At 39.2% G+C, this 57,671-nt stretch carries 53 protein-coding genes, 4 tRNA genes and 1 other RNA gene (1 of these 58 running past the window's edge); 35 read left to right on the top strand and 23 right to left on the bottom strand.

Features of this window, described 5'->3' with window-relative positions; translation table 11 throughout:
• Positions 1–2: 2 nt before the first annotated feature.
• The 5 genes from RMA94_RS08425 to RMA94_RS08445 form a co-directional block, all read right to left on the bottom strand.
• Positions 3–74 (bottom strand) — tRNA-Gln (locus RMA94_RS08425).
• Positions 75–100: 26 nt separating this feature from the next.
• Positions 101–175, bottom strand: a tRNA-Gln gene (locus RMA94_RS08430).
• On the bottom strand, positions 174–1,007 hold the full coding sequence (gene ispE / locus RMA94_RS08435; protein WP_311082527.1) for a 4-(cytidine 5'-diphospho)-2-C-methyl-D-erythritol kinase: 834 nt from the start codon (positions 1,005–1,007) through the stop codon (positions 174–176). The genes RMA94_RS08430 and ispE overlap by 2 nt, the downstream gene beginning before the upstream one ends.
• 18 nt (positions 1,008–1,025) lie before the next feature.
• On the bottom strand, positions 1,026–1,604 hold the full coding sequence (lolB, locus tag RMA94_RS08440) for a lipoprotein insertase outer membrane protein LolB (RefSeq protein ID WP_005070955.1): 579 nt from the start codon (positions 1,602–1,604) through the stop codon (positions 1,026–1,028).
• A gap of 4 nt (positions 1,605–1,608) precedes the next feature.
• Positions 1,609–3,318, bottom strand: a complete 1,710-nt coding sequence (locus tag RMA94_RS08445) for a tetratricopeptide repeat protein (protein ID WP_005070953.1) — start codon at positions 3,316–3,318, stop codon at positions 1,609–1,611.
• Between the two features lie 88 nt (positions 3,319–3,406).
• On the opposite strand from RMA94_RS08445, the gene hemA reads away from it, so the two are divergent.
• The gene (hemA, locus tag RMA94_RS08450; RefSeq protein WP_005075265.1) at positions 3,407–4,690 is read left to right on the top strand and encodes a glutamyl-tRNA reductase; all 1,284 of its coding nucleotides are present in this window, start codon (positions 3,407–3,409) and stop codon (positions 4,688–4,690) included.
• Here hemA and RMA94_RS08455 read toward each other — a convergent pair.
• Both RMA94_RS08455 and RMA94_RS08460 read right to left on the bottom strand, forming a co-directional pair.
• Positions 4,687–6,555 (bottom strand): DNA primase, encoded by a 1,869-nt coding sequence (locus tag RMA94_RS08455; RefSeq protein WP_017481323.1) that lies wholly within the window; start codon positions 6,553–6,555, stop codon positions 4,687–4,689. The genes hemA and RMA94_RS08455 overlap by 4 nt on opposite strands.
• A gap of 157 nt (positions 6,556–6,712) precedes the next feature.
• Positions 6,713–7,876: an outer membrane protein assembly factor BamD gene (locus tag RMA94_RS08460; protein WP_044099506.1), complete on the bottom strand. Its 1,164-nt coding sequence runs from the start codon at positions 7,874–7,876 to the stop codon at positions 6,713–6,715.
• A 71-nt stretch (positions 7,877–7,947) separates the two neighbouring features.
• On the opposite strand from RMA94_RS08460, the gene rluD reads away from it, so the two are divergent.
• The 3 genes from rluD to RMA94_RS08475 all read left to right on the top strand — a co-directional run bounded on the left by rluD (position 7,948) and on the right by RMA94_RS08475 (position 10,489).
• Positions 7,948–9,000: a 23S rRNA pseudouridine(1911/1915/1917) synthase RluD gene (gene rluD / locus RMA94_RS08465; protein ID WP_311082531.1), complete on the top strand. Its 1,053-nt coding sequence runs from the start codon at positions 7,948–7,950 to the stop codon at positions 8,998–9,000.
• Between the two features lie 10 nt (positions 9,001–9,010).
• Entirely contained in the window at positions 9,011–9,748 is a 738-nt protein-coding gene (pgeF, locus tag RMA94_RS08470; RefSeq protein WP_284090034.1) for a peptidoglycan editing factor PgeF, read from the top strand.
• A 189-nt stretch (positions 9,749–9,937) separates the two neighbouring features.
• Positions 9,938–10,489, top strand: a complete 552-nt coding sequence (locus RMA94_RS08475) for a flavodoxin family protein (protein WP_057074928.1) — start codon at positions 9,938–9,940, stop codon at positions 10,487–10,489.
• Positions 10,490–10,537: 48 nt separating this feature from the next.
• On the opposite strand, the gene smpB is transcribed toward RMA94_RS08475, so the two are convergent.
• A complete protein-coding gene (gene smpB, locus RMA94_RS08480; protein WP_002120348.1) occupies positions 10,538–11,014 on the bottom strand; it encodes an SsrA-binding protein SmpB in 477 nt (158 codons plus the stop codon).
• Between the two features lie 134 nt (positions 11,015–11,148).
• Here smpB and coaD point away from each other — a divergent pair, with 134 nt between their 5' ends.
• The 5 genes from coaD (at position 11,149) to RMA94_RS08505 (ending at position 13,762) form a co-directional block, all read left to right on the top strand.
• Positions 11,149–11,640 carry a pantetheine-phosphate adenylyltransferase gene (coaD, locus tag RMA94_RS08485; protein WP_005070938.1) on the top strand — a complete coding sequence of 164 codons (492 nt, stop codon included), beginning with the start codon at positions 11,149–11,151 and terminating at the stop codon, positions 11,638–11,640.
• Between the two features lies 1 nt (position 11,641).
• On the top strand, positions 11,642–11,905 hold the full coding sequence (locus RMA94_RS08490) for a YfhL family 4Fe-4S dicluster ferredoxin (RefSeq protein WP_005070936.1): 264 nt from the start codon (positions 11,642–11,644) through the stop codon (positions 11,903–11,905).
• 27 nt (positions 11,906–11,932) lie between these two features.
• Positions 11,933–12,288: RNase P RNA component class A (rnpB, locus tag RMA94_RS08495), an RNA gene on the top strand.
• Between the two features lie 64 nt (positions 12,289–12,352).
• Positions 12,353–12,429, top strand: a tRNA-Met gene (locus RMA94_RS08500).
• Positions 12,430–12,577: 148 nt separating this feature from the next.
• A complete protein-coding gene (locus RMA94_RS08505; protein ID WP_311082534.1) occupies positions 12,578–13,762 on the top strand; it encodes a porin in 1,185 nt (394 codons plus the stop codon).
• Between the two features lie 54 nt (positions 13,763–13,816).
• Here the strand turns inward: RMA94_RS08505 and RMA94_RS08510 are convergent, their stop codons facing one another.
• Positions 13,817–14,797, bottom strand: coding sequence for a LysR family transcriptional regulator (locus RMA94_RS08510; RefSeq protein ID WP_311082535.1), 981 nt, complete (start codon positions 14,795–14,797; stop codon positions 13,817–13,819).
• Between the two features lie 103 nt (positions 14,798–14,900).
• Between RMA94_RS08510 and RMA94_RS08515 the strand changes: the two genes are divergently transcribed.
• From RMA94_RS08515 to RMA94_RS08545, 7 genes are all read left to right on the top strand, one after another.
• Positions 14,901–16,013 carry a tartrate dehydrogenase gene (locus tag RMA94_RS08515; RefSeq protein WP_311082536.1) on the top strand — a complete coding sequence of 371 codons (1,113 nt, stop codon included), beginning with the start codon at positions 14,901–14,903 and terminating at the stop codon, positions 16,011–16,013.
• 26 nt (positions 16,014–16,039) lie between these two features.
• Positions 16,040–17,686, top strand: coding sequence for a BCCT family carnitine transporter (locus RMA94_RS08520; protein WP_017387250.1), 1,647 nt, complete (start codon positions 16,040–16,042; stop codon positions 17,684–17,686).
• A gap of 11 nt (positions 17,687–17,697) precedes the next feature.
• Positions 17,698–18,672 (top strand): alpha/beta hydrolase, encoded by a 975-nt coding sequence (locus tag RMA94_RS08525; protein WP_311082538.1) that lies wholly within the window; start codon positions 17,698–17,700, stop codon positions 18,670–18,672.
• Positions 18,673–18,714: 42 nt separating this feature from the next.
• Positions 18,715–19,830, top strand: coding sequence for a carnitine monooxygenase subunit alpha (gene cntA / locus RMA94_RS08530; RefSeq protein ID WP_033848324.1), 1,116 nt, complete (start codon positions 18,715–18,717; stop codon positions 19,828–19,830).
• 63 nt (positions 19,831–19,893) lie between these two features.
• Positions 19,894–21,345 (top strand): NAD-dependent succinate-semialdehyde dehydrogenase, encoded by a 1,452-nt coding sequence (locus tag RMA94_RS08535; RefSeq protein ID WP_311082539.1) that lies wholly within the window; start codon positions 19,894–19,896, stop codon positions 21,343–21,345.
• A gap of 47 nt (positions 21,346–21,392) precedes the next feature.
• Positions 21,393–22,349 (top strand): carnitine monooxygenase, reductase subunit CntB, encoded by a 957-nt coding sequence (gene cntB, locus RMA94_RS08540; protein ID WP_311082541.1) that lies wholly within the window; start codon positions 21,393–21,395, stop codon positions 22,347–22,349.
• Positions 22,350–22,506: 157 nt separating this feature from the next.
• A tRNA-Met gene (locus RMA94_RS08545) sits at positions 22,507–22,583 on the top strand.
• A gap of 43 nt (positions 22,584–22,626) precedes the next feature.
• Here RMA94_RS08545 and RMA94_RS08550 read toward each other — a convergent pair.
• The 5 genes from RMA94_RS08550 to RMA94_RS08570 all read right to left on the bottom strand — a co-directional run bounded on the left by RMA94_RS08550 (position 22,627) and on the right by RMA94_RS08570 (position 28,077).
• A complete protein-coding gene (locus RMA94_RS08550; RefSeq protein WP_311082543.1) occupies positions 22,627–23,655 on the bottom strand; it encodes a hypothetical protein in 1,029 nt (342 codons plus the stop codon).
• Entirely contained in the window at positions 23,648–25,273 is a 1,626-nt protein-coding gene (locus tag RMA94_RS08555) for an NAD+ synthase (protein WP_311082545.1), read from the bottom strand. The genes RMA94_RS08550 and RMA94_RS08555 overlap by 8 nt, the downstream gene beginning before the upstream one ends.
• Before the next feature lie 385 nt (positions 25,274–25,658).
• Positions 25,659–26,219, bottom strand: coding sequence for a hypothetical protein (locus RMA94_RS08560; protein ID WP_311082547.1), 561 nt, complete (start codon positions 26,217–26,219; stop codon positions 25,659–25,661).
• A 157-nt stretch (positions 26,220–26,376) separates the two neighbouring features.
• A complete protein-coding gene (gene hemJ / locus RMA94_RS08565) occupies positions 26,377–26,829 on the bottom strand; it encodes a protoporphyrinogen oxidase HemJ (protein ID WP_002120291.1) in 453 nt (150 codons plus the stop codon).
• An 18-nt stretch (positions 26,830–26,847) separates the two neighbouring features.
• Entirely contained in the window at positions 26,848–28,077 is a 1,230-nt protein-coding gene (locus tag RMA94_RS08570; protein WP_014205967.1) for a beta-ketoacyl synthase N-terminal-like domain-containing protein, read from the bottom strand.
• A 300-nt stretch (positions 28,078–28,377) separates the two neighbouring features.
• On the opposite strand from RMA94_RS08570, the gene RMA94_RS08575 reads away from it, so the two are divergent.
• From RMA94_RS08575 to rimI, 8 genes are all read left to right on the top strand, one after another.
• Positions 28,378–29,697 (top strand): EcsC family protein, encoded by a 1,320-nt coding sequence (locus RMA94_RS08575; protein ID WP_002120376.1) that lies wholly within the window; start codon positions 28,378–28,380, stop codon positions 29,695–29,697.
• A 200-nt stretch (positions 29,698–29,897) separates the two neighbouring features.
• Positions 29,898–30,272: a 30S ribosomal protein S12 gene (rpsL, locus tag RMA94_RS08580; protein ID WP_002050319.1), complete on the top strand. Its 375-nt coding sequence runs from the start codon at positions 29,898–29,900 to the stop codon at positions 30,270–30,272.
• Between the two features lie 160 nt (positions 30,273–30,432).
• On the top strand, positions 30,433–30,903 hold the full coding sequence (rpsG, locus tag RMA94_RS08585; protein WP_001138055.1) for a 30S ribosomal protein S7: 471 nt from the start codon (positions 30,433–30,435) through the stop codon (positions 30,901–30,903).
• 177 nt (positions 30,904–31,080) lie between these two features.
• Positions 31,081–33,219, top strand: a complete 2,139-nt coding sequence (gene fusA / locus RMA94_RS08590) for an elongation factor G (RefSeq protein ID WP_002120436.1) — start codon at positions 31,081–31,083, stop codon at positions 33,217–33,219.
• 95 nt (positions 33,220–33,314) lie between these two features.
• Positions 33,315–34,505, top strand: coding sequence for an elongation factor Tu (gene tuf / locus RMA94_RS08595; protein ID WP_005065785.1), 1,191 nt, complete (start codon positions 33,315–33,317; stop codon positions 34,503–34,505).
• 204 nt (positions 34,506–34,709) lie between these two features.
• On the top strand, positions 34,710–35,591 hold the full coding sequence (locus RMA94_RS08600; RefSeq protein ID WP_078220282.1) for a metal-dependent hydrolase: 882 nt from the start codon (positions 34,710–34,712) through the stop codon (positions 35,589–35,591).
• Between the two features lie 233 nt (positions 35,592–35,824).
• A complete protein-coding gene (locus RMA94_RS08605) occupies positions 35,825–36,700 on the top strand; it encodes a metal-dependent hydrolase (protein ID WP_002121736.1) in 876 nt (291 codons plus the stop codon).
• Between the two features lie 106 nt (positions 36,701–36,806).
• Positions 36,807–37,268 (top strand): ribosomal protein S18-alanine N-acetyltransferase, encoded by a 462-nt coding sequence (rimI, locus tag RMA94_RS08610; RefSeq protein ID WP_014205970.1) that lies wholly within the window; start codon positions 36,807–36,809, stop codon positions 37,266–37,268.
• Here the strand turns inward: rimI and RMA94_RS08615 are convergent.
• The 3 genes from RMA94_RS08615 to trxB form a co-directional block, all read right to left on the bottom strand.
• Positions 37,254–38,069 (bottom strand): arginyltransferase, encoded by an 816-nt coding sequence (locus RMA94_RS08615; protein ID WP_004703325.1) that lies wholly within the window; start codon positions 38,067–38,069, stop codon positions 37,254–37,256. The genes rimI and RMA94_RS08615 overlap by 15 nt on opposite strands.
• A gap of 18 nt (positions 38,070–38,087) precedes the next feature.
• Positions 38,088–38,819 (bottom strand): leucyl/phenylalanyl-tRNA--protein transferase, encoded by a 732-nt coding sequence (aat, locus tag RMA94_RS08620; RefSeq protein ID WP_005070905.1) that lies wholly within the window; start codon positions 38,817–38,819, stop codon positions 38,088–38,090.
• Between the two features lie 122 nt (positions 38,820–38,941).
• Positions 38,942–39,889, bottom strand: a complete 948-nt coding sequence (gene trxB, locus RMA94_RS08625) for a thioredoxin-disulfide reductase (protein WP_311082551.1) — start codon at positions 39,887–39,889, stop codon at positions 38,942–38,944.
• A 269-nt stretch (positions 39,890–40,158) separates the two neighbouring features.
• Between trxB and RMA94_RS08630 the strand changes: the two genes are divergently transcribed.
• Both RMA94_RS08630 and rhtC read left to right on the top strand, forming a co-directional pair.
• Positions 40,159–43,212 carry a DNA translocase FtsK 4TM domain-containing protein gene (locus RMA94_RS08630; RefSeq protein ID WP_311082553.1) on the top strand — a complete coding sequence of 1,018 codons (3,054 nt, stop codon included), beginning with the start codon at positions 40,159–40,161 and terminating at the stop codon, positions 43,210–43,212.
• A 150-nt stretch (positions 43,213–43,362) separates the two neighbouring features.
• Complete coding sequence (gene rhtC, locus RMA94_RS08635; protein ID WP_199984778.1) at positions 43,363–43,983, top strand: threonine export protein RhtC; 621 nt, start codon at positions 43,363–43,365, stop codon at positions 43,981–43,983.
• A 41-nt stretch (positions 43,984–44,024) separates the two neighbouring features.
• Here the strand turns inward: rhtC and RMA94_RS08640 are convergent, their stop codons facing one another.
• From RMA94_RS08640 to RMA94_RS08665, 6 genes are all read right to left on the bottom strand, one after another.
• Positions 44,025–44,312 carry a PA4642 family protein gene (locus RMA94_RS08640; RefSeq protein WP_069035917.1) on the bottom strand — a complete coding sequence of 96 codons (288 nt, stop codon included), beginning with the start codon at positions 44,310–44,312 and terminating at the stop codon, positions 44,025–44,027.
• An 83-nt stretch (positions 44,313–44,395) separates the two neighbouring features.
• A complete protein-coding gene (minE, locus tag RMA94_RS08645; protein ID WP_000896934.1) occupies positions 44,396–44,668 on the bottom strand; it encodes a cell division topological specificity factor MinE in 273 nt (90 codons plus the stop codon).
• A gap of 2 nt (positions 44,669–44,670) precedes the next feature.
• Complete coding sequence (minD, locus tag RMA94_RS08650; RefSeq protein WP_002121719.1) at positions 44,671–45,483, bottom strand: septum site-determining protein MinD; 813 nt, start codon at positions 45,481–45,483, stop codon at positions 44,671–44,673.
• Positions 45,484–45,549: 66 nt separating this feature from the next.
• Positions 45,550–46,278: a septum site-determining protein MinC gene (gene minC, locus RMA94_RS08655; RefSeq protein WP_199978025.1), complete on the bottom strand. Its 729-nt coding sequence runs from the start codon at positions 46,276–46,278 to the stop codon at positions 45,550–45,552.
• Between the two features lie 120 nt (positions 46,279–46,398).
• The gene (locus tag RMA94_RS08660; RefSeq protein WP_311082557.1) at positions 46,399–47,445 is read right to left on the bottom strand and encodes a preprotein translocase subunit SecA; all 1,047 of its coding nucleotides are present in this window, start codon (positions 47,443–47,445) and stop codon (positions 46,399–46,401) included.
• A 16-nt stretch (positions 47,446–47,461) separates the two neighbouring features.
• Positions 47,462–48,388 (bottom strand): acyltransferase, encoded by a 927-nt coding sequence (locus tag RMA94_RS08665; protein ID WP_311082559.1) that lies wholly within the window; start codon positions 48,386–48,388, stop codon positions 47,462–47,464.
• A gap of 246 nt (positions 48,389–48,634) precedes the next feature.
• On the opposite strand from RMA94_RS08665, the gene RMA94_RS08670 reads away from it, so the two are divergent.
• The 9 genes from RMA94_RS08670 to RMA94_RS08710 all read left to right on the top strand — a co-directional run.
• Complete coding sequence (locus RMA94_RS08670; RefSeq protein WP_005070886.1) at positions 48,635–49,288, top strand: OmpA family lipoprotein; 654 nt, start codon at positions 48,635–48,637, stop codon at positions 49,286–49,288.
• A gap of 193 nt (positions 49,289–49,481) precedes the next feature.
• Positions 49,482–51,521, top strand: coding sequence for a UvrD-helicase domain-containing protein (locus RMA94_RS08675; protein ID WP_005070868.1), 2,040 nt, complete (start codon positions 49,482–49,484; stop codon positions 51,519–51,521).
• 24 nt (positions 51,522–51,545) lie between these two features.
• The gene (gene dut / locus RMA94_RS08680; RefSeq protein ID WP_002121799.1) at positions 51,546–51,998 is read left to right on the top strand and encodes a dUTP diphosphatase; all 453 of its coding nucleotides are present in this window, start codon (positions 51,546–51,548) and stop codon (positions 51,996–51,998) included.
• Between the two features lie 199 nt (positions 51,999–52,197).
• Complete coding sequence (locus tag RMA94_RS08685; RefSeq protein ID WP_311082561.1) at positions 52,198–53,616, top strand: phosphomannomutase/phosphoglucomutase; 1,419 nt, start codon at positions 52,198–52,200, stop codon at positions 53,614–53,616.
• A 15-nt stretch (positions 53,617–53,631) separates the two neighbouring features.
• Complete coding sequence (gene argB / locus RMA94_RS08690; protein ID WP_311082563.1) at positions 53,632–54,537, top strand: acetylglutamate kinase; 906 nt, start codon at positions 53,632–53,634, stop codon at positions 54,535–54,537.
• 121 nt (positions 54,538–54,658) lie between these two features.
• A complete protein-coding gene (locus RMA94_RS08695) occupies positions 54,659–55,441 on the top strand; it encodes a GNAT family N-acetyltransferase (RefSeq protein WP_032037403.1) in 783 nt (260 codons plus the stop codon).
• A 107-nt stretch (positions 55,442–55,548) separates the two neighbouring features.
• Positions 55,549–56,397 (top strand): class II glutamine amidotransferase, encoded by an 849-nt coding sequence (locus tag RMA94_RS08700; protein WP_063098241.1) that lies wholly within the window; start codon positions 55,549–55,551, stop codon positions 56,395–56,397.
• A gap of 251 nt (positions 56,398–56,648) precedes the next feature.
• Positions 56,649–57,104, top strand: coding sequence for a bacteriohemerythrin (locus RMA94_RS08705; RefSeq protein ID WP_002121698.1), 456 nt, complete (start codon positions 56,649–56,651; stop codon positions 57,102–57,104).
• A 153-nt stretch (positions 57,105–57,257) separates the two neighbouring features.
• On the top strand, positions 57,258–57,671 hold the 5' end (the start) of the coding sequence (locus tag RMA94_RS08710) for a hypothetical protein (RefSeq protein ID WP_311082565.1). Its footprint extends 654 nt past the window's final position; 414 of the gene's 1,068 nt are visible here — the first part of the coding sequence; it begins with the start codon at positions 57,258–57,260; its stop codon lies beyond the right edge, outside the window.

The following is a 57,671-nucleotide window of genomic DNA, read 5'->3' on the forward strand; positions in this document are numbered from 1 at the left end:
GGCAGGGGCGGCTGGATTCGAACCAACGGATGCCGAGATCAAAACCCGGTGCCTTACCACTTGGCGACGCCCCTAATATAATCATCATTACAGGTGAGGTTGGCAGGGGCGGCTGGATTCGAACCAACGGATGCCGAGATCAAAACCCGGTGCCTTACCACTTGGCGACGCCCCTAACGTGTAACCTTAAAATGATTAAGAGGAGATTCTTTTAAACTATTTACCAAGTAAGATTTACATGGTGAATGCTTAAAAATTTCATCAATATTCATTTCATTCGTTACTTCAATAAAAACACAAGCACCTGTACCTGTAAGCTTTGCTTGACCAAATTGATCTAAATATTGCATTGCTTCTTCTACTTCAGGGTATAACTGCCGAGCCAGTGGCTCAAAGTTATTTCCAAAATTAGAAGGTTCTAACTGATAGGCGCAAAATTTAGTGGTCTTAGAGTCTCTTGTCAATGTTTTTTGTGAAAAAAGCAATTGAGTGCTGATAAAACAATCAGGTTTTAAAATAATGAACTGTTTTTGATCTAAGTCTATGAATGATAAATGTTCACCGATGCCTTCAGCCCATGCATTTTTACCATAAATAAAAATTGGAACATCGGCACCGAGCTTAACACCGTAGTCCGCAAGTTGTTCTTTCTCTAGGCCACATTCCCATAATTGATTTAACACAATAAGTGTTGTGGCGGCATTAGATGAACCGCCGCCTAGACCCGCACCCATTGGAATATTTTTTTCAATTTTGATGTCCAAGCCACAAAGTTTTTTTGCATGTGGTTTTAGTATTTGAGCTGCTCGATAAATCAAGTTTTCTTCAGCTCGAACTTCACTCAACCCATCAATTTTGATTTCTTCGCCCAAAGTCGGTGTAAATGTCATCCAATCATATAAATCAATTAGTTGGAAAATGGTTTGTAGCTCATGGTAACCATTTTCACGTCGGCCTGTAATATGTAAAAACAGGTTGAGCTTAGCAGGGGAAGGAACTCGAATCATAGATTTATATAATTAGACTTAGCGGTTTTGGATGACCATTGTAATACGGTTTTCTTTATCTTCAGCAAGAGCTTGCTTTAAAACCAGTTTGTTTGGCAAAGTTTGTTCACCATCGTAACTGAAATTAACTGTCCAGCCATCTTCAATCAGTTGACTCACTCGATTTGCAGCGTCTTTCGTAATTTGAGCATTTAGCGTTGCTGGTTTTGCTAAAATCCAGCTTGTTAAGTGTGTAATTGGTGCTTGCCAACCCGTTGCACGTTCTAAAAGTTCTTCTGGAGAGGCTGCGCTAATAAGTCCTGTTTTAGAACTGTTTAAAGTTACTTCGCCTGGTTTACCCTGAATTTGGGTTTTTCCAACGCCTAAAATACCGCTTAATTCGATATCAAAATTATCTTGCTGTTGAAGCCAGGTAAAAAACGCACTACCGGTTTGCTGTGGTGTACGAACCCCAATCTTACCTTGTAAATTAAAGTGTTTTTCGTCTTGAACTTGTTGGGTAACCGCTGGTTTTGGTTGAGTAAAATGCTGACAACCGGTTAGAAATAATACACTTGATCCACAGATCGCTGTGCACAGTTGGGCAAATTTGCTCATATATTTAACTCTTTTTTGCAGATGTAGGTAAAATTAACGCATCAAGCTGTTGTAATTGTGGATCATTGGCATGTTTTTGTTTCAGTTGTTGTAACACTGCGCTAAATTGCGTGAGTGACCCTTGCATATACAAAGCTTTAGCATAACGAACGCCAATATTTATATTATGGCTAAGTTCATACGCTTTGCCTAAGGCTTCCGCCGCAGCTTCATAATCGTTCTGTAAAAATGCAATATAACCTAGCGTATCAAGAATTGAGGCCTGTTCAGGCGCATATTCTAATGCTTGCTCTGCATACTGACGTGCTTCTTTTAAACGACGGTTTTGCAGTGCCAGTGTATAAGCATATGCATTTAGATACGTTGGGCTGTTGGGCTCAAGTTGTAATAATTGTTTTAAGGTTTTGTCCAGCTTGTCACGGTCCGTATATGGATCAAGTAATAAAACTTCCGCGTAAATTAGTTCTGGGTCGTCGGGTAGGTTTTTAATTGCTTCATCTAATAGATTTAGTGCAGCTTTTTTATTGCCCATTTTCTTTAAGATTTCAGCTTGAGCTTGATATAAGAAACTTGCATGTTGAGGATAATTTACTCGTTCTTGAGTAAGGAACCGTAAAGCATCGTGTAAATTTTCTTGTTTATCATATATTGCGATCAAATTTCGTCTCGATACGACATATAAACTGCCATCAACTAAACGATAGTAAGCTTTTGCAGTTTCATAATGCTGTTTACGCTCTGCATTAATGGCTAAGTAGTAATACGCTTCATTTTGATATTTTGCCGAGTTTCGTAGGTCAACGAGATATTGTTCCGCTTTGTCATATTGCTTTAAATCAATACTTGTTAAGCCTGCAATAAATAAGGCTTCTTCAGCTTTAGGGTTGGTTTCTATAATCTTTTCAAGTTTTTCTAACGCAAGCTGAGATTGGTTAATTTGTATGAGATAGCGGATTTCAGCTAATCGAATATCTAAATTTTTCTTATTTTTACGACTCGACTTTGCATACCATTTAAGCGCGCCTTCTTGATCGCTGAGAGCAATAAGTAAGTTTGCTTTCATTAAAATAAAGCTCGTTACTTTAGGACGTCGACGTAATGCTTTGTTAATGTTGGTTAGCGCAGTTTGTAATTGGCCATTTTGAGCTTCTAAATTGGCGATGAGTGCCAAAATAGAAGGATTGTCTTTTTCTGCGCTAGAACGTAAAGCTGTTAATAGTACTTCTCGATCTTGCGCATTTTCTGGAGCAATGCTAGCTAAAATTTGTTCTAAATCGGCAGTGGGATCTATCTTTAAAATTTTATCTAATGTCTCAGCAGCAAGCTGATATTCGTGCGTTTTTAAAGCAATGTGTGACAAATAAAATAAAGCTGGTACATCTTTAGGTTCTTGAGCTACCCAGTGTGTAGCAATATTTAACGCAGCTTGTAAATCATTATATTCAAGTGCAACGTCTAAAGCTCTCTGCTTAATTGATGTAGAGTTGCTTTTAATTGCGAGCACTGTGTAATTATGCAAAGCGTTTGGAATATCGTCATAAGCTAGAGCAAATTCAGCGACCATCGTTTGCTCTAGTGCCTGATCAAATGAATGCACGGCATAGGTCTCTTGCACAGGACGTGCATAGACATACGAGGACATGCTACCTAACAACAAGAATGTGGTAGAATACTGTCTTATCGAAGCACCGTTAAAATTAATACGGCTATTCATTTGACGCAATTTTTATTGATCCAAAGTAATGCTTTTTATGACACCGATGTTGCACAATAGCATAAATTTAGCGAAATGATGATCTGATATGTCTTTCTTTGCATTGGGTGTCAACCATCAAACAGCTTCTGTAGAACTCCGCGAACAAATTGCTTTCAATGCAGAGCGATTAAGTCGTTTGCTTGCCGAACAACGTCATCACCAAAACTTAAAGGATTTGGTGGTTGTCTCGACCTGTAACCGTACAGAAGTTTATGCCATGGCAGAAAACGCCGAAAGCCTTCTAAAATGGTTAGCCGATGCCAATAATATTGATGTAAAGCAGTTAATTCATCATGTTTATCGTTACGAGAATACGCAGGCCATTACACATTTAATGCGAGTGGCGAGTGGTCTAGACTCTCTCATGCTTGGTGAGCCACAAATTTTAGGGCAGGTTAAAAGTGCTTTGGCATTGTCTAAAGAAGCTCAAACTGTCTCTCCTGAATTAAATAGTGTTTTTGAATACGCTTTCTATGCAGCTAAACGGGTACGTTCCGAAACAGCGGTCGGTAGTCATGCTGTTTCGATGGGGTATGCTGTTGCACAATTGGCCTTACAAGTTTTTAGTAAGCCTGAAAAGCTTACTGTAATGGTTGTTGCTGCAGGTGAAATGAATAGTTTGGTTGCTAAGCATTTGGCTGAAATGGGTGTCGCGAAGATTATTATTTGTAATCGTAGCCGTGAGCGTGCTGACCAGCTGGCTCAGGAGATTGCACATCAGGTTGAAGTTGAAATTATTGAGTTTTCAGCATTAGCAGAGAATTTATATCGTGCTGATGTCGTGTCGAGTTGTACCGGTAGTTTATACCAAGTTATTGCTTATTCTGATGTTAAGGCCGCATTGAAAAAACGTCGCTATCAACAAATGTTGATGGTTGATTTAGCAGTACCACGTGATATAGATCCTAAAGTTGAAGCACTTGATGGGGTCTATTTATATGGTGTTGATGATTTACAAAGTGTGATTGATGAGAACCTTGCACAACGTCGTCAGGCGGCTGTTGAAGCAGAGGTAATGGTTAATCAATTAGCTACTCAGCTTATTACGCATCAAAAAGTTAAAGAGGCGGGTAGCACAATTCATGCTTACCGCCAACACAGTGAAGAAATTAGTCAACAAGAGCTTACACATGCGTTAGAAGCTTTGCATCATGGTGAGAATGCTGAACAAGTATTACAGCAATTTGCACACCGTTTGACGCAAAAGCTTATACATCCTACATCGATATTATTACGTGAAGCTGCTAAAGCAGAAAATCCTGATTATTTTGAATGGTTACAACAGCATTTACAGGATGTATTTGATCATGAGCGTAAGCCAAAACATTAAGATAACAACTTTAAGCTAATTTGTTTTGTTAATTCATTCAATTGTTGTCTTAGATTTCTTGATTCAATTAAAGAAATCGGTGATTTCAGCTTCTGACGTAAATATCTTTCTTGCAGACTTAGCGAATATTCCTTAGCTAACTTGTCAGCTACCTCAGGTGCCTGTGTTAATGCCTGAATATTTGTTCTTTGCATAATATCGGCGATTTCATGACAGTAACTACTACAAGCACCAAGCACATAATAAGTTGCCAACTCTTGATCATCTGGTAAATCATCAAAAATACGATTTAAGATAGCCAGTACTTTGGCTAATAATTCATCTTGGTGAATATAAGCCCGTAATCCTTCAAAATGAATATAAAGAAAAGGATGATGCATTAAAATTGCAATCGCAAAGTCTTCATCTTTTGTATGGATGTTAAATGAGAGCGAGGCATCGTGGCTGATTTGTGGGGTAAAACGTTTACCTAGTCCGAGTTTTTCACGGAAAGATTGAGTAAGTAAGTAACGGAAAGAACCTTGTTTTGGCAATAACTCGGTGAGTTCTCTGAGTTCTCCCATGACTAAGCTTTTCCCTTCAGGCGTACTGATATCGTGTTGACCTGTTAAGTGCGCAAACACGAAATCGGACAAAAGAGGGGCTTGTTGTAATAGTTTTTGAAAATTTTCGAGTCCTTCTCGACGGATGAGAGAGTCTGGATCGTGATCATTGGGTAGAACAAAAAATTTAAGTTCACGACCATCATTGAGAAGGGGTAAAGCAATTTCTAAAGTTCTGCGTGCTGCTTTTTGACCAGCAGCATCACCATCAAAAGCAATGGTAATACGACTATTTTGTTTAAATAAAATATTAAGGTGTTCAGTATTACTTGCAGTCCCTAAGGTTGCTACAGCTCCTGTAATACCATATTGCTGAAGCGCAATGACATCCATATAGCCTTCAACCATTAACCAATCGCTAGATTTAAGTTTTCTACCTTCATAAAGTCCGTAAAGTAGCTGATTTTTATGAAAGACTTCTGAATCTGGCGAGTTAATATATTTGGGCTTGATTTCATCATTTAAGGCACGCCCACCAAAACCAACGACTCGACCTTTAGGGTCGCGAATTGGGAAAATAACGCGGTCACGTAACAAATCAAAATCACGCCCATTATCACTTGAACGGATAAGTCCGAGTTGTTTTAATCCGTCAATGTCATAAGGAAAAGCTTTTTCTAGGTGTTGCCAGTCTTCTGGAGCATAGCCTAAGCGCCAAAACTGAATCGTCTGATTGGTTAGTCCACGCTGTTTAAAGTAATTTTTGGCTTTTTGACTATGAGGTAATTGTTGTTCATAAAACTGAGCAACATTTTCCAGTAAGTCATATAAATTACCTTCTTGAACTGGTTCATCAAAGCTAAACGGCTGTTCGAACTGAGCAAAAGGATCATCAAAAAATACTGGTTCAAGCGTGTTGTAGCTTTCATCACTTGGTTGTTGTGGAATGACAGGCTCTGCTGCATTTGTTTTAGTAACGGGTGGCTTTGTAACCTGACGGGTATAAGATAGTTTTTTATTTTCAGTATTATCTTTAGGTAATTCAATTCCGGTACTGCTCGATAATTCTTTCATTACCTCAATAAAGTTTCGGTTATCAATATCCATAAGAAAACGGATTGCATTTCCGTTAGCCTGACAACCAAAGCAGTGATAATACTGCTTGTCACGGTAGACATGGAATGATGGCGTTTTTTCTTGATGAAAAGGGCAACAGCCGGAATATGTACGTCCGGTTTTTTTCAATTTCACACGCTGACCAATCAGATCGACAATATCTGTGCGATCTAGAATTTGATCAATCGTATGTTGTGGAATTGCCATAATTCAGATAACCGTATTAAAACTTGATGAGACAGTGAGTCAGAATATTCTGACATGATGAATCGAGATATGCCCAATAAATATTTTAATATTTTATAAAAACAAACAGGCAAGTGATATCACTTGCCTGTTTGTTGATGTTTTTTAAAGCTTAAACTTATTGAGCAGCGTCATCCGCACCTTGTGTTGCCTCATCTGATTGAACATCAGTTGAAGCTTCAGTAGAGGTTACAGCTGGTGCAACAGTTGTATTTTCTGCTACTTGTGACTCAGGTTTGTCTAATAAACCGAAGCTTAAACGGTTTGTCCAACTACGTTCAGACTTAGGAGCTTCAACAGGTGTTTGTTCTGGTGCTTCAGTTTCTTCTTTATCTGAATTACCAATTAAACCAAAACTAACACGGTTGAGGAAACCACGTTTTGGAGCTTCTGCTTCAGTTGTGCTCTCTGGCGTTGCAGCAGTCGATTCACGACCGAAGATACCTAAAGTTGCACGGTTGATCCAGTTACCTTCTTTACGAGCAGCACGCATGTTAACTGTGCCGTCTTTTTTCACAAGGCTTGGATAATTAAGCTTTAAAACTTCAATATATTGTTGCGAAGTAGCTTTATCACCTAACTTGTCATAGCTATATGCCAAAGTAGCTAAAGCTTCTGGAATTTGAGGTGTTTGTGGATAGTGTTCAATCACCCATTGCGAACGTTCTGCAGCGGCGATCCAAGCTTTACGTTTAACGTTGAAGCGGGCAGCAGTCATTTCATTTTCGGCAAGTTCTTGCCCAATGAATTTCATACGCTGAGCAGCATCGACAGAATATTGGCTACTTGGGAAACGACGAATTAAATCAACAAAGTTTTGATACGCAACTTTTAAATAACTCACGTCACGATGTGACTGTTGCAAAGAGGTATAACGCATCAAACTGTCGTAGTTTTGCTCCATATTGGCAACAGCACGAACATAATAAGCATAATCCACATTTGGATGTTGAGGATTTAAACGAATAAAACGTTCTGCTAAGGCAATCGCGCCTTCATAATCTTTTTGTTTAAATTTCGAATATAGAAGTTCAAGTTGTGCTTGTTGAGCGTATTGTCCAGTCGGATAATAAGTATCGATTGCCTCTAAAGACTTGGTCGCATCAAGATATTGACCACGGTCAAGCGACTTTTGGGCCTTTTCGAAGTAAGCTTGTTCACTAGATTGAGGGCCAGTATCGACCACTTCTTTTTTACTTGGATTGCTGCTACAGCCCACAAATGCAGACGCTACGCCTAAAGATAAGGCAAGCATCGTAATTTTATAACGTGGTAGCGACATAAAAACTCCTCTGTTATGTTGGGCAATGAGCTACAATTGCGCTATTAAACCACTTTTATCTCAATGATCAAATGACTTCAGCACAATCTTCAAACACAAACTTCTCTGAAACCGACTTCAATTTACTTGAAGATTCTGAGGATGCAGATAACCATACTTCTGATACAACTGCAACACGTTTATCGTTGCAAGTTCAGCTAGATGAAACCTATCTGGGACAACGTATCGATCAGGTAGCAGCCTTGGTATGGAGCGAGTTTTCACGTGAAAAGCTCAAGCAATGGTTGAAAGATGGCCATCTGTTGGTGAATGGTAACATTGTCAAGCCTAAGCACCGTTGTGAAGGAACTGAGCTGCTTACGCTCGAAGTAGAGCTCGAAGCTAAGACGACGAGTCAACCCGAAAACATTCCACTTAATATTGTCTATGAAGACGATGATATTTTAGTCATTAATAAGCCAGTAGGCATGGTGGTACATCCAGGAGCAGGCAATAGTTCTGGAACTTTAGTGAATGCCTTGCTTTACCATTTCCCCAAATTGGCCGAACTTTCGCGTGCTGGTTTAGTACACCGTATTGATAAAGATACCAGCGGTTTACTGGTTGTCGCTAAAAGCCTAGAAGCTCAATTTTCTTTAAGTAAACAGTTGGCAAATAAAACGGTTTACCGTGTATATGATTTGGTTGTTTATGGAAATATTATTGCTGGCGGTACGATTGATGAACCAATCAAACGTCACCCAGTTGACCGTGTGAAAATGGCAATTTTACCGGGTGGGCGAGATGCGGTAACTCACTACAATGTAAAAGAACGCTTTAAAGATTTTACTCGTGTACAAGCTCGTCTTGAAACAGGACGAACACATCAGATCCGTGTACATTTTAGTTACATTGGTTATGGCTTGATTGGCGATCAGGTTTATATGAACCGTGTACGTGTGCCAGCTGGTGCATCTGAGTTGCTCATTGAAACTTTACGTGGTTTTAAACGTCAGGCATTGCACGCAGCGAAATTGGGCTTGAAACACCCTCGTACTGGTGAAGAAATGCTGTTTGAAGCGCCGTGGCCTGAAGATTTTACACATTTAGTGAATGTGTTGCGTTCAGAAAACGCTGCATATTAAGGACGTGCATATGGAATTTGTTCAAGGTTTACCTCAAGGCGTATTTGTAGGGCAGACACGTGTTCAACATCCTTTGGCATTACCAACGGATCAACTTGAATTATCTGGCTTTAATTTGGCTTTACATGTCAAAGATGAGGCACAACGTGTTCAACAGCATCGAATGATATTGTTAGATGAGTTTGCGAAATTTGGTGTTAAAAAAATGACATGGATGACTCAAACGCATAGTACGATTTGCCATACTGTAAATGAACAAATTCCTTTTAAAGCTTTAATTGGCGATGGTTTGGTCACCCAAACAAAAGGCCATGCTTTAATGATGATGACGGCTGATTGCTTACCTGTCGTGTTGGGAAATGCTGAAGGCAGTGAAGTTGCTAATTTGCATGCGGGTTGGCGTGGTTTGGCTGGTGGCATTATTGAAAATACAGTGGCCGCTATGCAGAATCCTCCAACTTGGGCATGGTTAGGAGCTGCAATCAGTCAACCTTGTTTTGAAATTGGGGCTGAAGTAAAAACTGCTTTTTGTGATAAATATCCAGAGTTGGAAACAGCCTTTGTTGAGGGCGTGGCTCCAAATAAATTTCATGCAGACTTATATGCCATTGCTCGCTTTATTTTGCAAAGTCTAGGTGTGCAACAAGTCTTAGGTGGAGATCAATGTTCTTATCAACAGGGTGATGAGTATTTTTCTTATCGTCGTGATGCGAAGACTGGGCGTATGGCCACGTTTGTTTTTATATAAGTTTTGATCACCGCCTTAAATGACTCTCTTATTTTATAACCGCTAAAAATAAGAGAGTTTTTTATTTAATTTAAAAATATTTCTATAGTATGCGGTAGTGACAACCTTATAATTCATATTTATAGATGAAGGTTTAGCAAGCGTTAATAAAATGATAAAATAGAAAAAATCGCTCAAAATTTTAATCTTATGTCTTTGCCTGAAAAACACCTCTCTATTGTTTACCACAGTCCATATGGTCATACCGCGAAAGTAGCTTTCGCTATTGCTGCTGGGGCAGAGGTGATGGGTGTAAAAGTACATTTAATGAATATTGAACATATTGATTGGGATGCGCTTGATGCATCGCACGGTATTATTTTTGGTTCACCTACTTATATGGGAAGTATGACCGCTGACTTTAAAAAGTTTATGGACAGTACTTCTAAACGTTGGAAAGAGCGTTTATGGCAAGGGAAGCTTGCAGCTGGCTTTGCAAATTCAGGTGGGTTGAGTGGCGATAAACTGGCTGTATTACAACAATTAAATATTTTTGCGATGCAACATGGCATGCTTTGGTCAGGTTTACCTTTAATGACGACTGGGCATAGTGAAAAAGATTTAAACCGATTATCGAGTTGTTTAGGTTTAATGACACAGTCAGATAATGCGCCTGTTGAAATTACTCCTCCACAAGGCGATTTAGATACTGCAAAATGGTTTGGTGAATATCTTGCTGGACTCTTATATAGATTAAATTAATAAATTCCGCGATATAAAAAAGCCTCTAAAAAGAGGCTTTTTATTTAACTACTTATGAAATATACGAGCTTTATCACGCTGCCAATCGCGATCTTTTTCAGTCGCACGTTTGTCGTGAAGCTGTTTACCTTTCACAAGCGCGATTTCAAGTTTAACCAAGTGACCTTTCCAATAACATGCCAAAGGAACACATGAGTAACCTTTTTGGTTCACTGAACCTGTTAGCTTTTCTAGTTCTCGGCGTGATAATAATAATTTACGTGTACGTGTAGCTTCAGGTACTACATGAGTAGACGCCGAAAGGAGCGGTTGAATTTGTGCACCAAATAAAAACGCTTCACCATTCTTAAAAATGACATAACTTTCTGTCAAACTCATGCGACCAGCACGTAAAGACTTTACTTCCCAGCCGAGTAAAGACATACCAGCTTCAAATTTTTCTTCGATAAAATAATCATGGCGGGCACGTTTGTTTTGTGCGATGGTTCCGCCATTATGTTTTTTCACTACTGTCGCTTTCGCCATAATTCAAACTTCCACAATTGCCCCTATTGTGCCGTAAACTGATGCTAAGGTGAAGTTTTTCCTGCACGTCAATATTTCGCCTGATGTATAACTTTTGCTAAAATAGGTTCACAATACAATTAGAGTACTAGCGGATGTCTAAAACGCGTGTAATTTATCCTGGAACATTTGACCCCATCACGAATGGACACGTTGATTTAGTTACTAGAGCATCAAGAATGTTTGATGAGGTTGTAGTAGCAATTGCAATTGGACATCATAAAAACCCTTTGTTCAGTCTAGAAGAGAGAGTTGAACTGGCCCAAACATCACTCAGCCATTTATCAAATGTTGAATTTGTAGGCTTTGATGGTTTACTAGTTAATTTTTTCAAAGAACAAAAGGCAACAGCAGTACTTCGTGGTTTAAGAGCAGTTTCTGATTTTGAATATGAATTTCAACTTGCCAATATGAACCGTCAACTTGACCCACATTTTGAAGCAGTATTTTTAACACCATCTGAGCAGTATTCATTTATTTCTTCGACATTGATTCGAGAAATTGCTCGTTTAAAAGGGGATGTAACCAAGTTTGTTCCGCAAGCTGTGGTTGAGGCCTTTGAACGTAAACATCAACAAGGTTGGTAAAGTGTCGTTATATATCACCGATGAATGCATAAACTGTGATGTTTGTGAACCAGTTTGCCCAAATGAAGCTATTTTCATGGGTGAAGTGATTTATGAAATTCATCCAGATTTATGCACTGAATGCGTTGGTCATCATGACCAGCCGCAATGTCAGTTATTTTGTCCAGTGGACTGTATTCCTAAAGATCCGCAGCATGTGGAAACGGAAGATGAGCTATTCGACAAATATAAAAAATTAATTGCTCAAAAAAGCACAAGCAATTAGTAAATAAATTTGTTAATATGCGCCCCTGAAGTGAGCTGGATGGTCGCTGCTGTGGAGGTCTTCGTGACTGAAGCAGGGGAGGAAAGTCCGGGCTTCATAGGGCAGGGTGCCAGGTAACGCCTGGGCGGTGAAAGCCGACGGAAAGTGCAGCAGAGAGTAGACCGCCTCATTCGTGAGGTAAGGGTGAAAGGGTGCGGTAAGAGCGCACCGCGTGTCTGGTAACAGTTCACGGCATGGTAAACCCCACCAGAAGCAAGACCAAATAGGAATCCTGAGGTACGGCCCGTACTGGATTCGGGTAGGTCGCTTGAGCGTATGAGTGATTGTACGCCTAGAGGAATGACCATCCTCGACAGAACCCGGCTTATAGGCTCACTTCACCTCATTTTATTTAAAATTTTTCTTGACGTGCGTTAAAGAAGTTAAGATAATGCGCGCACAGTTTTCGGCTATGTAGCTCAGTTGGTTAGAGCACCGCACTCATAATGCGGGGGTCACAAGTTCAAGTCTCGTCATAGCCACCATTTTATAGACCACGCTCCTGCGTGGTCTTTTTTTATGCTCATTTTTTGATTAAACACAGTTTGTAAAGACCGACTTTATAGTTATGGCATTGTTTGTCTAGATCAATTTCTTCATGTTCTTATAACACTTAACAAGGATGTTGAAGACATGAAAAGGTCATTATTATTTTTAGGAATTTTAAGTTTAACGGCGGGAGTAGAGGCTTCTGCGGCTGATTTAAGTTGGGGTGATCCAACTTTGGATTCGGGACAGTTTAAAGTTTCTGGTGCAGTACGTTCTCGTTATTTGCATAAAGATTATGTGGTTGATGCAAATGAAGGTTCTCAAAATGATGACTGGCGATTAACTGATATTAAATTAGTGCTAGGTTATGAAAATCCAGATTGGATTGCAGGTGCGGATGCCCGTTGTTATCAATATGATCGCTTGTGTGATGCGATTTTTCTAAAAAAAGCTTGGGTAGGTTATAAATTATCTGATCAGCAGAGAATCACGGCAGGTTTGCAACCCGTTGATTTTGGCTTTGGTGAATTTTGGGGAAGTAGTTATTACGAAACGCTTTTAAATACCGTTGGTTTAGAAGATATTGATAATCTGGGGATTAAATATAAATTTGCAGATGATAAATACAATTTGACCTTAGGTTTCTATCCAACTGATGGCGGAAATTATAAGGGAACCTCAAAGGACTCAAGCAGATACAGTGGTAACTTTGTGGAAGCTGATGATTTAACCACAGGTACTAATATCGAAGAAAAGAATATGTGGATTGCTCGAGGATCTAGAAAATTTGAACTTGATAAAGCTCAAAAATTTTCGATCGAGTTAGGTGGTTCAGTTTGGTACTCTGATTTAGAAAATAAAAGAACTGATGAAGATGGGCATCGCAAATCATGGAATGTATTTGCTCAAACGCAATATCAGGCATGGCAATGGATGTTTTTAGCTGGTAAGCAAGATGTGACGAATGGGGATGATTTATTGCCAAATAGCTCAACCATTGGAGCATTTGATTATCCATATCAAGTTGCCAATAAAGGTAAATATTTGGTTAATGAAATTAACTATACCTTTGCTAAACCATTCCACAAACTTGAAAATATTAAGCCTTATATCTCTCATAGCCGCTTTTTTAAAGACGAGGATGGCTATAAAGATTCTGAACGTTTAATAGCAGGGGTTTATTTTAATTACAAAGCTATTGGTATTCAGGGTGAATACATTATGAGTAAAAATGATCCAATGGTGGGTGGTGGGGCTGATGGTCTTGCACAAGGTAGCAGTAATGATTGGGATAAATTATTTTATCTTTCAATCGGATATTATTTTTAAAATTTAAAAGCGATTTATTGCCCTAAGTGAATAGACCTCACTTAGGGCTTTTTTTCATAGAAAGACTTTTTCAGGTGGTGGTTCTCTTTTAACTGCCGGAGAAATGAGTTGTCCTCGGTTTAGGTTTTGAACATGCTGTAAACGATTGAGCAATTCGTTTTGAATAAACAAAATACAGGTTTGTAATTTAGATGAGCTTTTAAGCCGTGATGGATAAACCGCCCATATATCTGCATCTTGCCAATATTCAGGCAAAATATGCTGGAGTTGACCTGTAATCAATTCATCTGCAACATCCCAAATTGAACGGAAAATAATGCCATGACCTTCTATAGCAAGCTGATGAATAATTTCGCCGTTATTCGAAACAAAGCGTGGTTTGATATGTACTGCGACATCTTCAGAGGCATGCCTAAATTTCCATAAAACTGAAGATTGATCGCGTTCACTAATTGTCAAACAATCATGTGTTTGCAAATCTTGAATGCTGTCTGGTACGCCGTGTTTAAGTAAATAACTCGGCGCCGCACATAAAATCCGAAAATTGGAAGCTAACTTCTTCGCAATCATATTCGGTGCGATTTCATTACCAATTCTAATGTCCAAATCAATACTGTGTTGAATCAGGTCTTTGGTATTGTCGATGGTGTCAAAATGAATTTGAAGCTTTGGATAAAGCATCATTAATTTAGACAGAATCGGTGCGATATGTTTTCTGCCAAAACCAAAGCTACTAATAATATCCATACGACCCGTAGGTGTACTCAGCGGGTTATTCACCAGTTCACAAACTTCATCAAATTCTTCAAGAATATTTGAAACTCTCTCAAGAATAAGTTTGCCATCTTCCGTTAGGCTGACATGACGCGTACTGCGATGAAAAAGTTTGCAGCTCAACGTGTTTTCTAAAATATTAATTCGCTTGCTAATAAAAGCTGGCGAAGTCCCAAGTTCCTCAGCAGATTCGACAAAACTTTTTAGTTTGGCGACTGTGCAAAAAACCTTTAAATCCGATAGGTTAGGTAGATTATTCACGATCCGTGTCCATTGGAGTGATAGTTCTGTTGTTGATCATTTTTGCTTAAAACATCATGTTTAAGCCATACAAGGATATTAGTCGAAGGTGTGAAGGAAGCTTATGGCAAAAAGATATAAAGTTGCCACGATTGCAGGCGATGGCATTGGTTTAGAAGTTCTACCAGAAGGCATTAAGGTTGTAAAGGCTGCAGCAGAGAAGTACGGCATTGAGCTTCAGTTAGATGCATTTGAATGGGCAAGCTGCGATTACTACCTTGAGCACGGCAAAATGATGCCAGATGACTGGTTTGAAACTTTGCAGGGCTACGATGCAATTTATTTTGGCGCTGTAGGCTGGCCAGATAAAGTACCTGACCATATTTCACTTTGGGGGTCGTTGCTCCAGTTCCGTCGCGGTTTTGACCAATATGTGAATTTACGTCCAGTGCGCTTAATGCCGGGTGTTAAATGTCCCTTAGTAGGCAAAAAACCGGGTGATATCGACTTCTACGTGGTCCGTGAAAACAGTGAAGGTGAGTATTCAGCCATTGGTGGTAAGGCTTTTGAAGGAACAGATCGAGAGTTTGTTTTACAAGAAGCTGTATTTACACGTCATGGCGTAGATCGCATTTTGCGTTATGCATTTGAGTTTGCAAATCAGCGTGATGCAAAAAAAATTACTGCAGCGACCAAGTCAAATGGTATTGCAGTGAGCATGCCGTACTGGGATGAGCGCGTTGATGCGATGGCAAAACAGTATCCACAAATTCAAGCTGATAAACAGCATGTTGATATTTTAGCGGCTCGTTTTGTTTTACAACCTGAACGTTTTGATGTGGTTGTGGCATCCAATTTATTTGGTGACATTCTTTCCGATTTAGGCCCTGCATGTACAGGAACCATTGGTTTGGCAGCTTCTGCAAATTTAAACCCGGAAAGAAAATTTCCATCATTGTTTGAACCTGTACATGGTTCAGCACCAGATATTTACGGTAAACAAATTGCCAACCCAATCGCTGCGATTTGGTCGGGTGCCATGATGTTCGAATTCTTTGGCGAAGATGATGAACGCTGCATTCAAGCAGGTCAGGACATTATGCAGGCGATTGAGAATGTATTAATTAATGGACCAAAAACAGCCGATATCGGTGGTCAGGCAAAAACTTATGAGGTAGGAGATGCAATTGCATCGTGTGTAGCCCAAACTAAAATGGACGTGTTCGCTATGGAATAACGCCATCCAAAAATGGATGTAGGGATATGGATAATCAAAACACAAAAATTTATACGGATAAAGTTCTTGCCGTAACCAGCTTACTGTTTGTATTTATTTCAGTTGCTGGCTTGGCGATTTATTCGCAAGAGTCGATAAAGATTGCTGCAACATGGATGCAGTGGACGACATCGGTATTTACAACCCCAGTATTACTGTTTGCTTTTTTAGCCATTATTTTTACTTTTGGTCTAGCCTTTAGTAAATACGGCAAAATCAAACTAGGTGAAGGTAAACCTCAATACACCACGATGTCATGGATTTTTATGTTCATCTTGTCGGGTATTGGGTCTTCTACATTGTACTGGGGCTTTTTGGACTGGGCCTACTATTATCAAACTCCGGGTTTGAGCTTACCGCCTGAGTCGGCAGAAGCTTTGAAATATAGCGTGGCTTACTCGTTTTTTCATTCTGGTTTAAGTGCATGGGCAATTTATGCTTTGGCATCAATTTCTTTGTGCTACAGCTACCACGTAAGAAAAAACAAAGGTTTAAGTTTGGCTTCAGTGATTGAGGCTGTGACAGGCTTTAAATCAACCGGCGTGGTTGGGCGTTTAGTCGACCTAATGTTCTTGCTTTGTATGTTTGGCGCATTGACGATTTCATTGGTACTCACTGCCGTGACATTTACCAATATTTTGTCTCAGCTCACGGGTATTCCAAATACCTTTATGACCAAAGTCATCATTATTTTGGGTGTTTCGGTTCTGTTCGCACTCAGTTCGTATGTAGGTATGGACAAGGGCATGCAACGTTTAAGTCACATGGTGTGCTTAGGTGTAGTGTTATTTGCGATTTATGTACTTTGCTTTGGTCCAACTCAGTTCATTTTGAATAACTCATTGATGAGTTTTGGGTTAATGGCAACCAATTTTGTTGATATGAGCTTGTTTACCGACCCAATGGGTGATGGCAAGTTTACTCGTGAGTGGACTGTATTTTACTGGTTGTGGTGGATTTCATATGCACCGGGTGTGGCACTGTTCGTAACGCGTGTTTCTAAAGGCCGTACCATTAAAGAAGTGATCTTTGCCATGGTGATTGGCGGCAGTGTTGGTCTTTGGTTCATCTTTGGTGTGTTTGAAAACTACAGTGTTTATAGCTTTATTCATGGAGCTGTAAATGTGCCACAAATCTTAAGTCAACAAGGTGGTGAGGTTGCAATTGGTCAATTACTCAGCCTGTTACCTGCCGGAAAACTCATGATGTGGATTTTCCTAGGCATCATGGTGGTGTTCTTGGCAGCACATATGGATGCGGTCGGATATGCGGTTTCAGCAACATGTACACGAGGTTTAAGTGAAGGGCAAGATCCATCACCAAATGCCCGTTTGTTCTGGTGTGTCATGCTGACTTTGGTTCCAATTGCCATGATTTTTAGTAAAGCACCATTAGACACCATGAAAACGGCAACTATTGTGACGGCTTTACCATTCATCGTGATTATTCTGATTCAAACCTATGGCTTAGTGAAATGGCTAATTCAGGATTATGCCAAAGTCCCATCGCACTTGATTGAGCAACAAGGTTATGATGATGCGGAAATTGGTTTAAACCAGGCTCAAGATGAACATGCAAAACGGATGCAGCTAGAGCTTGCAAGCTCAATCAAACTGGACAGAAAAACCAGCTAGAGGGAACGGTAATGACTACATGTGAACAGACCACTTATGCCTTAAGTGAAGAAATGCAAAGTCTTGTGTACTGGAGCAGCATTTATTCACCAGCAGATGCAGATATTGACTCAGTTCGTGCAGCATATGACGCAATGTGTCGACACTATACTTTGCCTCGTGATGGCAAGATTGAAGTCGAAGATAGAGTTGTTGCAAATGCAGAGCATTCAGTACCTGTTCGCATCTATTCACCAAAAACTAAACGACCTGAAGCTGGTTGGCCATGTGTATTGTATTTACATGGTGGCGGTTGGATGGTGGGTGGCCTCGATTCACATGAGTTTATTACCAGTTATTTATGTCAGGACTTAAATGCAGTTGTCATTAGTGTGGATTACCGCATGGCACCAGAGCATCGCTTTCCAGCAGCTTTTGAAGATTGTTTAGCAGTTTATCAATGGCTTAAAGAGTATGGTTCTGATTGGCAGATTGATAGCGGAAATATCGTTCTAGCAGGCGATAGCGCAGGCGGTAACTTAGCAGTAGCTCTTGCAGTGCATCTACAGCATAGTGGTTTACAAGCTCAAGGTCTGGCTTTGGTTTATCCGTGTTTAACTACAGCACTTGATACACCAGCCGCACAAAAGCATGCCCATGCGCCGTTACTTACAACGGAAGATATGCATTTTTATTTAAAGGAATATGCACCGAATTCACAAGATTGGCAGGATTTACGTCTAGCACCTTTATTGGTAAATGATTTTTCAGATATGCCTATGAGTTTTGTAGCCGTTGCAGAGTATGACCCTTTAAGTGATGACGGTTATTTCCTTACCCAAAAATTGGAACAAGCAGGTATCCCTAACGAGTTCCATTTAGGCAAAGGTTTATTACATGGCAGTTTACGTCTCATGCGTGATTGCCCTGAAGTTCAACAGTTATATCAAAACATGCTGAGTGCGATACGTCGCATGTTTGGCAGTGTCGAAAAGACATCAATTTAATATCGAGTCATTTGGACGAAAAGAATTTAATGGAGTAATAACATGAGTGCAGTTGAAAAATTACCTGAAGATTTTTGCGCAAACCCAGATGTTGCATGGACTTTCCCTAAAGTTTTCTATACTTCATCGCAAGTATTTGAGCATGAGAAAGAAGCAATCTTTGCTAAAAGCTGGATTTGTGTTGCACATGGCAGTGAATTGGCACAACCGAATGACTATATTACCCGTAAAGTAATTGGTGAAAATATTGTCATCATTCGTGGTAAAGATAGTGTTTTACGGGCGTTTTATAATGTATGTCCGCACCGTGGTCACGAACTTTTAAGTGGCAGTGGTAAAGCAAAAAATGTAATTACCTGCCCATATCATGCTTGGACTTTTAAGCTAGATGGTAGCTTAGCTTTGGCACGTAATTGTGATCATGTTGAATCTTTCGATAAAGAAAACTCAAGCATGGTGCCTTTAAAAGTTGAGGAATATGCAGGATTTGTTTTCATTAATATGGATGAAAGTGCGACATGCGTAGAAGACCAGCTTCCGGAATTTGCTGAGCGTTTAAATCAAGCATGTAGCGTAATTAAAGATTTGAAACTGGCAGCACGTTTCGTGACAGAAACGCCAGCAAACTGGAAAGTAATTGTCGATAATTATCTAGAATGTTACCACTGTGGGCCTGCACATCCAGGTTTTGCCGATTCGGTACAAGTTGATAAATATTGGCATACCACACATCAGAACTGGACATTACAGTACGGTTTTGCTCGTTCATCTGAGAAGTCATTCAAGCTTGATCCATCAGTAACAGATCCTGAGTTTCATGGTTTCTGGACTTGGCCTTGCACGATGTTCAACGTACCACCGGGCAGCAATTTCATGACGGTGATCTATGAGTTTCCAGTAGATGCAGAAACGACTTTGCAGCATTACGATATTTACTTCACGAACGAAGAGCTCACTCAAGATCAGAAAGATTTGATTGAGTGGTATCGCAATGTATTCCGTCCTGAAGATTTGAACTTGGTAGAAAGTGTACAACGTGGTTTGAAATCACGTGGTTATCGAGGCCAAGGCCGTATTATGACTGATAAGCAACGTTCAGGAATTAGTGAACATGGTATTGCTTACTTCCAACATTTAGTGGCGCAGCATCACAAATAAAACAAATGGATTTATTCAGGTGTAAAGATGACTTACACCTGACTCTTCAATTAGGAAGATGATATGTCGAGTTTACAAAGTACTGAATTATTTCAGCAACAAGCCTATATTAACGGACAATGGTTAGCTGCACAGTCGAATGCGGCGGTTCCGGTAACTAACCCTGCAACAGGCGAAGAAATTGGCACAATTCCAAATATGGGAGCGGCTGAGGCGACTCAAGCAGTTGAGGCTGCTTATACGGCTTTGCAAAGCTGGAAAGCTTTAACTGCCCAAAACCGTGCAGATATTTTATTGGCTTGGTACAAACTGGTTCTCGATCATACCGATGAACTTGCTCTCATTATGACTATTGAACAAGGAAAGCCTTTGGCAGAAGCAAAAGGTGAAGTGCGTTATGCTGCATCCTTTATTCAATGGTTTGCCGAAGAAGGCAAGCGTATTTATGGTGATGTGATTCCAACCGTAAATAACCAGCAGCGCTTTATTATTAGTAAAGAACCTGTGGGGGTTGTGGCTGCTATTACGCCGTGGAATTTCCCAATTGCTATGATTACGCGTAAAGCAGCACCAGCTTTAGCAGCTGGATGTACGATAGTGATTAAGCCAGCAAATGAAACACCTTACTGTGCTTTAGCGATTGCGAAACTTGCCGAAAAAGCAGGTATTCCAGCTGGTGTAATTAATGTTGTTACCGGTAAATCTCAAGAAATTGGTTCTGTATTTACTTCGCATGAAAAAGTGAAGAAATTGACGTTTACTGGCTCAACTCCAGTAGGACGCCTACTGATGCAGCAGTGTTCAAGCACCATTAAAAAATTGGCGCTTGAGTTAGGTGGTAATGCGCCTCTGATTGTGTTTGACGATGCCGATTTAGATAAAGCTGTACAAGGCGCGATTTTTGCCAAGTTCCGTAATGCAGGCCAGACCTGTGTTTGTGCTAACCGCATTTATGTACACGACAATATTTATCAAGCTTTTGCCGAGAAGTTTGTACAAGAAGTACAAAAGTTTAAAGTCGGTAATGGACTTGAAGATGGTGTGCAAATTGGTCCATTAATTAATGAAAAAGCAGTTTTGAAAGCACAGCAGTTGATTGATGATGCAGTGAGCAAAGGCGCTAAAATTGCTTGCGGTGGTAAACAGCATGTTTTAGGGCAAACCTTTTATGAGCCGTCAGTTCTAACGAACGTTGACCGTACAATGGAAATTGTCCAAGAAGAAATTTTTGGTCCAGTTGCGCCGCTTATTCGCTTTACAGATGAAGCAGACGTCGTTTCTCAAGCAAATGACACGATCTTCGGTTTGGCTGCGTATGTTTATAGCGAAAATATTTCACGTTTATGGCGAGTGTCAGAACAGCTTGAATATGGAATGGTCGGTATGAATGCCACAGCAATTTCAAATGAAGTTGTACCATTTGGTGGTGTGAAACAATCAGGTGTTGGGCGTGAAGGCTCAAAATATGGTCTTGAAGAATTCATGACCATTAAATACATGTGTTTAGGGCTTTAAGGATAAGCGCTAACAACAAAAATATGCGGTAAAAGAAGGATTCTAATATGGCGAGTCATTATGAAATGTTCCCAGCGGTTGTTACTCGTGTGGAACAGCTAACCCCTTTAATCAAACGGTTTACGTTCAAACGTCAAGATGGGCAGAACTTTCCTCGATTTAGTGGGGGAAGCCATATTATTGTCAAAATGAATGAACAGCTTTCAAATGCATATTCATTGATGAGCTGTACGCAAGATTTATCAACTTACCAAGTCTGTGTTCGTAAAGATGTGGAAGGTAAGGGTGGTTCAGTGTTTATGCATGATCAGTGTGATGAAGGCTGTGAAATTCAGATTTCAGAACCAAAAAATTTATTTCCATTAGCTGAAACAGGCAATAAACATATTTTAATTGCAGGTGGAATTGGTATTACACCATTCTTGCCTCAAATGGACGAGCTTGCAGCACGCGGAGCAGAGTATGAGCTGCACTATGCTTACCGTTCAACTGAACACGCAGCTTTACTTGATGAGCTAACACAGAAACATGCAGAACATATGTTTAATTATGTTGACTCAGAAGGTTGCTCATTAAAGCTGGATGAATTGATTTCATCACAACCTAAAGGCACACATGTGTATGTTTGTGGGCCGAAACCCATGATTGATGCTGTGATTGATTGCTGTAATAAGCACCGTTACCGCGATGAGTACATTCACTGGGAACAATTCGCTTCAGCAGTTCCTGAAGATGGGGAAGCATTTACGGTTGTACTAGCCAAGTCTAATCAGGAAATTGAAGTACAAAGTAATCAGACGATTTTACAAGCTATTGAAACATTAAATATTGATGTGGAATGCTTATGTCGCGAAGGCGTATGCGGTACATGTGAAACTGCTATTTTAGAAGGCGAAGCAGATCACTTTGATCAATACTTAAGTGATGCAGAAAAGGCTTCACAGAAGAGCATGATGATTTGTGTGTCGAGAGCTAAAGGTAAAAAACTAATATTAGATCTTTAATATATTTCTGTGGCCGATCAATTATTTAAAGCAAAAAAATGCTAAAAAAAGAACAAATAATGATGATCTGAATCTTATTTGTTCAATTGATGGGCATTAAGGGTTTTTACCTATTGACCTGCTATACAGAACTATAGATAATGCGCACACAGTTTACGGCTATGTAGCTCAGTTGGTTAGAGCACCGCACTCATAATGCGGGGGTCACAAGTTCAAGTCTCGTCATAGCCACCATTTTAAAAACCACGCTCCTGCGTGGTTTCTTTTTATCTATTTTTTACTCATTAAAATGTTTTTCAATCATATCGAGTGTTTTTGAGCTTTGATAAAAGGGAGCTAAAAGCGCTTGAAGTAAAGGTTCTAAAATACCGTGCTCATTAAAGGCATCCATAACCTTCGGATAAAAACGTAAAGCTTCTGTTTGTAAGTCGTTTTCGGTTAATCCAATCTCACTTAATACTTCAAATAAACTCTGATCTTTATAAAAGTCATAAAAAACTTCGACACCATACAAAATCAGATCTTGCATAAATTCTGATTGACGTAATTCTTTCCAGTATTCGTAAATTAAAACAAAGAACTCTTCAACATCGAGAGGAGTGAGTTGTTTCATAAACTCATACATTTTTTTATGTCTGATATCTTCCCAAACATGACGCACTAGACTTTCTAAATCTTCACTCGATAAAAGACTTAATTCTGTAAGTTGCTCGTGAATAAAACTGGCAATCCAGGTTTCAAGTTTATGCTCAAGACGTTGCTGCTGCAAAAAGGAAAATTTTTTGAGTTTATGTTGCCATTCAAAATGATAGTCATCCACTCTAGAGGCAGTTAGAAGTTTTGGTAATTTTTGTTCTAGAGTCGAGGTTGCAATATATTGGCAAAGCTGTTGTACAGAAGGGCTAGTTCTTAAAAACTGATTGAGATAATGAGGAATATGTTCCATTTCTAAAAATTTAGAAAGCCACATTTCAAATTGGTGGTCAGAGACCAAGTCTTGTAACTGAATTGGAGACTTCATAGCAGATAAATAAATACGCTGCGCGATTTCCCCAATAAACTCAAGTAAACCAGCACCTAGCTGCATTTCAAAAGCATAGCGTTTCACAACGGCTTGTAGTTGCTCTAAATCAACAACCTCATGTAGCTTGATTTCGTCAGCATGTTGCATAAACAACTGAATGAACTGCTGGAAATAGATAGGTGAGTTTTCTATAGATAATTGTTTTTTGAAAAATTCCACTTGCTCAAGCAAAAGTGCTTGAGCAAGTGCTGTAGTTTTTGATGAGTTTTTCTGCTCAGTCATTCGCTGTCCAACCGTTGACAATCGGATAACGTCGTTCGCGACTAAATGCACGAGAGGTAATTCTCGGGCCAATCGCACCTTGACGACGTTTGTATTCATTACGATCAACTAAACGGATGACTTTTTCAACAACTTCTTTATCAAAACCTTTGGCAATAATATCGGCCTGACCTAAATCTTCTTCAATGTATGCGTAAAGGATGGCATCTAACACATCATATGCTGGTAAAGAGTCTTGGTCTTTTTGATCTGGGCGAAGTTCTGCTGAAGGTGGGCGGGTAATCACACGCTCAGGAATCACAGGAGTTTCGCTTAAGCTGTTACGGTATTTTGCTAATTCAAACACGATAGTTTTATAAACATCTTTTAGAACAGCAAAGCCACCAACCATATCGCCATAAAGCGTACAGTAGCCAACTGAAAGTTCAGATTTATTCCCTGTAGCAAGGACTAAATTACCAAACTTGTTTGATAAGCCCATAAGCAATGTGCCACGAGCACGCGCTTGTAAATTTTCTTCAGTTGCATCAGCTGGTGAATTACCAAAGAAAGGATACAGGGTTTGCATGAAGCTATTTACGATTGAGTGAATTTCAGCAATACCGAAAGTCACACCCATACGGCGAGCTTGTTCAGCCGCATCTTCTACACTAATTTGAGAAGTGTAAGTATAAGGCATCATTACAGCTTGCACTTTTTCTGCACCGATTGCATCCACAGCAATCGCAAGTGTAAGGGCAGAGTCGATACCACCAGAAAGACCCAGAATCACACCTGGGAAGCCCGAGCGCTCTACATAGTCACGAGTTGCCATGACTAAACCTTGATAGATTTCTGCAAATGTTTCTAATGCAGGAGCAGATTCAGTGACTTTATATAACTTTGTATCACGGTCAAATTCAGCAATATAAATGTCTTCTTTAAAGCTTGCTGCTTGTAAAGCAATTTCACCATTTTGATTGCTGACAAAACTTGTACCATCAAAAATTAAATCGTCTTGTCCGCCCACTTGGTTAACGTAAACAATATTTAGATGAAGTTGTTTTGCAAGTTCACTTAAGGTCTGTATACGGTGTTGTGGTTTGCCGACTTCATATGGTGATGAGTTGAGTACAAGAGCAGTATCAACATTTAATTGGCTCAACTGTTTGACCGTATTAATTGACCAGATATCTTCACAAATTAATACACCAAACTTATGCCCAAGATATTCAAACACCAAATGCTGATGGCCTTTTTGGAAATAACGTTTTTCATCAAAGACGCCATAGTTTGGTAAATTATGTTTATTAAAAACACCCAAAACTTGACCGTCTTTCATGACAGCAGCAGAATTGTAACGTTGACCATCTTCTGTCTGGTTCACAAATCCGAAAACCATAACAATATCTTTAACTTCGGCAAGTTGTGCAAAAGCCTTTTGCATACGTTTATTTAAATTTGGACGTAACAATAGATCTTCAGCTGGATAACCAATAACAGAAAGCTCGGGAAAAATAATCAGGTCAGCGTCTTGTTTTTTCGCCTGATTTACTTGCTCAATCATCTTTTGGGTGTTTGAGTCAATATTGCCAATATGCGGAGAAAACTGAGCAAGGGCAACTTTAAAACTTTTCATTCAAACCTAATCCTAGATCATAACGAATATAGATACACACAGTGTTGATTTTTATGAATATAATTTTTCAACGATGTGTATGATACGATAGTAAACAATTAAAATAGTAAACAAAAATGTCAAGATCAATAATATATACCAATCCCATATTTTCTGCGTAAAAATAACGAGATTTTCTGTATAGAATAGAAACAGGCTTCATTATTTTTATTGTTTGTATACTGCCTTATCACAAGCTAATTTGGAATAAGTCTGTTCTATTTTTTTCAATAATTTGAATTGAATAAGCGCAATTTTATAGTTTAGATAAGTATTTCTGATTTATAAGAATTCTCATTTACATTACGCAAAAAATGTTACGTTCAAAGCGAGATTGATTATTTAGTTACAAATGAAGTTGAGGTGAACAGATAATATTTGGGATTTTTCCAGAGCAAATATCGCGCGCAATTTCGCCTTGCTGTTCAATATTATACGTACTAAATGCCTTGTCAGGGTGGTAGGTATATTTGTAGGGATTGTAACTTTTAAAGCTGAGGTAATAGGCTGATTGTAATAAAGCACCTTTAAAGAGTACATGAATGCCTTTTTGATATTGCATGACGTGTGTGAGTTCGTGAATAAAAATACCTTGCATAAACTTAGATTCTAAAGCGTAATTTTCACTGTAATCAGCAGTATTGACATAAATATTCCCATTTGGGGCCATGAAAATACCGCAACTCTGCCAAGGGAGGTAGCGCGTAGCAATAATTTTAGGCCGTTCGCAATCAAGCATGTCACCGAAAACCATTTGCGCTAATATTTTTTCTTGAGCAGTCAAATGTCTAATCGGATAGTTTTTTAAGTGACGGAAAATAAAAAGTATAAGAAGAATAAATGGTGTATGGATTAAGCGTTTAAGGGCATTAAAAGTTAGCATAGCTTTGCCATTAAATGAGTTCATCTATTTGTTTAGCATAGTATAGATCATGTGTTGCTAAATAAAGAGCTATGACTATTCATTAGTTTTATAGTTCTGTTTTTATAAATATTTAAATGAATTTTATGTTTTTATTATTGTGAATATAAGACTTCTTAGAGAAGAAAAGCAAAAGCCCCAGTTAGAACTGAGGCTTTACAACAACTAAAATCACAACAGCAAATAAAATTAAGGTTGGCATTTCATTAAAAAAGCGCCAGAACTTATGTGATTTATAGTGAGCATTTCCGATGAGCTTTTTACGATAATAGCCACATACCAAATGATAAATCACTAATAAAGCCACTAATCCAACTTTGAGGTAAAACCAAGTCGCTTGATGGTAATGTCGAGTTGCATCACCCCACTCTACAAGGAAATGGGCGGTAATTAATGTAGCAATCATCGAAGGCCACATGATTCCACGATACAACTTGCGTTCCATTACCTCAAAGCGTTGATGACTTGCAGCATCTTCACTCATAGCATGATAAACATATAGACGTGGTAAGTAGAACAAAGCAGCGAACCAGCAAACCACGGCAATAATATGTAATGCTTTTACCCACAAAAAAGCATCAGAAGGTGCATCCATCGATAATCCTAGGTGGGATTATGCATCCCACTTCTTGAAAATAAGGCAAGCGTTAACACCGCCAAAGCCAAAACTGTTACTCATTACAGTATTCAATTTTGCATCACGTTTTTCAAGTACGATATCAAAAGGTTTTGCGCCTTCATCAAGTTCAGTCACGTTGATATTTGGTGCAATAAAGTCATTTTGCATCATTAGCACAGAGTAAATAGCTTCTTGTACACCAGCCGCACCCAAGCTATGACCTGTCATAGATTTGGTTGAGCTAAGAGGAGGTACGTTACCTTCACCAAATGCACGTTCCATTGCTTTAAGTTCTGTAATGTCACCCGCTGGAGTAGAAGTACCATGTGTATTTACATAGTCAATTTTCTCTACGCCATGTTGCTTAGCTTCTTCAAGTGCCATTAATACACAACGTGTAGCACCTTCACCACTTGGAGCAACCATGTCCGCGCCATCACTGTTCGCAGCATAACCTACTACTTCAGCTAAAATGTTCGCACCACGTGCTTGCGCGTGCTCAAGTGATTCAAGTACTACGAAACCACCACCGCCAGCAATAACGAAGCCGTCACGGTCTGCTGAATATGGGCGAGATGCTGTTTCTGGAGTGTCGTTATATTTCGAGCAAAGTGCGCCCATTGCATCAAACAATAAACTTTGAGACCAGTGATCTTCTTCACCGCCACCAGCAAGCATAAGGTCTTGTTTGCCAAGTTGAATTAAGTTGTACGCATAACCAATTGCATCTGCAGAAGTTGCGCAAGCACTTGTAATAGTATGTGAAATACCTTGTAGCTTAAATGCAACACCTACGTTTGCAGTAATGGTGTTTGACATGTTACGTGGTACAAAGAATGGACCCACTTTACGTGCGCCTTTAGTCTCTAATAATTCTGTCATTTCAACAACAGAAGCAGTTGAGCCACCACCTGAACCACCTGCAATACCATAACGTGGATTACCAGCAAGTTGTTCAGGAGTAAGGCCTGCATGTTCAACTGCAGCTACAGCAGCGTTGTATGCATACATCGCACATACGCCCATGAAGCGTTTTAATTTACGGTCGATATTATCAAAGTCTTGTTCTGCAGCAGCGCTGACATGACTTTTAAAATTGAGTTCAGCATAAGTTGGGTTAAAACGTGTCCCGGAGATTCCATTTTGAAGTGAATGAGTAACTGCTTCTAAAGAGTTACCGATACATGAGTTAATACCCATACCAGTGATTACAACACGTTTCATCTACAGGTCCCTTTATGGTGATATTTAAGAGTCTATCGTGTTCAACAGCTATGAAAATGAACAGGAGAATATAGCTGTAAGAAAACGGGACTCATGTTTTTCGTTGTTAACATGATAGCAGAAAGGATTTTTATTTCTTATGGCAAATCTTTATGACAATTTTACATTTAAAAAAAATAACCAAATACATAGTATGTTGCATTTGGGGTTAACTAAAATACACACATTCAAGTTGAGATAAATCCACATTCCACCTAGTATTTATCTCTAATTAGATAAATTAAAAAATCGAGGTACTTGATGACAAAATTTAATAATAATCAATCTGACAATTTGTTTTCTCAGGTCTTCGGAGTGGCTAAAAAGCTCAGTTCTACAGGATTGAGTATCTTGCAACAGAACCAATCAGGTGACGTCAGTAAGGTAATTGAACCAATCCCAACTGGAAAAACTGTTGAAGGTAGATCGAGAACAAAAAGCCCATTTGAGGTTGAGCAATATGAAAGTCCTCAACAAATGCTAAGAGAACATTTACCAAAAGTCACACGTCAGGTATTTGGTCGACATTTTAAAAAAGTAAATGGTGTTGCTACATTTCTTTCGCCAGATTGGGATGAAAAAATCTCAGGCCATTTATTTAATTGGTTAAATGACTTTAGTTCAAAAAGTACCTTAACTGAAAAAATCCTAGAAGAAGCGGGTGCTAAAGATTTATTTGAATTAACTAAAGATACAGGTCGTTCTCAACGTCTAAGTCAGGCGCTTATAGAACAAAACAAGCTCATTGCGACTGTACAAGGTGCAATTACAGGTGTATCAGGCGTCGTTGGTGCAGCTGTAGATATTCCAGTATCATTGGTTTTGGTCTTAAGAACTATTTACCAGACAGGAAGGTCACATGGCTTTGATCTGCTGGAGGTAGCAGACCAAGATGTTGTTGAGTTTATTTTTAAAGAAGTTGACATTAGCCTGATTGCAGAGAAACAAACTCTCTTGTTGGCTTTAAAAACATTGCGAAATATGTTGGAAACTCAAGATATTCATCAATTTCAGCAAGTATTAGGTTCAACCACAGATATAGATACTTTAAAGAACTGGTTAACAGATGAAGAAGGGGAGTTTAAATGGGAATGGTTAAATCGTATTCCTAAACTTTCAGCTTTTGGTAAGTTTACTCCAGTTGCAGGCGCTGTTTTAAGTGCAGTATATAGCTGGAAATTACAAGAAGATGTAGGACATAAAGCTCAGGCAATTTTTGGAGCTGCAAGACATTATTTAAACGAACATCCAAGTGAGCATTTATCTCCACTACAGGCTTATTATGCTGCGGTTACACTCATTCAAAAAGCAAGCCCAAGACTTTTAAATGTAGGCGAAGATGGCAATATTCATGCTGCTCATCATCATAAAGTAGAAAATCACGAGGTAATCTCGAAAGTATCTATTGTGTTAAAACCTACAGAAAGCGAAAAAAGTGAAGAGAAAGTTCAGGAAAATGTTCATAAGGGCTTAGAAAAACTTGCTGACAAACATGTGACAGAACATGAGCATACTGAACAAAAGCCTGCTCTAACTCCGGAGGATGATGACGAGATATTAGAAGATAAAAAATACTCTTAACAATACGCTTACAAAGTGAAGGTTTAAAAAGTAGAAATAACCTCTATTTAAATTTGTAAATCGTGCTGTCAAACATTGATATGGTCAACATTTGGTAAGTATTGCCGTGTTGACCATTTTTGCATCTTGGCTTACAATTATGTGCCCTTAAAAAGAGGTATTTTCTTTTTAAGGTTTTTTAATAACGGGAGAATTGCCATATGGCAACAACGAATCAGTTGATCCGTAAGGGTCGTACGACTTTGGTTGAAAAATCCAAAGTTCCTGCGTTGAAGGCTTGTCCACAACGTCGTGGTGTTTGTACACGTGTTTATACAACTACACCTAAAAAACCTAACTCAGCTATGCGTAAGGTTTGCCGTGTTCGCTTAACTTCAGGTTTTGAAGTATCTAGCTACATCGGTGGTGAAGGCCATAACTTACAAGAGCACAGTGTTGTTCTTATCCGTGGTGGTCGTGTTAAAGACTTACCGGGTGTACGTTACCATACCGTTCGTGGTTCATTAGACTGTGCTGGTGTTAAAGATCGTAATCAATCACGTTCTAAATACGGTACTAAGCGTCCTAAGAAGTAATTCTAGGAAACTAGTCGAATAAGCCCTTTAGCGTTTCGCTTGTTTGAATTCTTCATAGATTTGTAATTCAAGCGACGTATAGTAAGGCCAGCGTCGTGTACATGACACTTGTACAAACTGCTGGATCATCCTGAAGTGTCATATTATTAGGTGTATTAAAATGCCAAGACGTCGCGTAGTCGCTGCTCGTGAGATCCTTCCAGATCCAAAATTTAGCAGCCAAACAATCGCTAAATTCATGAACCACGTAATGCAAGATGGTAAAAAATCTATTGCAGAAAGTATCGTTTACGGTGCTTTAGAACGCGTTCAAGAAAAAAACAAAGTAGACCCAGTTGAATTTTTCGAGACTACTCTTGAAAAAGTTCGTCCTATGGTTGAAGTAAAAGCACGCCGTGTTGGTGGTGCTACTTATCAAGTACCTATGGAAGTACGCCCATCCCGTCGTACTGCCTTAGCTATGCGTTGGTTAGTAGATGCTGCTGCTAAGCGTTCTGAAAAAACGATGGCTTTACGTCTTGCTGGTGAGTTGCTTGATGCAGCTGAAGGTAAAGGTGCAGCAATCAAAAAACGTGAAGATGTGCACCGTATGGCTGAAGCTAACAAAGCCTTCTCTCACTACCGTTTCTAAGCGGATAAAACAGGCCTTATTCAGGAGAATATTCATGCGTACAGCAGCTCGATTCAACATTGCTCTCTATCAAAGTGGGGGCTTTGCAGGTATTTAAGTTGCCTGTTTGGATATTCGCGCGCATCAATTTAATTGGTGCGTCCTGTTTTAAATATAACATTTAGGAATGTAGACATCATGGCTCGCCAAACCCCAATTACTCGTTACCGTAACATCGGTATTTCTGCGCACATTGACGCAGGTAAAACAACTACAACTGAACGTATTTTGTTCTACACAGGTGTATCTCACAAAATTGGTGAAGTACACGACGGTGCAGCAACAATGGACTGGATGGAACAAGAGCAAGAGCGTGGTATTACAATTACCTCTGCTGCTACGACTTGTTTCTGGTCTGGTATGGGTAACCAATTCGAACAACACCGTATCAACGTAATTGACACCCCGGGACACGTAGACTTCACAATCGAAGTTGAACGTTCTATGCGTGTTCTTGACGGTGCGTGCATGGTTTACTGTGCTGTAGGTGGTGTACAACCTCAGTCTGAAACTGTATGGCGTCAAGCGAACAAATATAAAGTGCCTCGTTTAGCATTCGTGAACAAGATGGACCGTACTGGTGCAAACTTCTTCCGTGCTGTTGAGCAAGTTAAAACTCGTTTAGGTGGTAATCCTGTTCCTATCGTTGTGCCAATTGGTGCTGAAGATACATTCCAGGGTGTTGTTGACCTTATCGAAATGAAAGCGATTATCTGGGATGAAGCATCTCAAGGTATGAAGTTTGAATATGCTGATATCCCAGCTGACCTAGTTGATACGTCTAACGAATGGCGTACAAAAATGGTTGAAGCTGCGGCTGAAGCTTCTGAAGAATTAATGGACAAGTACCTAGAAGAAGGTGATCTTTCTAAAGAAGACATCATCGCTGGTTTACGTGCTCGTACATTAGCTTCTGAAATTCAAGTAATGCTTTGTGGTTCTGCGTTCAAGAACAAAGGTGTTCAACGTATGTTGGATGCTGTAATTGAATTCTTACCATCACCTACAGAAGTTAAAGCGATCGAAGGTATCCTTGACGACAAAGACGAAACTAAAGCGTCTCGTGAAGCATCTGACGAAGCTCCGTTCTCTGCGCTTGCGTTCAAAATCATGAACGACAAATTCGTAGGTAACTTAACATTCGTACGTGTTTACTCTGGTGTTCTTAAACAAGGTGATCCGGTTTATAACCCAGTTAAAGCTAAGCGTGAACGTATCGGTCGTATCGTGCAAATGCATGCGAACGAACGTCAAGATCTTGATGAAATCCGTGCAGGTGATATCGCAGCGTGTGTAGGTCTTAAAGACGTTACAACTGGTGATACATTATGTGATGAGAAAAACATCATTACTCTTGAGCGTATGGAATTCCCAGAGCCAGTAATTTCATTGGCTGTTGAACCAAAAACTAAAGCAGACCAAGAAAAAATGTCTATCGCTTTAGGTCGTTTGGCTAAAGAAGATCCATCGTTCCGTGTTCGTACAGACGAAGAATCTGGTCAGACAATTATTGCTGGTATGGGTGAACTTCACCTTGACATCATTGTTGACCGTATGAAGCGTGAATTCGGTGTTGAAGCTAACATTGGTAAACCAATGGTTGCTTACCGTGAAACGATCAAAAAGTCTGTTGAACAAGAAGGTAAGTTCGTACGTCAAACTGGTGGTAAAGGTAAGTTTGGTCACGTATATGTACGTCTTGAACCGCTTGATGTTGAAGAAGCTGGTAAAGAATACCAATTCGTTGAAGAAGTTGTTGGTGGTGTAGTACCTAAAGAATTCTTTGGCGCGGTTGACAAAGGTATTCAAGAACGTATGAAGAATGGTGTATTGGCTGGTTACCCTGTTGTTGGTATTAAAGCGACATTATTCGACGGTTCTTACCATGACGTCGACTCTGACGAATTATCGTTCAAAATGGCAGGTTCTTATGCCTTCCGTGATGGTTTCATGAAAGCGGATCCTATCCTTCTTGAACCTATCATGAAAGTTGAAGTAGAAACTCCAGAAGACTACATGGGCGATATCATGGGTGACTTAAACCGTCGTCGTGGTATGGTTCAAGGTATGGACGATCTTCCTGGTGGAACAAAAGCAATTCGTGCAGAAGTTCCTCTTGCTGAGATGTTTGGTTACGCGACTCAAATGCGTTCTATGTCTCAAGGTCGTGCGACTTACTCTATGGAATTTGCTAAATATGCTGAAACTCCACGTAACGTGGCTGAAGGCATCATCGCTAAATTCCAAGCTGGCGGTAAAAAAGGTGACGACGAGTAATCTTTCGATTACTATAAGCCCAAACTAATTTCTTAGTTAAAAACCAAGTGCTCATGGGGTGACCCTCCATGAGTAGTTTATAAAGGAAGATCATCATGGCTAAAGCCAAGTTTGAACGTAATAAGCCACACGTAAACGTGGGCACAATCGGTCACGTTGACCATGGTAAAACAACTTTAACTGCTGCGATTGCAACAATTTGTGCAAAAACTTACGGCGGTGAAGCGAAAGATTACTCACAAATCGACTCAGCACCTGAAGAAAAAGCACGTGGTATTACAATTAATACTTCACACGTAGAATACGATTCTCCAATTCGTCACTACGCGCACGTTGACTGCCCGGGCCACGCCGATTACGTTAAAAACATGATTACTGGTGCTGCTCAGATGGACGGCGCGATCCTTGTGTGTGCTGCGACTGACGGTCCAATGCCACAAACTCGTGAACACATCCTTCTTTCTCGTCAGGTTGGTGTACCTTACATCATCGTATTCTTGAACAAGTGTGACCTTGTTGATGATGAAGAATTACTTGAATTAGTAGAAATGGAAGTTCGTGAACTTCTTTCTACTTATGACTTCCCAGGTGATGACACTCCAGTTATCCGTGGTTCTGCGCTTAAAGCGTTGGAAGGCGATGCTGGTCAATATGGTGAGTCTTCAGTTCTTGCTCTTGTTGAAGCGCTTGACTCTTACATCCCAGAACCAGAACGTGCTATCGACAAAGCATTCTTAATGCCAATCGAAGACGTATTCTCAATTTCTGGTCGTGGTACTGTAGTAACAGGCCGTGTAGAAGCTGGTATCGTTAAAGTTGGTGAAGAAGTAGAGATCGTTGGTATTAAAGATACAGTTAAAACAACTGTAACTGGCGTAGAAATGTTCCGTAAACTTCTTGACGAAGGCCGTGCAGGTGAGAACTGTGGTATCTTACTTCGTGGTACTAAGCGTGAAGACGTGCAACGTGGTCAAGTACTTGCTAAACCAGGTACAATCAAGCCGCATACTAAATTCGACGCAGAAGTATACGTACTTTCTAAAGAAGAAGGTGGTCGTCACACTCCATTCTTAAATGGTTACCGTCCACAGTTCTACTTCCGTACAACTGACGTAACTGGTGCAATCCAATTACAAGACGGCGTTGAAATGGTTATGCCAGGCGACAACGTTGAAATGTCAGTAGAATTAATCCACCCAATCGCGATGGACCCAGGTCTACGTTTTGCGATCCGTGAAGGTGGTCGTACTGTAGGTGCTGGTGTTGTTGCAAAAGTAACTGCATAATCACTTTCAGTGAAAAAAAGCGCTCTTTTTAGAGCGCTTTTTTTATATTTAATTGTCTAACAATCATTATAAAGGCTGGCCTTAACTGATATTTCAATGTCCTTATTTCCCCTTAATCCTTTTTATTAACTTTGTATGATAAGAATCAAGAAAACGAACAATAAAGTTTGAGTAACTAGGGTTACTTACTAAGGAGCTTTGGGTATGAATGCTAAAGTGAATATTACGAATCGTGCAGGTGCAAGCTTTCCAGTGCGTCGTATGAATTTTGACTTTAATGATGTACCAGAATATTGGATGAATGGTTCTGCTGGACTCACACACTTTATGACTGCATTGTCAGCATTGTTTCCGGCTGGTGAGAAATTCTTTATAGATAGTGTACGAGCAGTACGTTATCACCCAGCGATTAAAGATGATGAAGCACTCCAAAAAGAGATTAGTGCTTTCATTGGGCAAGAAGCAATGCATACTCAAGAGCATGTAAACTTCAACGCTTCTGCTCAAAAGTTTGGTCATGATGTAGAAACATTAGAGAAATTTACTGATACAGCAATTCAAACAGCAATTAAAACTTTTGTAAAAATTGTCAAACCTTTCGGTATGACAAAAGAAATGGTTGACTTGACTGCTACAACGGCTCTTGAGCATTTTACCGCTACTATTGCCTCGCAATTATTAGTCAATAAGCACATTCAAGAGCTTATGACAGATGAGACAATGTCAACAATGTGGTATTGGCATGCGATTGAAGAAAATGAGCATAAAGCCGTAGCTTATGACGTGTACGAAGGTGTATTTGGTAAAGGTTTAAAAGCCTATGCGTTACGTACAAGTTCTTTGGTATTTGCTATGACTTTAATCTTTTTGATCCAGTCATCCTTTGTGCTTCGTTTATTAAAGCAAGATAACAAGTTGAATTTAGATGAACTATCAGTAATTTATAAATACGGATATAGCCCATCTAAAGGTATTATTAGTGGTATGGCTAAAGAAATGTTAGCTTACTTTAAACCTGGCTTTCATCCAAATGACCTAGATACTGTTGGGCTATTGAAAACATGGAAAGCAAAATTAGGTTTATAGTTTTAATTCATAATTTATAAAGGGCCGATAGTGGCCCTTTTTATTTTCTATAACTATTTTAAAGAGATCGCGGGGTGGATATTGCACTTTTATGGATCTACGAATGACCTCATCTGATATTTCTCTGTCCTCATCTGCACTTAATTGGCACATCGAAAAACGTATGATTATAAATATTAAGAAAATAAATAAAGTTATAAGTGAATTAGCTATTCACTTAAAAGGAGTCTGAGATGAATGCTAAGGTAAATATTTCCAATCGTGCTGGCGCTAGTTTCCCCGTGCGTCGTATGGATTTTGAATTTGCTCAGGTCCCACGCTATTGGGCAAATTATGATGCTGCATTAACACATTTTATGACAGCATTATCGGCCCTTTTTCCAGAGGGTGAGCAGTTCTTTGTAAACAGTACGCGTGCTGTTCGAAATGATCCAAAGCTTGCTGATCCAGATCTTCAAAAAGAAATTAGTGCTTTTATTGGTCAAGAAGCGATGCACTCCAAAGAGCATTTAGCATTTAATGCTTCAGCACAGGCTTATGGTTATGATGTGCGCCATATGGAAAAGCAAACAGGAAAAGTCATTAAGATGGGTACAGCGGTTGTAACCAAATTAATGAAACCTTTTGGCTATACCAAAGAAATGATTGATTTGACTGGAACCTGTGCTCTAGAGCATTTCACATCGACCATTGCAGCTGAACTTTTACAAAACCCTGAAATTCAAGCTATGTTCCAAGATGACACCATGTATCATTTGTGGATGTGGCACGCAGTTGAAGAAAATGAACATAAAGCTGTCGCATTTGATGTGTATACAAGCATGTATGGACAAGGTCCAAAAGCTTATTTTATGCGTTCAACAGCCTTGATTATTGCAATGGCATTAATCTTCGCGACTCAGTCTTATTTTACAGCTAAGCTACTTAAGACTGATGATAAATTAACTTGGAAAGATACGAAGTACATGCTTAAGTTCATGTATGGTCGTAAAGGTTTTATGACTCGTCAAATTCCAGAGTTACTTGATTTTTTAAGACCAAAATTTCATCCAAATGATTCAGATACTACTGCATTGCTAGCAACTTGGCGTGAAAAATTAGGTCTTTAAAATTACTTTAAAAAAGGGCAATTCAATTGTCCTTTTTTTTGCTCGTTTTTTCGTGGGAAGTTTTTATAATACGCACTACTTTAGAATCTTCATTGCGTTGAAACTCATGATTCGTACTATGCAAAACACTGATGTGGATATTGTCGTTCAAATTGAAAAATCAGTTCAGACACATCCGTGGTCAAGACAGCAATTTATTGAATCTTTGAATTCTTATCAATGTACAGTGATTGAGTCACAAGATAAAGTCGTTGGGTTTTGTATTTTACAGCCTGTTTTAGATGAAGCGAATTTGTTGCTTATGGCAATTGATCCTAAAATGCAAGGGCAGGGTTTAGGGTATGAGTTATTAAGTGCATCAATTGAAAAATTAGAAAATCAGCCAGTACAAATCTTTTTAGAAGTTCGTGAAAGTAATAAAGCTGCTATCGGTTTATATGAAAAAACAGGCTTTCACCAAATTGACCTGCGCCGCAATTATTATCCTACCCAAGATGGTGGACGGGAACATGCGGTCATTATGGTAAAAACCTGTACAGATGATTTCGCATCTTTATTTAATGATTAAATTATTCCATTCAGAAGGTAACGTGGTCATAAGAGACGTACCTAGCTGTTGGATTTCCTCTGGTGATAATGACCTGTTTAAACGGCGCCATTGTCCATCGAGTAGAAGTTCTAAAGGTGTATATTGCGATTTATAGTTCATTTTGGCTGAATGAGGCACCCAATAGCCTAAGTAGAGATATTCTAAACCGAGCGATTTCACATATTCAATTTGGTTAAGAATAGAGTAAACACCAAGTGATCTACGATGCTCATCGGGATCAAAGAATGTATAGACAGCCGATAGTCCATCATCCATTAAATCACAAGTAGAAACGCTAATGAGCCGATTGTCTTTCCAAAGCTCAAGAAAAAAACTATCTGTGCAGCTATGTACTAAAAACTTTTCAAACTGATCTAAGCTCGGCGGAAACATATCACCATCTGCATGGCGTTCATTAATATAGCGTTCGTATAAATCATAATGAATTTGGGCTGCTTGTCGCGTAGGCAGAACAGTCATGGTGAGATCTTGATTTCGTTTCCATGCTTTTTTTTGCATGCTGTTCATTTGGAAATCGGCCACTGGGACACGACAAGACAAACATTGTCTACATAAGTGACATTCAGGGCGATAAACAAAGTCGCCACTACGGCGAAAGCCTAAACGAGAAAGTTCTGAAAGAGTGACCACATCAATTCGATGGATGGGATCTAAAAACACCATGCGTGCTGATTTATTTTCTAGATAGCTGCAATCATGAGGTGGAGTAATATAATACTGCAGATCATTTAAAAGGGACTTCGGGTGATATGATTTCATGATTGGTCCCTCCTGTTATCATTCCATTAATTTTGCATCTAATGCTATTGTTTTACTTGAAAATACACGTTCTTGATACTTTTTCCAATTGATAGAGGGGTGAATAATTACATCTTGTAACGATTTTAAGTAGTCTTGGCGAGAAAGTGTACTAGCTCCCAGACTAATTAAGTGACTGTTTACGAGTTGGCAGTCTATCCATGGTAGCTGATTTTCTTGTCCTATGAGCATTAATGTATAAAAAGCCATTTTTGAAACATCGGTTTCGTTGCTAAACATTGACTCACCAAAACACCCTTTGCCAATCGTAACACCGTATAAACCTCCTACAAGCTCCTCTTGTTGCCATACTTCAATACTGTAACCATAACCAGCATTAAACATCTCGCAGTAGCCTTGAATAATATCTTCACTAATCCATGTTTCATCTGCATAACTTCTTGGCAAAGAGCAAGAGCGAATAACTTGTTCAAAGGCATGATTAACAGTAATTGCATAGTCATGTTTTTTCATATTTCTCAGTAATGACTTGCTGGGCTTGTAGTTTTGAGGGTAGATCACGCAACGAGGTTCTGGGCTCCACCAACAAATAGGCTCATCTTCATTAAACCAAGGAAAAAGACCATGGGTGTATGCTTCATATAGGGTAGAAGGGGAGAGGTCCGCTCCGATACAAATTAAACCATGCCCATCTGGATCGGCTTCAATGGGATCAGGAAAAATGAATTGGGAAAGTGGAAGTGTATTCATAAAAATAAAATAAGATGAGCTTTAAGGTTATGCTATAAAAATTAATATATGTCAGCTAGTCATTATTCTAAAAAAACAGCCGTTATAAGAACGGCTGTTTTAAAACTCTAGAAATCTATTAATTAAAGATTATCTAGATATTTTTCAGCATCTAGAGCCGCCATACAGCCAGACCCAGCAGAAGTAATCGCTTGGCGATAAATGCTGTCAGCGACATCACCAGCAGCAAAAACACCAGCTACAGAAGTCGCTGTTGCATTACCAGAGGTACCGCTTTGCACTTGGATGTAGCCATCACGTAGGTTTAACTGGCCTTCAAAAATTCCAGTGTTTGGTTTGTGACCAATTGCTACGAACAGGCCATGAACCTCTACGTCTTGCTTAGAATCATCTTGAGTTGATTTAAGGCGAACACTGGTTACGCCAGTATTGTCACCCAATACTTCTTCAACTTCGTGGTTCCAGATAATGCTGATTTTGCCTTCTTTTTCTTTGGCAAATAAATGATCTTGCAAAATCTTTTCAGAACGTAAAGTATCACGGCGGTGTACTAACGTTACATGTGAAGCAATATTTGATAAATAAAGTGCTTCTTCAACAGCAGTGTTACCACCACCAACAACCATTACTTTTTGGTTTTTGTAGAAGAAACCATCACATGTTGCACATGCGCTTACGCCTTGCCCCATAAAGTTTTGTTCAGACTCTAGGCCAAGATATTGAGCTGTAGCACCAGTTGCAATAATTAAAGCGTCACATGTGTACTCTTCCATGTCACCTTTTAAAACAAAAGGACGTACATTTAAGTCCACTTCGTTAATATGGTCATAGACGAGTTCTGTACCAAAGCGTTCAGCATGTGCTTGCATACGATCCATTAATGCAGGACCTGTTAAACCTTCAGGATCGCCCGGCCAGTTGTCAACTTCGGTTGTTGTTGTAAGTTGCCCACCTAGTTGTAAACCTGCAATTAAAGTAGGTTTAAGGTTTGCACGCGCTGCATATACTGCTGCACTATAGCCCGCAGGGCCAGAACCGAGAATAATTAACCGAGAATGACGAGCACTCATTGAGGGTATCCTTATTTATTTCGAGAATTTTGAAAATTATACGTGAATTTGCCGATCAATAGCGTTAAATCAATGTGGATAATATTGATCAGGTCAATCGAATTAAGTTATATAACAATATAGAAGTGCCTTATGTTAACAACAACTGTAAAGAATCATGCACCTTTTTTGTAAGAACAGGTGCATAATATAAAGTTCATTCGTTGAAGATCTAAAATGTAGTTCTTCACATCTCTAAACCAATAATTAAATGGGTTACAGGACAGTATATGACTGCGGTGTCAAGTGTTTATGCACAGCGCTTATTGATGACATTATTCTTGGTTTCTTTTGGTATTTATATGTTTCTGGCAACAGTAACATATACACCATTTGACCCGGGCTGGATGCATATTTCCAGTGATACTCAGCAAGTATCCAATGCAAGTGGTATTGCTGGCGCATGGATTGCAGATTTGCTGTTTGGTTTTTTAGGATGGGCAAGTTTGCTTATTCCAATTTTCCTTTTCATTGAAGCAATTCAGGTTTGGTGGCCACGTAGTTTCCTAAACCGCCCATTTCGTTATGCTGCACAATTCTTCTTAATTCTAGTTGTATCTAGCTTACTTTATTTACATTGGAATGTGCCGGCAGATACTTTAGATAATGCAGCTGGGGGAATTATTGGTTATGAGTTAGGTCAAAGCCTATCTCAATTGTTAACAATTTACGGTGCGACCTTATTTTTGCTGGTTTTCGGGGTAGTCTTGTTTACACTTGCATTTGGGGTGCAATGGAGTAAAACATGGGTTACGCTCAAAGCGACACCAAGTTATTTACAAGATTTATTTTATAAGAACGTATCTCCGAATGAATCGGATTATGACTTAACAACTCAACCTGCCAACAAAGCAGCCGCGGTTAAAGTTGCTGATAATGCAGAGACGAATGCGAATGCTTCAGATGAGAAAGAAGCATCAGTTCAATCTGAATCAACTCAACCGCAATCTACCACAACGCGACATGATGCGGTTGCTGAGCGCTTATTTGCAGATGTGCTAGCGAAAGAGCAGAGCCGACCTGAACCTGTTGCAGATACACCAGTTGCAAATACTCAGAACTTTGAGCATACGCTTGAACAGGCCCATAAACTTGAACGAGATAGCCAACGTTTAGTTGCGACTGGCGAAGTATGGCGTGCTTTACAGCGTGATGATGCGAGTCATAAGCAAGAAATTGATGCGCTTTTAAGAGCTGCTGATGATTCGACAGAGATAGAACAAGTTCCTACTCATGAGCAATTTCAGCAAACAATTTCTCAAGTAAATCAAAATCAACCATCATCTAAACAAGACTTACATGGTCTTGATTGGAATGATGATGAGATTTTTGATGAGTTGCTTGCCGCGGTTCCAAACAGTAAAACTGCAACAGATGTGCATACACCATTTGTTCAAGATCACCATGTAGAAGCCGAACCAACTTCGCAATCTGTTAATATTGCGAATGAAACATCTTCAAATATTTCAAATTTAAATCAATCACCTAAAAATTTAGCAAACGAACAAGTCTTTGAAGATTTTGATGATTTATTAATAGATGAAGACATTGCCCCAACTGAACCTGTGAGAGCAAGTAGTTATGCGCAATCTTCAGCATTTGTAAAAGCTCCTATCCAAACGACTATTCAGGCCGACAAACTTTCAAAAGAAGAGTTTATTGAAGCTTGGCAGGAGACTGCTGGAAAACCGCAGGAAAATGCTGATTTTGATGAAGACGATTTCGATTTTGATGCACCGTTAACAGATGCATCAGGTCGCCCAATGTCTCGTGCAATGCAAGTTGCTAAGAAGCGTTTGGATTTACCAACTTTACCGGGCCTTGACCTACTCGATAAGGTCGATCCAAATAAGAAAGTCAACTTTACTGAAGAGCAACTTTCACGTTTGTCTGAATTGCTTGAAATTAAATTGCAAGAATTTAACGTAAAAGCTCAGGTGGTAGAGGCTCAACCAGGGCCAGTTGTAACTCGCTTTGAGTTAGATTTGGCACCCGGTGTTAAAGCTTCTAAGGTCACAAATATCTCACGTGACTTGGCGCGTTCAATGTCGATGGCATCGGTCCGTGTGGTCGAAGTTATTCCTGGTAAACCATACATTGGTATTGAAGTGCCAAACAGTGCCCGTGAAATGGTACGTTTGATTGAGTTATTGGAAACACCAACATATCGCGACCCAAGTGCATTAATTAGTATGGCGATGGGTAAAGATATTTCAGGTAATCCTGTACTCACTGATTTAGCGAAAGCACCACATATGTTGGTTGCTGGTACGACAGGTTCTGGTAAATCGGTTGCGGTCAACTCGATGATTTTATCGATGTTGCTTAAATATACGCCTGATCAATTACGTTTAATTCTAATCGATCCAAAACAGCTCGAACTTGCAAACTATAATGATATTCCACATTTATTAACTCCAGTCGTTACTGACATGAAAGATGCTGTAAGTGCTTTGAACTGGTGTGTGAATGAAATGGAACGTCGTTATAAACTTATGTCGTTTTTAAAAATTCGTAAATTAAGTGACTACAACCGTAAAGTTGAAGAAGCGATTGCGAATGGTGAAGACTTAATTGATCCAACTTGGAAACCAAGTGATTCTGCGACACAAGAACGTGCACCTCGTTTAACGCCATTACCATCTATTGTCATTGTTGCGGATGAGTTCGCCGACATGATTATGCAAGTGGGTAAAAAAGCAGAAGAAATGATTACCCGTTTGGCGCAAAAATCTCGTGCTGCTGGTATTCACCTATTGCTTGCAACTCAACGCCCATCTGTTGATGTTATTACCGGTTTGATTAAAGCCAATATTCCAACGCGCGTAGCACTGCGTGTAAACAGTAAAATTGACTCACGTACTATTTTGGATGCGGGTGGTGCAGAAGACTTGTTAGGTCATGGTGATATGCTGTTCTTGGGCCCTGGTAAGATTGAGCCGGAACGTGTGCATGGTGCTTTCATTAGTGATGATGAAGTAAACCGTATTTGTGATGCTTGGCGTGAGCGTGGCGAGCCTGATTATATTGATGAAATCTTGACTCCATTTGATGAAGAGCCTGCATCACGTGGCTTTGAAGAGGGTGAGGGTGGTTCTGACCGAGATGCACTTTATGATCAATGTGTGTCATTCGTATTAGAAACTCGAAAAGCGTCTACATCTTCGCTACAGCGCAAATTTAGCCTTGGTTATAACCGTGCTGCTCGTATTATTGATCAAATGGAAGAGAACGGCATTGTGAGCTCAATGGGCCCTAATGGTAAGCGGGATATTCTAGTTTAATACGTATAATTTAAGCCTCTTCGGAGGCTTTTTTATAACTTAAATAAAGTGAACCTATTTATAAATGACTTAAAGATTTTATCGTCTAGTAAAAAAATGCTAATGTATTTTCCCTAAATAAATAACAATGAATTAAATCAGGAGAAAGACATGCTATTAGCTCTGATTACTTTAGCCTTTATTCACTTTTGCGCACTTATTACTCCCGGGCCTGATTTTTTCCTTGTATCTCAAACTGCCATTAGCCGGTCTCGTAAAGACGCTATGCTGGTCGTTGCTGGTATAACGGCGGGTGTTATGTTTTGGGCGTGCTTGGCACTGATGGGGCTAAATCTTATCTTTGAAAAAATGGCTTGGTTAAAGCAAGGATTGCTCATTGCTGGTGGCTTATATCTATGTTGGTTGGGCTATCAGATGCTACGTTCGGCTTTTTCAAAAAATCAGCAAGAGGGCAGTGTTGCTGTTGAGCTCCCAAAAGCACCTTACTTATTTTTTATTAAAGGTTTGATAACCAATTTATCAAATCCAAAAGCTGTTATTTATTTTGGTAGTGTTTTCTCTTTATTTTTAGCTAATCCTCAACTTGATCAAGTTCACTGGCTACTATTTATTATTGTCACGGTCGAGACAATTTTATGGTTCTGCTTTGTGACTTTTATTTTTTCATTACCGAGTTTTAGAGCAGCTTATCGTAATTTTTCAAAATGGATTGATGGTATTTCTGGCGGTATTTTTACAGTATTTGGCATTTTCCTGATTGGCAATCGATAAGCTTAGATAAGAAAAAAGCCTCTTTAAGAGGCTTTTTATTTTTAAGCAAACTTTGTTAGAACTTCTAAAAATGGTGCCGATTGACGCGGAAACTTAGCAATTACATCATGGATGCGTTGGCCTTCAGGGTCTTTAGCATTAATATCGCGTCCATCCGCAATAAATTGCTTTAAAAGACGCTCATAGTCTGTTGGGCGCATATGTTTGAATGCATGGTAGAGCACATGAAAATCTGCATTCACACCACTTGGAGGAAGTTGGTTGAGGTAGGCAAAAACACGCTCATCGGACCATTCTTCATTGAAAGTTGCTGGCTGTGATAATGCCATGACAATCTCCTCATTTTTAAAAAGGCAAAATAACTTGCGTTATTTTGCCTTGATTCTGATTTATTGAATAGTCAGAAATAGAATTATCGTTCTTCAGGTAAATTGATATTCATTTCTAACATTTCGATATTAGCTTCAGAGCGAACTTGCATTTGGATATGCTGTTCGCCTACACCGCTAACATAACGACTAACCACTTGCATGATTTCTTTTTTCATCTGATCAATTTTGTCTTGGCTTAAACGGCGGCCTAAACCTTGTTCAGAAGCAACAATAACTTTCAAACGATCTTTGGCAGTTTGAGCACTTGATGGTTTTTCTTCGCTGCTAAATAATTTACTCCAGAATCCTGCCATATCTACGCTCCAAATAGTCGTGCTAACCAGCCTTTAGGTTGAGCTGTGATGTGTCGATAAGGACGGTCTTCGCCAAGGAAGCGTGCAACCAAATCATCATACCCCTGACCAGCTTTAGTTTCTGAATACAGAATAACTGGCTTACCTTCGTTTGATGCTTGTAATACACTTGGACATTCTGGAATAACACCTAATGTCGGTACGCGTAAAATATCTTTAGAAATATCATCAATTGTCAGCATTTCCTGACGGTCAGCACGTTCCGGGTTAAAACGTGTAATACATAAATGTTTACGTATACGCCCTTCGTTGTGTTCAACTTTCTTGGTTTTGCTATCTAACATACCAATAATACGGTCAGAGTCACGTACTGAAGAGATTTCAGGGTTTGTTACAATGATTGCTTCATCTGCATGATACATGGCTAAAATCGCGCCACGCTCGATCCCTGCAGGTGAGTCACAAATGATGTAATCAAACTCTTGAGATAACTCATCAATAACTCGAGCAACACCTTCGTCGCTCAACGCATCTTTATCACGTGTTTGTGAAGCCGGTAAAATATAAAGGTTTTCGATATCTTTATCGCGAATAAGGGCTTGCTGCAGACGTGCTTCGTTATTAATAACATTAACAAAATCATAAACAACACGACGCTCACAACCCATAATTAAATCAAGGTTACGTAAGCCTACATCAAAATCAATCACAACAGTTTTATGACCACGAAGGGCTAAACCTGTTGCAAAAGATGCGCTCGTTGTAGTTTTACCTACACCACCTTTGCCTGATGTTACGACAACAATTTTGGCCACCGAATCCACTCCTATTATGGTCATACACCCTTAAAAGGGCTGTTTTTTGGTGATTTGCTTAATAAATTAAAGTTCTAGAGCTTCAAATTCAAGCTCTTGCTTTTCATTTAAATAAATATGTACTGGTTTTTTTACCACATGTTTAGGGATATCATCTGCGACACAATACGTTCCGGCAATGGAAACGAGCTCAGCCTCTAAAGATTGGCAAAAAATGCGTGCAGCTGCGTGCCCGCCCGCACCAGCAATGACTCTACCACGAACTGTGCCATAAATATGTATATTTCCTGAAGCGATTACCTCGGAACCACTATTCATGCCAGCCTTTAAAATAATATCGCCGTTATCTTGTACAAGGGATTGGCCTGTACGCAAAATTTCATCATGATAAGAGGTAATATGAGCGACCGCTATCTTGTTTAGTGGTTTTTTTGTTTCTGATGAAGACGAGGCAGGGGCCGTAGTAGGTTTTTCCACAATCGCCACTTGTTCAGCTGTTGCTTTAATGCGCTGTAATGGTTGATCTGCCGGTAAAACAGGGAATTGAATAGCGCGAGCTTCATCTCCTAAAATACCGTCGATTACCGCCATTGGTTGTAAACCTAAGCTCACCAGAAGTTGAATTAAAGCAATTAACTCTTGCTCAACTGTACTGTCAATAATCACTAAAGTTCCTTGATAGGAACCTTCATTTAAAATATTTGATAATTGCTGGCGGATCACATCATGATCATTGGTATCGAAGGTTATCCTGCTAAAGTTAACCATTCTGCCGGTAATCCGTATATCAGCCATAAGTCTTCCTTCAAGGCGTTAAACGAGCTGTAATATCGTTAAGTTTATTGTAAATAGGGCAAATGCTAGAACAATTCGTGCCAATTCTCTAGCGTGATTCATAAAAAATTAAATAAATGCTTATTCTTTGATTCGATCATACTCCGCAAGGGTTTGTTGCCATTGTTTGACCTTAACTTGTTTGCGTACAGACTCCAGTGTCTCAAACACGACAGATTCAACCAATTGCTCAAGCTGACGATTATTAATATTTATTTCACTTACTCTTTGAGAAATTAATTGATAAGTGGGATTTGGAGTATCTTGAGATCCCTCAATTAAAGGTTCAATTAAACCTGCACTAATATTTTCACCTAATCTTTGACCAATGCTTTGAATTTGCTGTTCAATGCGGCCCCCGACTAAAGGAATTAAGCGTAATAATTGAGTTAGCTCAGGCGTATCAATAATGGCTTGATCTACAATTTTGCCCACACCTTTTGTAATAGCAGGCTTTTGTTCTTTTAAAGCGGTGGCTAAAGACTCTTGTAATAATGCGGTTAGAGCGACAGTAAATTGCTCACGATGATGATTAACCAAGTCGTGAATAATCTGTTTATGACTAGAACTGGTTTCAAGTTCATATCTAATGCCATCAATCACGGTAATTACAACGCGGTCAGATAACTCTTCCATTACGACGCGATAGTAAAACAACCCAGTTTTCCGCCAGCTTTCCGGAACAACTGGATAGCCTAACTCATGTAAACGGTAAGCAATAATCCCTGCGCGGAATAAACGTAAAAAACGGAGTTGAGGAATAATAGCTAAAATTTCATACCAGTGAATAAACGGGAAAAAGAACCAACGCTTATGGTGCTTGTTGATAATCGCAATAGCCCAGCGCACAAGCAACTCAACAATTAAAAAACCAATAAACCAAGCTTCTGATGTAATCACCCACGGATGTAGTGAAGTACGATAAAAGCTGAGTACTTGGGGCAAGTGAATATGTTCAAAGAACCATGCCCCAATACTGCTCATTAGAAAGAAATTAGTCGCAAGACAGAACAAGTTAAAAATGATAATAAACACCATAAAGATGTCGTAGACCAAAAACAGCTTAAATGAAAGGCTGTTTGGGTCTACCTGATGATATTTCGTTTTTTTCCCAGAACTGTTTTGCATAATAACGGGCGCTTTCTTAAATATTTACAGTGGTATATTGAGACTTCATTTGTTCAATAAGTTGATCTTTTTCAGTCCAAATGTCATGAACCCATTGCTGAAAACGTTCACGATAAGCCGCATCATCTTCATAATTGCCGCCAAGCACCCACTCTGGAATTTCAATTTTACGTAAGTTAACCGCAATTTTTGAAACATCTCCGAGCCAGAAATCACTATATCCCGGTACACCATCAGGATAGACGATAGTCATATCAACTAGGGCATCGATTTTGTCACCCAAGATATTTAATGCAAGTGCTAAGCCACCTGCTTTGGGTTTTAGCAAATGCTTATAAGGTGATTTTTGCTGATCATGTTTTTCTTGAGTAAAACGAGTCCCTTCCAGATAATTTAATAATGTGAAGGGCTGACTTAAAAGCTGCTCACAGGCTTTACGCGCTTCCATCATGTCACGGTCTTTAAGTTCAGGATTCTTCGCGATCTGTTCTTTGGTGTGACGTTTCATCATTGGGAAGCCTAAAATCTTAAATGCTTGACCAACAAAAGGAATAAAGATGAGTTCCCATTTAGTAAAGAAACGGGTGAGTGGCATACGTGTTAAACCAAAATATTGATTTACAGTCGTGTCTACCCAGCTTTGATGATTACAAGTCATTAGATAACGACCTTGCATATTCAGATCAAGTCCTTCATCAATGGTAATGTTCCATTTTAGATTAGGAAGAACATGGTCAATTAGCCAATTATTTACCCCTAACCAGCTATTTGTAATTTGAATATTAGTTTCATCTATTTTTGATGATTTCTTTAAAAGCTTGGTCAGACCTAATGCAAGAACAGGAGGACCATGAAAAAAAGTACTTCCTGTAATGACTGTACCTACAGTGAGTCCACGTGTAATTTTTTTTAGCGCAGATTGTTTATTGGGTGCAGTTGACATATAAAAGACCCCGAATGTCTCAAATCCATAGAAAAGTTGTTCAACTATAACTGTCATAATATGAAATACAACGTTATCTTAGACAACAATGAAGAAATTGTGATGAGTTAGCATCTTAAAGTGCATCAAAATATTACAAAAACATAACTAAACTGTTTATTATTAACAAAATATCAATGTTTTATACTTCCTTTTTGTTTCATTATTCATTCAGACAACAAAACACACAAAGTGAGGAGGCATGCAATGCGTGCATTAGTTATTTCAACAGTGGTAGGGGCAGCAGTAGTTCTTTCTGGTTGTCAAACAACTGGTAATAATCTTGGTGGCGTTGAATACGATAAAGCCGCATTAGGTACTTTAATTGGTGCAGCAGCTGGTTATGGTATTTCTAAATCAAATGCAAACTCTAGCCGTCAAAACAACCGTGCTGCGGCAATTGGTGCAGTTCTTGGTGCTGCTGGTGGTGTATATCTTGACCAGAAAGAGAAAAAACTTCGTCAACAAATGGCGGGCACTGGTGTAGACGTTGGCCGTAACCCAGATGGTTCTGTTCAATTGATCATGCCTGGTAGCATTACTTTTGATACAAACAAATCAAACATCAAGCCAAACTTCTACGCAACTTTGAACAAAGTGGCTCAAACTTTGGCTGAAGATAACAAGAGTGCAATTCTTGTAACTGGTTATACTGATAACACTGGTAATGACTCTATCAACATTCCATTATCACAAGCACGCGCTCAATCAGTACGTAGTTATTTAGCTAGCCAAGGCGTATCTGCTAGCCGTATCGACGCGCAAGGTTATGGTTCATCTAACCCGATCGCAGATAACTCAACTGCATCTGGCCGTGAACAAAACCGCCGTGTAGAAATCAGTATTTATGCTAAACAATAAGATTTAGTTTATTGTTTCAAAAACCACCTTCGGGTGGTTTTTTTATGGGTGCAGTACAAGAAATAATCACGACATTCTGCGGCGCATAAATTGCATTATTAGACATCATTTATACATATCCGTAGATTTACTATTGGGATTCTAAAAAAGAGATGACTATAATCATGCTCGAAAAATTAAGAGGTAATACACGATGTCATCTGCCAGTCAATTGAACAACAAGCAAGAAGAAGCCATGAAATATACTCAGGGCCCTTTATTGGTGCTTGCTGGCGCTGGTTCAGGTAAAACATCGGTAATTACGCGTAAAATTGCCTATTTGGTGCAACATTGCCGTATTCCTGCGCATCGTATAACCGCGATGACCTTCACAAACAAAGCTGCACGTGAAATGAAAGAACGTGTGACTAAGCTTTTGTCACGTGAAGAAGCAAAAGGTTTATCTGTTTCTACCTTCCATACTTTTGGTTTAAATCTTTTACGTTTAGAACTTAAAAATTTACCTTTAAAAGCTAATTTTTCGATTTTGGATGCAGACGACTGTAAGCGTATTTTGATGGATTTGATGCATCGCGATAATTTATCGGGTGCAGAGAGTAAAGAATTAATTGCCAAGGCAATGAAGAAAATTTCAGATTGGAAAAACGATCTGATTTTGCCTGAACAAGCGCATTCGACTTGTGAAACACCAGAAGATGTCCAGTTTGCTCATCTTTATCAACTTTATGAACGTAATTTACGTGCCTACAATGCTGTCGATTTTGATGACTTGATTGTTATGCCAACACGCTTATTGCAAGAAAATGCAGAAGTACGTGACAAATGGCAAAACCGCGTTCGCTATTTATTGGTTGATGAGTATCAAGATACCAATACGGCTCAGTATATTTTGGTCAAACTTTTAGTTGGGGTAATGGGGCAGTTTACCGCGGTAGGTGATGATGACCAGTCGATTTACGCATGGCGTGGTGCTAAACCTGAAAATATGGCATTGCTTAAGCAGGATTTCCCAAATTTACATATTATTAAGCTTGAACAAAATTACCGTTCGACCAGCCGTATTTTAAAAGCTGCGAACTGTGTGATTCAAAACAACCCACATATTTTTGACAAGAAATTGTGGAGTGATAAAGGGCATGGGGAAGTCATCCGAATCATTACATGTCGTAATGATGACGATGAAGCAGAGCGCGTGGTAAAAGACTTACTGACTCATAAGCTAATGAACGGTAAGAACTGGAAAGATTATGCCGTTTTGTATCGCGGGAACTTTCAGGCACGTGTATTAGAAACCCAGCTTCGCCAAATGCAAATTCCGTATAAACTCTCTGGTGGTACATCGTTCTTCGCGCGTGCAGAAATTAAAGATGTAATGAGTTATTTGCGTCTTATTATTAACCCAGAAGATGACAGTGCTTTCTTACGTATTATTAATACACCTAAACGTGCGATTGGCCCAGTTACTCTAGAGAAGTTAGGTTTATTTTCACAAGAAAACAATTTGTCTTTACTCGGTGCTTCTGCTGACCAGCGTTTAAGTATGGTGCTGCCTAAAAAGGCGGAAACACAGCTTCATGAATTTGCCGATTTTATCGCGACATTTACTCGTGAATTGTTGGAAGATGATGAGCCAGTGCCTAAAGTTCGTCAAATGATGAATGAAGCGGGTTATATGGATTATGTTCGAGAACAGTCAGCAACACCTGCACAAGAGAAAAGTAAGCTCGATAACATCGAGAACTTATTTACCAGCATTCAAAATTTGATTAATCGTGCTGAAGATGTTGATGAAAAGAATATTGAAAGTGTCATCCGAAAACTAGTTTTGCTCGATCTGTTAGAACAGCAGCAGGAAGAAGAAGATACAGACAAAGTTAACCTTCTTACTTTGCATGCAGCAAAAGGTCTGGAATTCCCATATGTGTACATTATGGGACTTGAAGAAGAACTATTGCCTCACAAGAACTCGATTGCAGCAGAAACCATTGAGGAAGAGCGCCGTCTCATGTACGTGGGAATTACACGTGCACGCCAAGGTTTAACTTTAACTCTAGCGGAACAGCGTAAAAATGGTGGACAGATGAAACAAATGACGCCTAGCCGTTTCCTTGATGAGCTTCCGCAAGATGAGCTTGAGTGGTTAGGGCGTAAAAAGAAAATTGCGGCTAATGTTGACCCTAAAGAACAGGCTCAACAATATCTGGCAAATTTAAAAGCTTTATTAAAGCGTTAATTTTTTTAATTTTTAGGAAATCCCATGAAAGTTCAAGTGAAATTGCTCGATCCGCGTTTAGGTAAAGAATGGCCTTTACCTTCATATGCAACAGCAGGTTCAGCGGGTTTAGATTTACGTGCCTGTTTAGATGAAGCAATTGATATTGAACCAGGACAAACTGTTTTAGTTAAAACAGGTATGGCAATTTATATTCATGATGTAAATTTTGCTGGTTTAATTTTACCGCGTTCAGGTTTAGGTCATAAACACGGTATCGTGCTTGGCAACTTAGTTGGTTTGATTGATTCGGATTATCAAGGTGAATTGATGGTTTCAGTTTGGAACCGTGGTCAAACTACATTCCGTTTAGAACCAGGTGAGCGCTTGGCACAGTACGTTTTAGTGCCAGTCGTACAAGCTGAATTTGAGCAAGTAGAAGAATTTGAAGAAACTTTACGTGGCGCTGGTGGCTTTGGTCATACAGGTAAACAGTAAGTTTTTCTAAAATATTAACGAAAATCAAACGCCTGTTGAACAGGCGTTTCTTTTTATATCTTGAATGTTACAATGGATTATATTACAACACGCTTTACTCATATTCTTTTAACTTTTTTAGCAAACAAACCTTTCAAAAATTTTGAATAATCTATGTTTTTGCGATAGATCGAATTGATCTTTAAATAGAAGATACGCTATGAATGTAAGACACTCATTTCCAAAAAGTATTTTTCGTGCTTACGATATTAGAGGCAAACTTTCTTACTTAACCACGGACGTTGTCCGTTCAATTGCCTACGGATTGGCACAACAATACAAACAAGCAAAGCAAACTCAATTAGTGATTGGCTATGATGCCCGTCTCACAAGCCCAGCCTATGCACACTTAATTGAAGAAATTTTAATAGAACAAGGTTTAAAAGTGACCAATATTGGTTGCTGTTCATCACCAATGATGTACTACATTGCACGAGATTTTGGTGGCAATGGCATTATGGTGACAGCAAGTCATAACCCAAAATCTGATAATGGTATTAAGTGGATTTTAAAAGGCGAACCGCCGTCTCCGGAAATGATTCAACAGGTGGGTGAAGAAGCCCAAACTTATGTACCAAGCCATTCAATTTCTGTACTTGAGTTAACCTTACCGCAATTTAAAGCTGAATTTTGCCAGCAATACCAACAAGCCATTTTTAAAGATATTCAGTTAAAACGTCCTTTAAAAGTTGTTTTAGATGGTTTGCATGGTTCAGCTGGACACTGCTCAAAATTAATCTTGGAAAAAATGGGCTGTGAAGTGATTGCTTTACGAACTCATCCGAATGGGGAGTTTCCAGATCATGCACCAGACCCTTCGCATGCAGCTCATTTAACGAATTTGCGTAAAGCAGTGGTTGAGCAGCAGGCTGATATTGGTATTGCTTTGGATGGTGATGGAGACCGCGTTGTTTTAGTTGATGAAAAAGCACAGATATTGACCGCAGACCGCTTATTATCGCTTTTTGCCCAAATGTGCCTTGAGCAGCACCCAGAGCAAGAAATTGTTTTTGATGTGAAATGTTCGCGTATGGTTCAAGAAACTGTCGAGAAACTTGGCGGAAAAGCAAAAATGATCCGCACGGGAAGTAGCTTCCTACGAGCTTATTTATCTCAGTCGAATGGACGTGCCATTTTTGGTGGAGAATATGCAGGTCATTATGTGTTTAATGATGGCCGTGGTTTTGGCTACGACGATGGTTTATATGCTGCATTACGAGTAATGGAGTATTTTACCCAATCTGATGCCGCTACAATTTCTGAATTATTTGCTCCATATCCAGAAAGATGTTGTACAGAAGATACCTATATTGGTACGTATCAGTCTGATCCAAAGTATGTATTACAAGATATTGAGATTTTAAGTCATCGCTTAGGGGCACGTATTAGTAAAATTGATGGCGTACGTCTTGATTTTGATGATGGTTTTGGCATTATTCGAGCATCAAATACTGGTGAATACTTTACAGTACGATTTGATGCGGATAATCCTTTACGATTAAAGGAAATCCAGCAAAAATTTGTAGATATGTTGCAAGAACACTATCCGCAAATTGCACAAGAACTTTCAGAGGCCTAAGTAAGGAGAGGCGTAATGCCACAACATCAGCATATCGGTATCGACAAAGCAAAAATCTTGATTGAAGCTTTGCCGTATATTCAACGCTTTACTGGTAAAACGCTGGTGGTGAAATACGGTGGCAACGCAATGACTGATCCGGAGCTTGAAAGTTCATTTGCCCGAGACATCGTTTTACTTAAAACTGTAGGATTAAATCCGATTGTTGTTCACGGTGGTGGGCCACAAGTGGACTCATTCTTAAAGCAGTTAGGCCGTGAATCTGACCGCATTGACGGTATGCGCGTAACTGATGCTGCAACCATGGAAGTGGTTGAAATGGTGTTGGGCGGCAGTGTAAATAAATCAATCGTTAACCTGATTAATAAACACGGTGGACGTGCGATTGGTTTAACAGGTAAAGACGGTAATTTACTTCGTGCCCGCAAATTGCTCATGGAAAAGCAAGAAGAAGATGGTTCTATCAAACATATCGACTTGGGTATGGTTGGTGAAGTGACTGGCGTTAAAACAGATGTATTGGAAATGTTCACCCAAAGTGACTTTATTCCAGTGATTGCACCGCTAGGTGTAGATGAAGAAGGCAATACTTATAATATTAACGCTGATTTAGTTGCAGGTAAGGTTGCAGAAGCTTTAGGCGCTGAGAAATTAATTTTGCTCACCAATATTAGCGGTGTGCTTGATGAAAATAAAAATCTGTTAACTGGCCTTACGACACAAGAAGTTGATCGCCTCATTGAAACAGGTGTGATCTATGGCGGTATGATTCCTAAGGTAGGCTGTGCGCTTGATGCTGTTAAAGGCGGGGTTGTGAGTGCGCATATTGTTGACGGTCGAGTGCCACATGCCACATTACTTGAGATCTTCACTGATCATGGTGTTGGAACGCTGATTTCTAACCGAACTAAAACAGCTTAAGAAATCCATTATTCTCAATAAAAAGATCACCCTAGGTGGTCTTTTTTTATACCATTTTGATTTGGTCATTTTTTTGTCATGAGCTTTGACTAGTGTAGGGGTGTCACTAGGAGCGTTCATTATGCTGGAAAAATTTAATCAATATCGCCAAACCTGGACTTTACCTTTAAATCGTCATAAAGCAATAAATCAGACGCAATTTCGTTTTGAGTGGGTTGATAATTTAAAAGAATTACAAGATGTACAACGGTTTCGTGCACAACAATTTAGCCAACAATTCGGAATCAAGTTTGAAGATAACTTAGACCAAGATATTTATGATTTTGGTTGCGAGCACGCAGTCTTACGTGAAAAGTGGACTGGAGAAATTGTAGCGTATACGCGTCTAAAACTATTTCAAGGCCACGAAATAGCACAGAGTTATAGCGCACATGAGTTTGATATTGTTCCTCAGCTATCGCATCTTCCAAATGTGTTAGAAATAGGCCGTACTTGTGTACATCCTCGCTTTCGTAATGGTAAAGCGTTATCTATGCTGTGGTTAAACCTTGCACCGAAAGTGCTATGGTCAATGCGTGCTAAATATTTAATGGGCTGTGTCAGCATTCATTTACAAGATAATTTGGCTAGAGCGTACTACACGCATCGCCAGATTCAGCAGTTACCAGCAAGTAAAACAATTGATATCCGTTCGAAAAAAGTCTATGAACCTGAATATCCTGAGTTTAGCTTCCCACAAGATGAACGTATGCCAAAGCTATTCCAAATGTATTTGAGCATGCAGTCAAAACTATCGAAACAGGCATTTTTTGATGAAGAATTTAACTGTTTAGATTATTTTGTATTTCTTGAAGTGAATAAAGTCGCGACGTCATTTGTAATGAATAAAATGGTGCAGCGTTAATCATATTTCCTATTTTGTAATAGCCAGCACATATTGAGATTTGCAAGCCATTTTACTCTCATGCACAATAGAGCAGATGGGGTAATTAGAAGTAGTTTAAAAGCGATATGTGCCAGCTATTAGGAATGAATTGTGCAACACCAACGGATATTACTTTTTCCTTCCGTGGTTTTTCACAACGGGCAGGAATTACCTCAGATCATAGTGATGGATTTGGCATTGCATTTTTCGAAGATAAGGCGTGCCGTTTATTCGTTGATAACCAATCGGCAGTTGAGTCTCCAATTGCCGATCTCATTCGTAATTATCCTATTAAATCACGTAATGTGATCGCACATATCCGCAAAGCTACTCAAGGTAAAATCACTTTAGAAAACTCTCATCCGTTTATTCGAGAGTTGTGGGGGCGACACTGGATCTTTGCCCATAATGGTGATTTACATGACTTTAATCCGCCGTTAAGTGGACGTTTCACACCAGTAGGTAATACCGATAGTGAGCGTGCTTTTTGTTATTTGCTCGATCAACTCGTTGAAGTATTTGGTTATGAAGAACCAAGTCTTGAACAGATATTTGAAGTATTAGAAAAGATTTCTCCACAAATTGCGGAATACGGCACATTTAATTATTGCCTATCTAATGGCAAAGCATTATTTAGTTATGCCATTACTAAATTACATTGGCTCGTTCGTGAATATCCATTTAATCATGCTCATTTAATTGACTTAGATGTCGAAGTCGATTTTAGCCAGGTAACCACTCCAGAAGACCGTGTGGCAGTAATAACAACTGAACCTTTAACACATAATGAAAATTGGACAGCGTACCAACCTGGTGAAATGATTTTATTTCAACATGGTCAACCAATTAAAAAGGCTATTACCTTTGTAGAAAGATTAAAGCGCGAGCAGGAAAATCCTGAAGTTAAACGTATTACGCGTGCAGATCAGTATTAATATAAAATACATTTAAAATATATGAATAAGGATATTTATATATTTTTATCATTTAATAATTAAATAGTTTGTTTAAAAAATACTTTATTATTTTAGTTGGTTAATTTTAATTAAATTTTTAAAAAACAATAACTTGGGTTAATTATAATTTTTATATGCTAAAGCCGACAAATTAGGTTTGTTTTTATTTATATTCTTTAAATATATCATGCAGTTTATGCAACGATCATTAATCATCATTGGGGAGATGTATGAAAATGAAATGGGCTTCAGAATATAATACGGGTATTGATGTTATTGATGAGCAACATAAACGAATACTTGATTATATTAATGAAATTGATGATGTAAAAGATGAAGAGGATAGACGTCGTATTAAAGATGTTCTAGACAATATTATCGATTATACGCAATCACATTTTACTTTTGAAGAAAGTTTGCAAGAGGAAGCTGATTATAAATATCGTGTACCTCATAAACGTGTACATGATTTATTTATTAAAAAAATCGAGCTATATCGTGAGCGTTTTGAAATGGGTCACACCATTGAAGCAGAATTACAAGAAATTCTGGCTAAATGGTTAATTAACCATATTCAACATGATGATGCCGATTATGTAGGAGCAGTAAAAGAAAATATGATGGGAATTATTAGAGAAAAAGAAAAAAAGAAAGGGAAAAACTGGTTTGCTCGGTTTTTCTCATAACCTGAAATAAAAATAAATCATAATTTCAGTTAGCGCGGCAAACTATCGTTTCGGTAGTTTGCTTTTTTTATTGAGCAAACTTTGATTTTCAAGCATGACACGGGCAAAATATCTCTAGTCTTTTTCAAGGAATGCATAATGCAGGACATACCTATGTCACGATGGTTATCGCCCCTGATGGCGTTTTGCTTATCTTTCATCATTATGGCGACATTGGCACCCACGATGGGCATCCAGATTGATCGTCAACTCGATTTCTGGTTATTGTGGTTAGGCACAATGTTGTTATTGGCACTACCAGTTTGTTATTTGGAAATTGCGTTAGCAAAACGGTCGAAGACTACAGCCTTAAATGCTTTATCAAATTTAACTCGTGAAGCAGATAGTTCCCCAAAATGGCGTTTGGTTGGCTGGCTTGCGGTTATTTTTATTCCATTTTTAGCAGGTAATGTATTAAGTACTGCTGGCAATTTACTGACTACACAGCTTAATAATAGTGTTTCAGGGCAACTTGTTTTTGCTGGCTTTGCTGTTGTGGCCCTCATTTTATCCCTTATTCCACGTCAG

The sequence above is a fragment of the Acinetobacter sp. V115_6 genome (assembly GCF_031799025.1).
Lineage (GTDB): Bacteria > Pseudomonadota > Gammaproteobacteria > Pseudomonadales > Moraxellaceae > Acinetobacter > Acinetobacter pittii.

What these genes read in the sequence shown, in the direction of transcription:
- ispE (WP_311082527.1), bottom strand. Translation starts at nt 1,007, where the DNA reads ATGATTCGAGTTCCTTCCCCTGCTAAGCTCAACCTGTTTTTACATATT.
- lolB (WP_005070955.1), bottom strand. Translation starts at nt 1,604, where the DNA reads ATGAGCAAATTTGCCCAACTGTGCACAGCGATCTGTGGATCAAGTGTA.
- RMA94_RS08445 (WP_005070953.1), bottom strand. Translation starts at nt 3,318, where the DNA reads ATGAATAGCCGTATTAATTTTAACGGTGCTTCGATAAGACAGTATTCT.
- hemA (WP_005075265.1), top strand. Translation starts at nt 3,407, where the DNA reads ATGTCTTTCTTTGCATTGGGTGTCAACCATCAAACAGCTTCTGTAGAA.
- RMA94_RS08455 (WP_017481323.1), bottom strand. Translation starts at nt 6,555, where the DNA reads ATGGCAATTCCACAACATACGATTGATCAAATTCTAGATCGCACAGAT.
- RMA94_RS08460 (WP_044099506.1), bottom strand. Translation starts at nt 7,876, where the DNA reads ATGTCGCTACCACGTTATAAAATTACGATGCTTGCCTTATCTTTAGGC.
- rluD (WP_311082531.1), top strand. Translation starts at nt 7,948, where the DNA reads ATGACTTCAGCACAATCTTCAAACACAAACTTCTCTGAAACCGACTTC.
- pgeF (WP_284090034.1), top strand. Translation starts at nt 9,011, where the DNA reads ATGGAATTTGTTCAAGGTTTACCTCAAGGCGTATTTGTAGGGCAGACA.
- RMA94_RS08475 (WP_057074928.1), top strand. Translation starts at nt 9,938, where the DNA reads ATGTCTTTGCCTGAAAAACACCTCTCTATTGTTTACCACAGTCCATAT.
- smpB (WP_002120348.1), bottom strand. Translation starts at nt 11,014, where the DNA reads ATGGCGAAAGCGACAGTAGTGAAAAAACATAATGGCGGAACCATCGCA.
- coaD (WP_005070938.1), top strand. Translation starts at nt 11,149, where the DNA reads ATGTCTAAAACGCGTGTAATTTATCCTGGAACATTTGACCCCATCACG.
- RMA94_RS08505 (WP_311082534.1), top strand. Translation starts at nt 12,578, where the DNA reads ATGAAAAGGTCATTATTATTTTTAGGAATTTTAAGTTTAACGGCGGGA.
- RMA94_RS08515 (WP_311082536.1), top strand. Translation starts at nt 14,901, where the DNA reads ATGGCAAAAAGATATAAAGTTGCCACGATTGCAGGCGATGGCATTGGT.
- RMA94_RS08520 (WP_017387250.1), top strand. Translation starts at nt 16,040, where the DNA reads ATGGATAATCAAAACACAAAAATTTATACGGATAAAGTTCTTGCCGTA.
- RMA94_RS08525 (WP_311082538.1), top strand. Translation starts at nt 17,698, where the DNA reads ATGACTACATGTGAACAGACCACTTATGCCTTAAGTGAAGAAATGCAA.
- cntA (WP_033848324.1), top strand. Translation starts at nt 18,715, where the DNA reads ATGAGTGCAGTTGAAAAATTACCTGAAGATTTTTGCGCAAACCCAGAT.
- RMA94_RS08535 (WP_311082539.1), top strand. Translation starts at nt 19,894, where the DNA reads ATGTCGAGTTTACAAAGTACTGAATTATTTCAGCAACAAGCCTATATT.
- cntB (WP_311082541.1), top strand. Translation starts at nt 21,393, where the DNA reads ATGGCGAGTCATTATGAAATGTTCCCAGCGGTTGTTACTCGTGTGGAA.
- RMA94_RS08550 (WP_311082543.1), bottom strand. Translation starts at nt 23,655, where the DNA reads ATGACTGAGCAGAAAAACTCATCAAAAACTACAGCACTTGCTCAAGCA.
- RMA94_RS08555 (WP_311082545.1), bottom strand. Translation starts at nt 25,273, where the DNA reads ATGAAAAGTTTTAAAGTTGCCCTTGCTCAGTTTTCTCCGCATATTGGC.
- RMA94_RS08560 (WP_311082547.1), bottom strand. Translation starts at nt 26,219, where the DNA reads ATGAACTCATTTAATGGCAAAGCTATGCTAACTTTTAATGCCCTTAAA.
- hemJ (WP_002120291.1), bottom strand. Translation starts at nt 26,829, where the DNA reads ATGGATGCACCTTCTGATGCTTTTTTGTGGGTAAAAGCATTACATATT.
- RMA94_RS08570 (WP_014205967.1), bottom strand. Translation starts at nt 28,077, where the DNA reads ATGAAACGTGTTGTAATCACTGGTATGGGTATTAACTCATGTATCGGT.
- RMA94_RS08575 (WP_002120376.1), top strand. Translation starts at nt 28,378, where the DNA reads ATGACAAAATTTAATAATAATCAATCTGACAATTTGTTTTCTCAGGTC.
- rpsL (WP_002050319.1), top strand. Translation starts at nt 29,898, where the DNA reads ATGGCAACAACGAATCAGTTGATCCGTAAGGGTCGTACGACTTTGGTT.
- rpsG (WP_001138055.1), top strand. Translation starts at nt 30,433, where the DNA reads ATGCCAAGACGTCGCGTAGTCGCTGCTCGTGAGATCCTTCCAGATCCA.
- fusA (WP_002120436.1), top strand. Translation starts at nt 31,081, where the DNA reads ATGGCTCGCCAAACCCCAATTACTCGTTACCGTAACATCGGTATTTCT.
- tuf (WP_005065785.1), top strand. Translation starts at nt 33,315, where the DNA reads ATGGCTAAAGCCAAGTTTGAACGTAATAAGCCACACGTAAACGTGGGC.
- RMA94_RS08600 (WP_078220282.1), top strand. Translation starts at nt 34,710, where the DNA reads ATGAATGCTAAAGTGAATATTACGAATCGTGCAGGTGCAAGCTTTCCA.
- RMA94_RS08605 (WP_002121736.1), top strand. Translation starts at nt 35,825, where the DNA reads ATGAATGCTAAGGTAAATATTTCCAATCGTGCTGGCGCTAGTTTCCCC.
- rimI (WP_014205970.1), top strand. Translation starts at nt 36,807, where the DNA reads ATGATTCGTACTATGCAAAACACTGATGTGGATATTGTCGTTCAAATT.
- RMA94_RS08615 (WP_004703325.1), bottom strand. Translation starts at nt 38,069, where the DNA reads ATGAAATCATATCACCCGAAGTCCCTTTTAAATGATCTGCAGTATTAT.
- aat (WP_005070905.1), bottom strand. Translation starts at nt 38,819, where the DNA reads ATGAATACACTTCCACTTTCCCAATTCATTTTTCCTGATCCCATTGAA.
- trxB (WP_311082551.1), bottom strand. Translation starts at nt 39,889, where the DNA reads ATGAGTGCTCGTCATTCTCGGTTAATTATTCTCGGTTCTGGCCCTGCG.
- RMA94_RS08630 (WP_311082553.1), top strand. Translation starts at nt 40,159, where the DNA reads ATGACTGCGGTGTCAAGTGTTTATGCACAGCGCTTATTGATGACATTA.
- rhtC (WP_199984778.1), top strand. Translation starts at nt 43,363, where the DNA reads ATGCTATTAGCTCTGATTACTTTAGCCTTTATTCACTTTTGCGCACTT.
- RMA94_RS08640 (WP_069035917.1), bottom strand. Translation starts at nt 44,312, where the DNA reads ATGGCATTATCACAGCCAGCAACTTTCAATGAAGAATGGTCCGATGAG.
- minE (WP_000896934.1), bottom strand. Translation starts at nt 44,668, where the DNA reads ATGGCAGGATTCTGGAGTAAATTATTTAGCAGCGAAGAAAAACCATCA.
- minC (WP_199978025.1), bottom strand. Translation starts at nt 46,278, where the DNA reads ATGGCTGATATACGGATTACCGGCAGAATGGTTAACTTTAGCAGGATA.
- RMA94_RS08660 (WP_311082557.1), bottom strand. Translation starts at nt 47,445, where the DNA reads ATGCAAAACAGTTCTGGGAAAAAAACGAAATATCATCAGGTAGACCCA.
- RMA94_RS08665 (WP_311082559.1), bottom strand. Translation starts at nt 48,388, where the DNA reads ATGTCAACTGCACCCAATAAACAATCTGCGCTAAAAAAAATTACACGT.
- RMA94_RS08670 (WP_005070886.1), top strand. Translation starts at nt 48,635, where the DNA reads ATGCGTGCATTAGTTATTTCAACAGTGGTAGGGGCAGCAGTAGTTCTT.
- RMA94_RS08675 (WP_005070868.1), top strand. Translation starts at nt 49,482, where the DNA reads ATGTCATCTGCCAGTCAATTGAACAACAAGCAAGAAGAAGCCATGAAA.
- dut (WP_002121799.1), top strand. Translation starts at nt 51,546, where the DNA reads ATGAAAGTTCAAGTGAAATTGCTCGATCCGCGTTTAGGTAAAGAATGG.
- RMA94_RS08685 (WP_311082561.1), top strand. Translation starts at nt 52,198, where the DNA reads ATGAATGTAAGACACTCATTTCCAAAAAGTATTTTTCGTGCTTACGAT.
- argB (WP_311082563.1), top strand. Translation starts at nt 53,632, where the DNA reads ATGCCACAACATCAGCATATCGGTATCGACAAAGCAAAAATCTTGATT.
- RMA94_RS08695 (WP_032037403.1), top strand. Translation starts at nt 54,659, where the DNA reads ATGCTGGAAAAATTTAATCAATATCGCCAAACCTGGACTTTACCTTTA.
- RMA94_RS08700 (WP_063098241.1), top strand. Translation starts at nt 55,549, where the DNA reads ATGTGCCAGCTATTAGGAATGAATTGTGCAACACCAACGGATATTACT.
- RMA94_RS08705 (WP_002121698.1), top strand. Translation starts at nt 56,649, where the DNA reads ATGAAAATGAAATGGGCTTCAGAATATAATACGGGTATTGATGTTATT.